Origin of the sequence: Paenibacillus eucommiae (assembly GCF_017874215.1) — a bacterium.
Classification (GTDB): domain Bacteria; phylum Bacillota; class Bacilli; order Paenibacillales; family NBRC-103111; genus Paenibacillus_AI; species Paenibacillus_AI eucommiae.
The window spans coordinates 115,343-173,013 of record NZ_JAGGLB010000008.1 but is presented as its reverse complement, the minus strand read 5'-3'; the positions used below and the strand labels follow the sequence as shown (position 1 = coordinate 173,013).

The 57,671-nt window shown below is 45.1% G+C and carries 55 protein-coding genes (2 of these 55 running past the window's edge); all 55 read left to right on the top strand.

Annotated elements, in window-relative coordinates:
* A protein-coding gene (gene fliM, locus J2Z66_RS14150; RefSeq protein WP_209972084.1) for a flagellar motor switch protein FliM crosses the window boundary here: on the top strand, nt 1-855 show its 3' portion. It extends 144 nt beyond the left edge of the window; 855 of the gene's 999 nt are visible here — the last part of the coding sequence; its start codon lies beyond the left edge, outside the window; the stop codon is at nt 853-855.
* Nucleotides 845-2,173, top strand: coding sequence for a flagellar motor switch phosphatase FliY (gene fliY, locus J2Z66_RS14145; protein WP_209972083.1), 1,329 nt, complete (start codon nt 845-847; stop codon nt 2,171-2,173). Before fliM ends, fliY begins: the two co-directional genes overlap by 11 nt.
* A 29-nt stretch (nt 2,174-2,202) precedes the next feature.
* On the top strand, nt 2,203-2,565 hold the full coding sequence (locus J2Z66_RS14140; protein ID WP_209972082.1) for a response regulator: 363 nt from the start codon (nt 2,203-2,205) through the stop codon (nt 2,563-2,565).
* Nucleotides 2,566-2,605: 40 nt separating this feature from the next.
* The gene (locus tag J2Z66_RS14135; RefSeq protein WP_209972081.1) at nt 2,606-3,226 is read left to right on the top strand and encodes a flagellar biosynthetic protein FliO; all 621 of its coding nucleotides are present in this window, start codon (nt 2,606-2,608) and stop codon (nt 3,224-3,226) included.
* The gene (gene fliP, locus J2Z66_RS14130) at nt 3,223-4,002 is read left to right on the top strand and encodes a flagellar type III secretion system pore protein FliP (protein ID WP_209972080.1); all 780 of its coding nucleotides are present in this window, start codon (nt 3,223-3,225) and stop codon (nt 4,000-4,002) included. The genes J2Z66_RS14135 and fliP overlap by 4 nt, the downstream gene beginning before the upstream one ends.
* 39 nt (nt 4,003-4,041) lie before the next feature.
* The gene (gene fliQ / locus J2Z66_RS14125) at nt 4,042-4,311 is read left to right on the top strand and encodes a flagellar biosynthesis protein FliQ (RefSeq protein ID WP_209972079.1); all 270 of its coding nucleotides are present in this window, start codon (nt 4,042-4,044) and stop codon (nt 4,309-4,311) included.
* 13 nt (nt 4,312-4,324) lie between these two features.
* Nucleotides 4,325-5,122, top strand: coding sequence for a flagellar biosynthetic protein FliR (gene fliR / locus J2Z66_RS14120; protein ID WP_209972078.1), 798 nt, complete (start codon nt 4,325-4,327; stop codon nt 5,120-5,122).
* Between the two features lie 61 nt (nt 5,123-5,183).
* Complete coding sequence (gene flhB, locus J2Z66_RS14115) at nt 5,184-6,275, top strand: flagellar biosynthesis protein FlhB (protein ID WP_209972077.1); 1,092 nt, start codon at nt 5,184-5,186, stop codon at nt 6,273-6,275.
* Nucleotides 6,276-6,297: 22 nt separating this feature from the next.
* Complete coding sequence (gene flhA / locus J2Z66_RS14110) at nt 6,298-8,331, top strand: flagellar biosynthesis protein FlhA (protein ID WP_209972076.1); 2,034 nt, start codon at nt 6,298-6,300, stop codon at nt 8,329-8,331.
* Entirely contained in the window at nt 8,328-9,587 is a 1,260-nt protein-coding gene (gene flhF, locus J2Z66_RS14105; protein WP_209972075.1) for a flagellar biosynthesis GTPase FlhF, read from the top strand. Before flhA ends, flhF begins: the two co-directional genes overlap by 4 nt.
* Complete coding sequence (locus J2Z66_RS14100) at nt 9,580-10,449, top strand: MinD/ParA family protein (protein ID WP_209972074.1); 870 nt, start codon at nt 9,580-9,582, stop codon at nt 10,447-10,449. The genes flhF and J2Z66_RS14100 overlap by 8 nt, the downstream gene beginning before the upstream one ends.
* A gap of 47 nt (nt 10,450-10,496) precedes the next feature.
* Complete coding sequence (locus J2Z66_RS14095) at nt 10,497-11,591, top strand: protein-glutamate methylesterase/protein-glutamine glutaminase (protein WP_209972073.1); 1,095 nt, start codon at nt 10,497-10,499, stop codon at nt 11,589-11,591.
* Nucleotides 11,592-11,643: 52 nt separating this feature from the next.
* Complete coding sequence (locus J2Z66_RS14090) at nt 11,644-13,725, top strand: chemotaxis protein CheA (protein ID WP_209972072.1); 2,082 nt, start codon at nt 11,644-11,646, stop codon at nt 13,723-13,725.
* 26 nt (nt 13,726-13,751) lie between these two features.
* The gene (locus tag J2Z66_RS14085) at nt 13,752-14,213 is read left to right on the top strand and encodes a chemotaxis protein CheW (RefSeq protein WP_209972071.1); all 462 of its coding nucleotides are present in this window, start codon (nt 13,752-13,754) and stop codon (nt 14,211-14,213) included.
* A gap of 38 nt (nt 14,214-14,251) precedes the next feature.
* Nucleotides 14,252-14,839: a chemotaxis protein CheC gene (locus J2Z66_RS14080; RefSeq protein WP_245375545.1), complete on the top strand. Its 588-nt coding sequence runs from the start codon at nt 14,252-14,254 to the stop codon at nt 14,837-14,839.
* Nucleotides 14,836-15,330, top strand: coding sequence for a chemotaxis protein CheD (locus J2Z66_RS14075; protein WP_209972069.1), 495 nt, complete (start codon nt 14,836-14,838; stop codon nt 15,328-15,330). The genes J2Z66_RS14080 and J2Z66_RS14075 overlap by 4 nt, the downstream gene beginning before the upstream one ends.
* Nucleotides 15,327-15,764 carry a hypothetical protein gene (locus tag J2Z66_RS14070; protein ID WP_209972068.1) on the top strand — a complete coding sequence of 146 codons (438 nt, stop codon included), beginning with the start codon at nt 15,327-15,329 and terminating at the stop codon, nt 15,762-15,764. The genes J2Z66_RS14075 and J2Z66_RS14070 overlap by 4 nt, the downstream gene beginning before the upstream one ends.
* A 19-nt stretch (nt 15,765-15,783) precedes the next feature.
* Nucleotides 15,784-16,572: a FliA/WhiG family RNA polymerase sigma factor gene (locus J2Z66_RS14065; protein ID WP_209972067.1), complete on the top strand. Its 789-nt coding sequence runs from the start codon at nt 15,784-15,786 to the stop codon at nt 16,570-16,572.
* A 29-nt stretch (nt 16,573-16,601) separates the two neighbouring features.
* Nucleotides 16,602-18,011, top strand: coding sequence for a flagellar assembly protein A (locus J2Z66_RS14060; RefSeq protein WP_209972066.1), 1,410 nt, complete (start codon nt 16,602-16,604; stop codon nt 18,009-18,011).
* Nucleotides 18,012-18,054: 43 nt separating this feature from the next.
* On the top strand, nt 18,055-18,372 hold the full coding sequence (locus tag J2Z66_RS14055; protein ID WP_209972065.1) for a hypothetical protein: 318 nt from the start codon (nt 18,055-18,057) through the stop codon (nt 18,370-18,372).
* 66 nt (nt 18,373-18,438) lie between these two features.
* Nucleotides 18,439-19,050 (top strand): hypothetical protein, encoded by a 612-nt coding sequence (locus tag J2Z66_RS14050; protein ID WP_446686401.1) that lies wholly within the window; start codon nt 18,439-18,441, stop codon nt 19,048-19,050.
* Nucleotides 19,043-19,546 (top strand): hypothetical protein, encoded by a 504-nt coding sequence (locus tag J2Z66_RS14045; protein ID WP_209972063.1) that lies wholly within the window; start codon nt 19,043-19,045, stop codon nt 19,544-19,546. The genes J2Z66_RS14050 and J2Z66_RS14045 overlap by 8 nt, the downstream gene beginning before the upstream one ends.
* A gap of 220 nt (nt 19,547-19,766) precedes the next feature.
* Nucleotides 19,767-20,465: a 30S ribosomal protein S2 gene (rpsB, locus tag J2Z66_RS14040; protein ID WP_209972062.1), complete on the top strand. Its 699-nt coding sequence runs from the start codon at nt 19,767-19,769 to the stop codon at nt 20,463-20,465.
* 98 nt (nt 20,466-20,563) lie between these two features.
* The gene (tsf, locus tag J2Z66_RS14035; RefSeq protein ID WP_209972061.1) at nt 20,564-21,214 is read left to right on the top strand and encodes a translation elongation factor Ts; all 651 of its coding nucleotides are present in this window, start codon (nt 20,564-20,566) and stop codon (nt 21,212-21,214) included.
* Between the two features lie 189 nt (nt 21,215-21,403).
* Nucleotides 21,404-22,129, top strand: coding sequence for a UMP kinase (pyrH, locus tag J2Z66_RS14030; RefSeq protein WP_209972060.1), 726 nt, complete (start codon nt 21,404-21,406; stop codon nt 22,127-22,129).
* 1 nt (nt 22,130) lies between these two features.
* Nucleotides 22,131-22,685 carry a ribosome recycling factor gene (gene frr / locus J2Z66_RS14025; protein ID WP_209972059.1) on the top strand — a complete coding sequence of 185 codons (555 nt, stop codon included), beginning with the start codon at nt 22,131-22,133 and terminating at the stop codon, nt 22,683-22,685.
* Between the two features lie 66 nt (nt 22,686-22,751).
* Nucleotides 22,752-23,525 carry an undecaprenyl pyrophosphate synthase gene (gene uppS, locus J2Z66_RS14020; protein ID WP_209972058.1) on the top strand — a complete coding sequence of 258 codons (774 nt, stop codon included), beginning with the start codon at nt 22,752-22,754 and terminating at the stop codon, nt 23,523-23,525.
* 169 nt (nt 23,526-23,694) lie between these two features.
* Entirely contained in the window at nt 23,695-24,489 is a 795-nt protein-coding gene (locus J2Z66_RS14015) for a phosphatidate cytidylyltransferase (RefSeq protein ID WP_209972057.1), read from the top strand.
* 31 nt (nt 24,490-24,520) lie between these two features.
* Nucleotides 24,521-25,672 carry a 1-deoxy-D-xylulose-5-phosphate reductoisomerase gene (locus tag J2Z66_RS14010; RefSeq protein WP_209972056.1) on the top strand — a complete coding sequence of 384 codons (1,152 nt, stop codon included), beginning with the start codon at nt 24,521-24,523 and terminating at the stop codon, nt 25,670-25,672.
* Nucleotides 25,673-25,836: 164 nt separating this feature from the next.
* Nucleotides 25,837-27,096, top strand: coding sequence for an RIP metalloprotease RseP (rseP, locus tag J2Z66_RS14005; RefSeq protein ID WP_209972055.1), 1,260 nt, complete (start codon nt 25,837-25,839; stop codon nt 27,094-27,096).
* A 113-nt stretch (nt 27,097-27,209) separates the two neighbouring features.
* On the top strand, nt 27,210-28,658 hold the full coding sequence (proS, locus tag J2Z66_RS14000; protein ID WP_209972054.1) for a proline--tRNA ligase: 1,449 nt from the start codon (nt 27,210-27,212) through the stop codon (nt 28,656-28,658).
* 99 nt (nt 28,659-28,757) lie between these two features.
* Entirely contained in the window at nt 28,758-33,062 is a 4,305-nt protein-coding gene (locus J2Z66_RS13995) for a PolC-type DNA polymerase III (protein ID WP_209972053.1), read from the top strand.
* Between the two features lie 204 nt (nt 33,063-33,266).
* A complete protein-coding gene (rimP, locus tag J2Z66_RS13990; protein ID WP_209972201.1) occupies nt 33,267-33,728 on the top strand; it encodes a ribosome maturation factor RimP in 462 nt (153 codons plus the stop codon).
* Between the two features lie 36 nt (nt 33,729-33,764).
* Nucleotides 33,765-34,862, top strand: coding sequence for a transcription termination factor NusA (gene nusA / locus J2Z66_RS13985; RefSeq protein ID WP_209972052.1), 1,098 nt, complete (start codon nt 33,765-33,767; stop codon nt 34,860-34,862).
* Between the two features lie 63 nt (nt 34,863-34,925).
* Entirely contained in the window at nt 34,926-35,237 is a 312-nt protein-coding gene (gene rnpM, locus J2Z66_RS13980; RefSeq protein ID WP_209972051.1) for an RNase P modulator RnpM, read from the top strand.
* Nucleotides 35,227-35,553, top strand: coding sequence for a L7Ae/L30e/S12e/Gadd45 family ribosomal protein (locus J2Z66_RS13975; protein WP_209972050.1), 327 nt, complete (start codon nt 35,227-35,229; stop codon nt 35,551-35,553). Before rnpM ends, J2Z66_RS13975 begins: the two co-directional genes overlap by 11 nt.
* Nucleotides 35,546-38,374: a translation initiation factor IF-2 gene (gene infB / locus J2Z66_RS13970; protein ID WP_209972049.1), complete on the top strand. Its 2,829-nt coding sequence runs from the start codon at nt 35,546-35,548 to the stop codon at nt 38,372-38,374. The genes J2Z66_RS13975 and infB overlap by 8 nt, the downstream gene beginning before the upstream one ends.
* 6 nt (nt 38,375-38,380) lie before the next feature.
* Nucleotides 38,381-38,740, top strand: a complete 360-nt coding sequence (gene rbfA, locus J2Z66_RS13965; protein ID WP_209972048.1) for a 30S ribosome-binding factor RbfA — start codon at nt 38,381-38,383, stop codon at nt 38,738-38,740.
* Nucleotides 38,737-39,741: a DHH family phosphoesterase gene (locus J2Z66_RS13960; protein WP_209972047.1), complete on the top strand. Its 1,005-nt coding sequence runs from the start codon at nt 38,737-38,739 to the stop codon at nt 39,739-39,741. The genes rbfA and J2Z66_RS13960 overlap by 4 nt, the downstream gene beginning before the upstream one ends.
* Nucleotides 39,738-40,652 carry a tRNA pseudouridine(55) synthase TruB gene (gene truB / locus J2Z66_RS13955; protein ID WP_209972046.1) on the top strand — a complete coding sequence of 305 codons (915 nt, stop codon included), beginning with the start codon at nt 39,738-39,740 and terminating at the stop codon, nt 40,650-40,652. Before J2Z66_RS13960 ends, truB begins: the two co-directional genes overlap by 4 nt.
* A gap of 50 nt (nt 40,653-40,702) precedes the next feature.
* The gene (locus J2Z66_RS13950; RefSeq protein WP_209972045.1) at nt 40,703-41,647 is read left to right on the top strand and encodes a bifunctional riboflavin kinase/FAD synthetase; all 945 of its coding nucleotides are present in this window, start codon (nt 40,703-40,705) and stop codon (nt 41,645-41,647) included.
* Between the two features lie 168 nt (nt 41,648-41,815).
* The gene (gene rpsO, locus J2Z66_RS13945) at nt 41,816-42,085 is read left to right on the top strand and encodes a 30S ribosomal protein S15 (RefSeq protein WP_209972044.1); all 270 of its coding nucleotides are present in this window, start codon (nt 41,816-41,818) and stop codon (nt 42,083-42,085) included.
* A gap of 226 nt (nt 42,086-42,311) precedes the next feature.
* Nucleotides 42,312-44,414 carry a polyribonucleotide nucleotidyltransferase gene (pnp, locus tag J2Z66_RS13940; RefSeq protein ID WP_209972043.1) on the top strand — a complete coding sequence of 701 codons (2,103 nt, stop codon included), beginning with the start codon at nt 42,312-42,314 and terminating at the stop codon, nt 44,412-44,414.
* 146 nt (nt 44,415-44,560) lie between these two features.
* Nucleotides 44,561-45,604 (top strand): polysaccharide deacetylase family protein, encoded by a 1,044-nt coding sequence (locus J2Z66_RS13935; protein ID WP_312894553.1) that lies wholly within the window; start codon nt 44,561-44,563, stop codon nt 45,602-45,604.
* A 106-nt stretch (nt 45,605-45,710) separates the two neighbouring features.
* Nucleotides 45,711-46,967, top strand: coding sequence for a M16 family metallopeptidase (locus J2Z66_RS13930; protein WP_209972042.1), 1,257 nt, complete (start codon nt 45,711-45,713; stop codon nt 46,965-46,967).
* A complete protein-coding gene (dut, locus tag J2Z66_RS13925) occupies nt 46,954-47,409 on the top strand; it encodes a dUTP diphosphatase (protein WP_281068833.1) in 456 nt (151 codons plus the stop codon). Before J2Z66_RS13930 ends, dut begins: the two co-directional genes overlap by 14 nt.
* Nucleotides 47,410-47,542: 133 nt before the next feature.
* Nucleotides 47,543-48,442, top strand: a complete 900-nt coding sequence (dpsA, locus tag J2Z66_RS13920; RefSeq protein ID WP_209972040.1) for a dipicolinate synthase subunit DpsA — start codon at nt 47,543-47,545, stop codon at nt 48,440-48,442.
* Nucleotides 48,439-49,032 (top strand): dipicolinate synthase subunit B, encoded by a 594-nt coding sequence (locus J2Z66_RS13915; RefSeq protein ID WP_209972039.1) that lies wholly within the window; start codon nt 48,439-48,441, stop codon nt 49,030-49,032. Before dpsA ends, J2Z66_RS13915 begins: the two co-directional genes overlap by 4 nt.
* A gap of 45 nt (nt 49,033-49,077) precedes the next feature.
* Nucleotides 49,078-50,115 (top strand): aspartate-semialdehyde dehydrogenase, encoded by a 1,038-nt coding sequence (locus J2Z66_RS13910; protein ID WP_209972038.1) that lies wholly within the window; start codon nt 49,078-49,080, stop codon nt 50,113-50,115.
* A 66-nt stretch (nt 50,116-50,181) separates the two neighbouring features.
* Nucleotides 50,182-51,399: an aspartate kinase gene (gene dapG / locus J2Z66_RS13905; RefSeq protein ID WP_209972037.1), complete on the top strand. Its 1,218-nt coding sequence runs from the start codon at nt 50,182-50,184 to the stop codon at nt 51,397-51,399.
* A 41-nt stretch (nt 51,400-51,440) separates the two neighbouring features.
* On the top strand, nt 51,441-52,304 hold the full coding sequence (dapA, locus tag J2Z66_RS13900; protein ID WP_209972036.1) for a 4-hydroxy-tetrahydrodipicolinate synthase: 864 nt from the start codon (nt 51,441-51,443) through the stop codon (nt 52,302-52,304).
* Between the two features lie 169 nt (nt 52,305-52,473).
* On the top strand, nt 52,474-54,150 hold the full coding sequence (locus J2Z66_RS13895) for a ribonuclease J (protein WP_209972035.1): 1,677 nt from the start codon (nt 52,474-52,476) through the stop codon (nt 54,148-54,150).
* Nucleotides 54,151-54,311: 161 nt separating this feature from the next.
* Nucleotides 54,312-55,046 (top strand): ClpP family protease, encoded by a 735-nt coding sequence (locus tag J2Z66_RS13890; RefSeq protein WP_209972034.1) that lies wholly within the window; start codon nt 54,312-54,314, stop codon nt 55,044-55,046.
* On the top strand, nt 55,043-55,264 hold the full coding sequence (locus J2Z66_RS13885) for a YlzJ-like family protein (RefSeq protein ID WP_209972033.1): 222 nt from the start codon (nt 55,043-55,045) through the stop codon (nt 55,262-55,264). The genes J2Z66_RS13890 and J2Z66_RS13885 overlap by 4 nt, the downstream gene beginning before the upstream one ends.
* Before the next feature lie 57 nt (nt 55,265-55,321).
* On the top strand, nt 55,322-57,671 hold the 5' portion of the coding sequence (locus J2Z66_RS13880; RefSeq protein ID WP_209972032.1) for an FtsK/SpoIIIE family DNA translocase. 179 nt of this gene lie beyond the right edge of the window; 2,350 of the gene's 2,529 nt are visible here — the first part of the coding sequence; the start codon lies at nt 55,322-55,324; its stop codon lies off the right edge, out of view.

Here is a 57,671-nt window from a genome sequence, read left to right as displayed (position 1 = left end):
AAAGATCATATTCGCAGTTTAACCCGTATTCATGAGAATTTTGCGCGGTATTTAACGACTTATTTCTCTGCGCAGCTAAGAACGTTTGTGCAAATCAGTGTAGTTCAAGTGGAACAGCTGCCTTACGATGAATTTATTCGTTCTATTCCTAAAATGACGATTCTGAACATTTTCGAAGCAGAGCCTCTAGAGGGTCGTATGGTTCTTGAAGTGCACCCTAACGTCGCCTTTGCCATGCTCGATCGGTTGTTAGGCGGAACAGGCACTACTCCGAATAAAATAAATGCTCTGACAGAAATTGAAACGATTGTGATGGAAAGAATTTTCAGTAGAGCTTTTGATAGCCTTCAGGAAGCCTGGAAAACGGTTATCGACCTGTCACCCAGATTGGAAGCCTTGGAAACGAACCCGCAGTTCATGCAAATCGTTTCTCCAAACGAGACCATCGCACTTATTTCGCTGAGCACCAAAATTGGTGATACAACCGGAATGATTAACCTGTGTATACCGCATGTCGTTATTGAACCAATCATGCCGCGGCTATCTGTGCACCATTGGTTTGTCTCTCAGAAGAAGACAAGAGCTCCGGAGGAAATGGAAGCTCTTCAATTCAGACTGACGAAGGCGAAGCTTCCGCTAATTGCTGAACTTGGCCAGACCGAGATTACCATTCATGACTTTCTTGGATTGACTGTAGGAGACGTGATTCCACTCCAGAAATCAGTAGATGAAGCTCTGCAGGTGAAGGTTGGGGAGAAGCTGAAGTATTATGGGAGTCCTGGAACGGTTAAAGGGAAGATGGCTATTCAAATTAATGAAATTGTAGAGGAAGGAGAGGAAGAGAATGACGAGTAACAAGGATTATTTGTCTCAGGAAGAAATTGATGCCTTGCTAAGGCAGACCTCAGATGAGATGCCTGAATCTAAGTCTTCCTTCTCAACGCTAAGAGTAGAAGAATTTCTGACACCTTTGGAACAGGATGCTCTCGGGGAGATTGGCAATATTACTTTTGGCAGCGCGGCTACGGCGTTATCTACCTTGCTCGGTAAGAAAGTTGATATAACAACACCGAAGGTTTCCATTATCGCCAAGGAAGAGCTGCAAGCAGAATTTCCGCAGCCGCATGTTGCTGTTCATGTGAATTACGTTGATGGCTTCGATGGTATTAATCTGCTAGTGATCAGAAAACGCGATGCCCAGGTAATTGCCGATCTGATGATGGGGGGTAACGGTACGGGTGGACTGGAAGAGCTGAGTGAGATTCATATCAGTGCTGTGCAGGAAGCGATGAATCAAATGATGGGCTCATCAGCCACTTCCATGTCAACTATATTTAACCGCTTTGTTAACATTTCGCCTCCCGGCATTAATATTTTGAATTTGTCGCAGGGAGAAGGCACTTTACCAGACGAAGACATTTTCATTAAAGTATCGTTCCATCTGGCGATTGGTGATTTGATCGATTCGACGATCATGCAGCTGCTGCCTGTGAAGTTCGCCAAAGAAATGGTTTCCATTCTGATGGGGGATACTTCCGAGCCTGAGGAAATTCCAGCCAAGCCACCAGCTGCAGCGGCTCCGTCAGCGCCACCAGCTGCAGCGGCTCCGTCAGCGCCACCAGCTCCTCCGCAGCAGGAGGCCTTTACACCGCCGCCTGGAGTTCCCATGCATGAGCAGCCAATGTACCAGCAGCCGATGTATGAACAACCGATGTACCAGCAACCCATGTATCAGCAGCCAATGTATGGACAGCAGCCGCCTATGGGACAACCCGGACAGCCGATGTATCCGCCTCAGCAGCCGATGTACCAGCAGCCTCCTGCGCCATCAAACGCAATGCCGAATCGGAATGTAAATGTTCAGCCCGTGCAATTCGGTAATTTGCAAAATGGAACACTGCCGCTTGTTGATGAAACTAATCTTAACTTGCTGCTTGATATTCCGCTCAAAGTAACTGTAGAACTTGGAAGAACACATAAGGTGATTAAAGATATTTTGGAATTGTCTCAAGGCTCCATCATTGAACTGGACAAGCTTGCAGGTGAACCCGTCGACATATTGGTCAATAACAAGCTGATTGCCAAAGGCGAGGTCGTCGTTATCGATGAAAATTTCGGGGTTCGTGTTACCGACATTGTAAATCAGTGGGAACGAATTCAGAAGTTACAATAACTTAATTTTTTTAGGAGGACTGTTTAGTAATGGCTAATCGAATTCTTATTGTGGATGATGCAGCGTTTATGCGAATGATGATCCGGGATATTTTATCAAAAAATGGTTATGAGGTTTGTGGGGAAGCGAATGATGGTGCACAGGCCATTGAGAAGTTTAAAGAGCTAAAGCCTGATTTGATCACGATGGATATTACGATGCCTGAGATGGACGGTATTCATGCGTTAAAAGAAATCAAGAAGATTGAGCCTAACGCAAAAGTAATTATGTGCTCAGCGATGGGACAACAGGCTATGGTTATTGATGCCATCCAGGCAGGAGCCAAGGACTTTATCGTCAAGCCGTTTCAAGCGGATCGTGTTATTGAAGCCATTAAAAAAACGCTGGGCTAATCACATCTTAAGGTGTACATAGAGCGAGAGGGTGTAATCATTGAAAAGACTCGCAACCAAACTAATGTTAACCGCTTGTGGCAGCTTTGTTTTTTCGCTTACCATGGCCGGCGTGAGTGTGGCGGAGTCACCTTCGATTAAGACGATTTCGGATACTGAATTTTCCGGACCGGCAGACTCACTCCAGATGGTTGGCAAAGTGATCTTTTTTCTTATTTTGATTATTGTTTTGTTTTTGGTACTGATTAAATTTCTGTCCAAGAAAAATCAAACCTTATTCAAAAGATCGATTAGATCACTTGGGGGAGTTCCCCTTGGTCAGCATAAATCGATTCAAATCGTGGAAATCGGCCATTCCTTGTTCGTTGTTGGCGTAGGTGACAACATTCAACTGCTCGAGAAAATAGATGATCCCGAAGAAGTTGCCTACGTGACAGATCTGCTGAGTTCCAGCCAATCAGAGCAAATGAACTTCATGTCCTTAGGGAAATGGATGGCCAAATTAAAGGGAAACAAAAAAGAGATTGAGGAAGAAGAAGTGGAGCTGGCTTCCTTCCAGCAGGTATTTCACGATAAGCTGCAGCGTGTAACCTCGAGGAATAAAAATGTTGAGGAATGGCTATCGGATCAAAAACAAACAGATCGGTTGAATGATAAATGAAGAAACGTTCGCTAACACTCATGGTTCTTTTAACCGTCATTTTATTTTCCCTTTGCTTCTATGGAACAGCTAACGCCGCGGAACCCGCTTCAACAACTAATCTAATTCCCGGAATTAATGTAAACATAGACTCAAGCGGTACTAGCGGAACTTCGAGTACAGTTAGCGTCATACTCTTGTTAACCGTGCTGAGTATCGCACCTTCTATCCTGGTCCTAATGACAAGCTTTACCCGTATTGTAATTGTTCTCGGCTTTGTCAGAAGCTCACTCGGAACCCAGCAGATGCCGCCGAATCAGGTGATGATCGGTCTGGCCCTGTTTCTAACTTTTTTTATTATGGCGCCAACCTTGGGTGAAATTAACCAAGTTGCCCTGCAGCCGTTACTCAAAGGCGAGATCAATCAGACAGAAGCCTTAACTAAGGCTTCGCTGCCTATCAAGAAATTTATGTGGAGTCATACTCGTGATAAGGATCTTAAGCTGTTTCTTGACTACTCTCAGGCCGAAAAGCCAACAAGCATTGAAGACACACCGATTACAGCCCTTGTTCCAGCTTATGTAATCAGCGAGTTGAAAACGGCATTTCAGATGGGATTTATGATTTTTATTCCTTTTCTGGTCATAGACATGGTGGTCTCAAGCACACTCATGGCAATGGGGATGATGATGCTGCCGCCCGTTATGATATCTCTTCCTTTTAAGATACTTTTGTTTATTCTTGTTGATGGTTGGTATCTGGTAGTGAAATCGCTGCTCCTTAGTTATAATACGTGACCCAGCATGCCAGAGAATCAGAATACGGAGGTTTCTTAAATGAGTTCGGAGTTTATTATTAAGCTGGCCGGTGAGGCTATCTATACGGTGCTTAAGGCAAGCGCTCCAATGCTGCTTATAGCTCTAATCGTTGGTTTGCTTATAAGTATTTTTCAGGCAACTACTCAAATTCAGGAGCAGACGCTTGCTTTTGTTCCCAAAATCGTAGCTGTTTTATTATCCATGTTGATTTTTGGTCCATGGATACTAAATACGTTGGTTGACTTCACTTTTAATTTGCTGAGCAACCTTTACAAATATGTTAGTTAGGTTGTGAAGGAGCATGGAGCTTTTTTTTCAAACATGGCCTAACCTTTTGCTCATTTTCTGTCGAATGACCTCGTTTTTTGTCGTCGTTCCCTTCTTTTCATCCAGAAATATTCCGACCACCGTGAAAATCGGACTGGCAGCTTTTCTCAGCTTTATTACTTTTGGGATCGTGGGAGCCAGCAATCCGGTACCTATAGACTCCATCTATGTATTACTGATTCTTAGAGAAATTTTAGTTGGAGTGCTGCTTGGCTTTGTGATCTATTTATTTTTCACTGCTGTACAAATTGCAGGAGCCTTTGTTGATATTCAGATGGGTTTTGCGATCGCAAATGTGATTGATCCGATGACGGGCTCCTCAGCGCCGATGCTCGGTAATATGAAGTTTATGGTATCGCTGTTGATCTTTTTATCCTTTGATGGCCATCATTATTTAATTCGTGCGATCATCGATAGCTATCAATGGATTCCGCTCGATAATGAGCTGTTTACACGGATCTACAATGGACAAATTTCGGATTTTCTGTTCAAATCCTTTTCCACTATGTTTTATCTGGCCTTTCAGATAGGGGCACCACTCGTCGCTGCATTTTTTTTAACCGATTTGGGATTAGGCCTGCTTACGCGGGTTGCGCCTCAATTTAACGTATTTGTAGTAGGGATGCCGCTTAAAATGCTGCTTGGCTTTTTATTGCTCTATCTTTTGTTTCCAGAGCTGCCCTCTCTGTTTCAACATTTATATGTAACAGCTTTTGATTCATTAGGCGAGCTTATTGAGCTTATTTCGAAGCCTCAGCCAGCTGCTCCATAAAGCTTATAGTACTTCATGACAAAGGTTAGTTTTCCTGCAGGAAGCGTTTAGGAGGTTACTCGTGTCCCAATTTCGTCTGCACCTGGATCTCCAATTGTTTGCCGGGGAAAAATCTGAGCCCGCAACGCCAAAGAAAAGACAGGAGAGCCGCAAGAAGGGCCAGGTTGCGAAGAGCATGGATTTGCCCGCAGCCTTTATCTTGTTCTTCGTATTTCTATCCTTTTATTTATTTGGGGGATTTATGAAGGATAAATTAGTCCATGTATTCAGGCATATTTATCAAAGTGAGCTGTTAATGGACGTTTCCACGGGAAATGTACTGGTGCTGTTCAGTAGTCTCGCTGTTGAGTGTTTGATTCTCTTGGCTCCCATTATGTTGTTTGCTATGATCATTGCTGTTCTAGGCAACTACTTGCAAATCGGGGTTATGTTTACTGGAGAGCCCCTGATGATGAAATTTAATAAAATCAATCCGATCGAAGGATTCAAGCGATTATTTTCCATGAGAGTTGTGGTTGATTTTCTTAAATCAATGTTAAAGATGTCTATTATTGGCTACGTAGTTTATACAACCTTATGGGGCAGAAAAGAAGAGATCCTGAAGATGGGACATTTACCGCTTGAAGCTGCCTTTAAATTTATTGCTTCTATTACGCTGCAGCTCGGTATTAAAATTGGTCTTATTCTTATTGTCCTGGCTCTATTTGATTTTATGTACCAGAAATATGAATTTGAAAAAAGCATTAAAATGTCCAAGCAGGATATTAAAGATGAGCACAAAAAGTCGGATGGAGATCCTTTGATAAAAGGGAAAATTCGTGAGCAGCAGCGGCGGATGGCCATGCAGCGTATGATGCAGGAAGTGCCCAAAGCGGATGTTGTGATCACCAACCCGACTCATTATGCGGTTGCTTTGAAATATGATGCCGGAAATATGCAAGCCCCGGTTGTTATAGCCAAGGGAAGCGATTATATGGCGCTTAAAATCAAGGAAGTTGCCAAGCAGCATAAAATAATGACGATGGAGAACAAGCCTTTGGCCAGAGCCATTTATGCACAGGTGGAGATGGGGGAGTCCATTCCCGCAGATTTGTTCCAGGCTGTGGCAGAAGTGCTAGCGTACGTTTATAAAGTTAAGGGTAGAACCAAATAATCAGGAAGGGTGGTATGCTGTAGTGAAGTTGAGAGATTTGGTTGTTCTGATCGGAATTATCGGAATCGTGCTCATGATGGTCGTACCGATTCCCCTTCATTTGCTGGACTTTTTATTAATAGTTAACATTGCTCTGGCATTGCTGATTATTCTAGTAGCTATGAATACACAGGAAGCTTTGCAATTCTCAATTTTCCCTTCGCTCCTTTTGATAACCACTTTATTTCGGCTTGCACTTAATGTGTCTACAACTCGGAACATTCTGGCTCATGCCGAAGGAGGCAACGTGGTCAGAACTTTTGGTTCATTCGTAGCCCAGGGCAATATTGTGGTGGGATTTGTTATCTTCCTCATTCTTGTCTTAGTCCAATTTATTGTTATTACCAAAGGTTCTGAGCGGGTTGCCGAGGTAGCTGCTAGATTTACGCTAGATGCTATGCCAGGTAAACAAATGAGTATTGATGCTGATTTGAACGCAGGACTGATTAATGAACAGCAAGCAAGAGAACGCAGGCAGAAGATCGGCAAGGAAGCGGATTTCTATGGAGCCATGGATGGTGCCAGTAAATTCGTTAAAGGAGACGCGATTGCGGGTATCATCATTCTGATCATTAACCTGCTCGGCGGGTTGATCATCGGTGTCACCATGAAGGGGATGGAAATGGGTGAAGCTCTGGAAACCTTCTCCGTTCTTACGATAGGAGATGGTCTCGTCAGTCAAATACCGGCGCTATTGATCTCCACTGCAGCTGGTTTAATTGTTACGAGAGCTTCATCGGATGGTAACTTAGGTCATGATATCACCTCCCAGATTACAGGACAGCCCAAACTGCTATATATCGTAGCTGGTACGCTTATTATGCTGGGTCTTTTTACACCGATTGACTGGTTTACAACTTTCCCAATTGCAGGACTGTTAATATATGCTGCGCTTAAAATGCAGAAAAATATGCAGCGAGATGCAGTGCAGGCAGAACAAATGGTCGAGGAGCAGCAGATCGAAGAGGTGCGCAGTCCGGAGAGTGTTATCAGCCTGCTGCAGGTGGATCCGATTGAATTCGAATTTGGATATGGTTTGATTCCACTCGCGGATTCTCAGCAGGGCGGAGACTTGCTGGACCGCATTATTCTGATTAGAAGACAGTGTGCTCTTGAGCTTGGTATTGTAGTTCCGGTCATTAGGATTCGCGATAATATTCAGTTAAGACCCAACGAGTATATGATCAAGATTAAAGGCAATACCGTAGCCCGTGGTGAACTGCTGCTGAATCACTATTTGGCTATGAGTCCGGGTATCGATGACGATTCGATCTCGGGTATAGAAACGACGGAGCCAGCTTTTGGACTGCCTGCGATTTGGATCGATGAATCGACTAAAGAACGGGCAGAGCTATCGGGATATACGGTAGTTGATCCTCCGTCCGTTGTTGCGACGCATCTGACCGAAATTATTAAGAAGCATGCACACGAGCTGTTAGGACGCCAAGAAACGAAAGCTCTTATCGAGAATGTGAGAGAGTCCTATCCTGCTCTACTGGACGACTTGATACCAAGTGTATTGTCTGTAGGGGATGTTCAAAAGGTTCTGGCAAAGCTGCTGCGTGAAAAAATTTCTGTCAGGGACTTGGTAAGTATCCTGGAAACTCTCGCCGATTACGGGACTTACAGTAAAGATCCAGAGATCCTTACTGAATACGTGAGACAAGCATTATCCAGACAAATTACGCAACAGTTCACATCTATTGGAGATTCATTAAAAGTGATAACCGTTGGCCCTTCTCTGGAAAAGAAGATTGCCGATTCTGTTCAGCAGTCCGATCAGGGAAGCTACCTGGCGCTGGATCCATCTTCATCACAAATTATTTATCACCGAGTCAGTGAACAAGTCACAAAGCTCATCCAATCCGGACAGCAGCCTGTCATTCTCACATCGCCAACCATTCGCATGTATCTCAGACAGCTGCTGGAAAGAACGATGCAGGATATCCCGGTTCTATCCTACAGCGAATTGGAACCAAGCGTTGAAATACAAAGCATGGGAGTTGTCAATCTATGAGAGTGAAGCGGTATGTGGTTGATTCGATGCCTGATGCTCTGCAGAAAATCCGCAGTGATTTAGGTAAGGATGCTGTCATCCTGAACACGAAAGAAATTCGTTCCGGGGGATTTCTGGGGATGTTCGGAAAGAAAAAGATTGAAGTAATCGCCGCTACGGATACAGGCGGCGGAGAGGGCACTAACGCTTCTTCCGGCGCAAAGCCTGCTGCGGCTATTAGGCCAGCAGCAGCGGTGGTCCGTCCAGCACCTGCAACAGCACCAGCCCAAGCGCTAGCCGTGCTCACCCAAGAGAAGCGCTCCGATTTCCCTGAGGTTCCTGACGTTTTGCATACCTATACACCGCCAAAGGCAGCTTCTCATGCTCCCAGACCCCAAGAAGAACTTCTTTTAGAAGAAATCAAGCAAATGAAAGAAATGATGAAAAATCTTACTTTTTCTGCGAAGGATGAACCCAAGCTTCCTGAGCCTCTGGCTAAAATAGAACACCGCTTGCTGGAACAGGAAGTTGATCATTTGCTTGTTAAGCAATTGATGGAGCAAGCTCTTGAGGAGTCTTTGGCAAGCGGGGAAGAAATCTCTGAGCAAGCAGCGGAGAGCTCAATCCGCAAGCAGCTGCAGGAGATGTTTCATACCGACTCCAGCAAGCAAATCTCTGCTGCAACTAGAGTCGTCCACTTTGTCGGGCCAACAGGCGTTGGCAAAACTACAACGATCGCTAAGCTGGCGGCAGAGCAGGTACTTAAATTTCATCGGAAGGTGGGATTCATTACCTCGGATACGTATCGGATTGCTGCTATTGAGCAGCTTAAAACGTATGCGACGATTTTAAATGTTCCGATTGAGGTTGTGTTCTCACCTCAGGATTTATCTAAAGCGTTTCGCCAGCTGGAAGCTTGCGATATTATTTTCATGGACACGGCAGGACGTAATTTCCGCAATGAAATGTATGTATCAGAGCTCAATGCTTTACTTCAGACGCAAGGTAATAGTGAAACCATTCTTGTTTTAAGCTTAACGACGAAGTATAAGGACATGAAGGCCATTACTAATAATTTCAATAAATTCAAGCTTGATAAGGTACTTTTTACCAAGATGGATGAAACCGATTCGTATGGAGCGATTGTCAATCTTATTCACGATTTTTCGCTGCAGCTTTCTTATGTGACAAATGGGCAGAATGTTCCTGATGATATTACCGAAATAAGCGAGCAGCATATTATCGATCTGTTATTGGAGGAATCCGTTCATGACTGATCAGGCACAGGGGCTGCGAAACCTGGTACAAATACAAAATGAGAACAATACTAGAGAAACCAGGGTAATCACGGTTACCAGCGGAAAAGGCGGCGTAGGCAAATCGAACTTTACGTTAAATTTCGCCTTGACTCTACAGTCCCGCGGCTATAAGGTTTTGGTCTTTGATGCGGATATTGGGCTTGCCAACATTGATGTATTAATGGGAGTCTCCTCCAAATATAGCTTATACCACCTGCTTAAAAAGGAAAAAACAATTTGGGAAATCATTCAAAAAGGCTACAACGATTTGGAGTTTATAGCCGGAGGCTCTGGCTTCAATGATCTGCTTCGCCTGACCGAGGAAGAACTTGAATATTTCGCCCAGCAGGTCAATCAGCTCAATGGTTATGTGGATTTTATTATTTTTGATACGGGTGCCGGTTTATCGAAAGAAACATTGAAGTTCATTCTGGCAGCTGAAGATACAATTGTTGTAACAACTCCAGAGCCTACTTCTATAACCGATGCTTATGCAATTATCAAAATGGTTAATTCAATGGGCCACAAGGTATCTTTTACATTAGTGATCAATCGGGTTACAGACCTCAAAGAGGGTAAATATACAGCTGACAAAATTAGCATGGTGGCCAAGCAGTTTTTACAAATTGATATCCCCACTCTCGGATTTGTTGATGATGACAGCAGCGTTATGAAAGCAGTTAAAAAGCAAGTACCATTCACGGTTGCCTTTCCGAATTCGGCTGCATCCAGAGGGATACAAGTACTTGTTGACCGTTTTATCGCAGGCCAAAGCCAAATGGAAGTCAGCTCAACTGGAATTAAAGGTTTTCTTAATAAAATGATAAAGCTATTGAAATAAGCTTAGCTGCTTGAGTTCTGAAGCGGCCATAAAGGGGGGAAAGCAGCGTGACGCCTTATCGCATACTTGTTGTCGACGACTCCGTCTTTATGCGTAAAATTATTAGTGATCTAATCTCTGAAGAGTCTCTGTTTCAAGTTGTTGGCACGGCGAGGAATGGCAAAGAAGCAATTGAACAAACCAAGCTTCTTAAGCCCGACGCGGTGACTATGGACATAGAGATGCCGGAAATGAACGGGCTCGAAGCTTTGAGGCTGATCATGCAGGAGCACCCAACCCCAGTGATCATGCTTAGCAGCTTGACGCAAGAGGGAGCTTCTGAAACCATTCGCGCTCTGGAATTAGGGGCAGTTGATTTTATCCGTAAGCCTTCCGGATCCATTTCCCTGGATTTACATAAGGTGAAGCTATTGCTTCATGAGAAGCTTAGAATTGCCGTCAAGACAAGAATGAGAGCAACGAAGCCACCAGATTCAGCATTTTTGTCCAGTCCGCGCAAAGCGCCGAGCTTTGCACTAAAGACACCGGGAGAGGTGCAAGCTGCTGTCGAAGGCAGTGCGCATTTCAGCCATTTGGTAGCGATAGGGACATCCACAGGAGGGCCAAGGGCACTGCATCAGATTATTTCGAATATCCCTGCTGGTTTTCCAGCCCCTATTCTGATTGTCCAGCATATGCCGCCAAACTTTACCAAGTCACTGGCTAAGCGGTTAAATGATGTTTCCCGGATCAAGGTAGTGGAGGCAGAGGAAGGGGATATTCTGAAAACCGCTACAGCCTATGTGGCTCCAGGCGGTCTTCATATGACAGCTTACCGGGATGCATCCAGAACATACCGAATTCACTTGTCCAAGGATGAGCTTCGTTCGGGACATCGTCCTTCTGTAGATGTTATGTTTGAATCGCTGCTGCCCTTTCAAGAATTAAAAAGGCATATTGTGCTTATGACGGGGATGGGCAGTGATGGTGCCAAAGCCATGCTTGCTCTGCGTGAGGCTGGAGCCGCAAGCACGATAGCGGAATCAGAGGAAACTTGTATTGTTTACGGAATGCCGAGAGCTGCAGTCGAGCTCAAGGCCGCCATGCATATTGTTGCCCAACATGAGATTGTTTCCAAGCTAATAAAAGCAGTGAATGCATGAGTCCGTTGCTTCAAAACAGAATACATAACGATCCATAAATGGAGGTGTGGTTGTGGAATTGAATCAATATCTTTCAATGTTTATCGATGAATCGAAAGAGCATTTACAGGCCATGAATGAGAATTTGCTTATGCTGGAAAACAATCCGAATGATATCGGGATTGTCCAAAGTATTTTTCGCTCAGCGCATACGCTGAAGGGAATGTCGGCAACGATGGGGTTTGAGGACTTGGCTTCTTTGACCCATGAGATGGAGAATGTACTTGATTTGGTGCGGAATAACAAGTTGGAGATGAATTCTTCGATTATCGATTGTATTTTCAAAAGCTTGGATTCTCTGGAAATTATGGTTGAGGACATTATTCAGGGAGGCACCGGCCAAGCTGACGTCAATCAAATCGTAGCTTCGCTAAAGGCGATCGTCTCTGGTGATTATGGCCATACGGAAAAGAACGCCGCCAAAGCGGCTCCTAAGAAAGAGGCCACAAAAGCAGTTGATGTTGATCAATACCAATTATCGATTCTTGAGCAATCCATTGAATCAGGTTTTCTTGTCTTTTATATAGAAGTTTCAGTGCGTGAGGATTGTGTGCTGAAAGCTGCAAGAGCGTATATGGTGTTTGATGTCTTGGAACGGATGGGCGAGGTTGTCAAATCAACGCCTTCAGTACAGGATATTGAGCAAGAGAAGTTTGACCGCTCTTTTTCCGTTTTTCATATTTCCAAAGTGGATCAAGCGACGCTGCAAAAAGAGATTTTGAGTGTTTCAGAGATTGAGTCAGCTGTCATTATTACAGTGGATAAGGATTCCCTGGAAGAGATGGCCGCAGGTGTGAGTGCTGAAGCTGAGGTTGAAGCCGCAGCTAATGAGGCAGCGGCAGCTTTGGCAGAAGCTGCTGATTTGAAGCAAGAGACTTCAGTAAGAGCAGCCGAGCCGGCTCCAACGAAGCAGGGTACTGCAACAGCGTCTGGAGCTCCGGTAGCCAATCGGACTATTCGTGTAGATATAGAGCGGTTGGATGCACTGATGAATCTGTTTAGTGAGCTGCTCATAGATCGCGTCCGATTAGAGCAGTTAGCTAGTGAAGTGAAACGTAATGATCTTACAGAAACTGTCGAGCATATGTCCAGAGTGAGCAGCGATTTGCAAAATATTGTGTTAAAGCTGCGCATGGTGCCTGTTGACTCCGTATTCAACCGTTTTCCACGGATGATTCGAGACTTGGCTAAATCATTAGACAAAAAAGTAGATTTAATCATTACAGGGGCAGAGACAGAGCTGGATCGTACGGTTATCGATGAAATTGGCGACCCGCTTGTACATTTATTACGCAATGCGATAGATCATGGCATCGAGCCGATCCAGGACCGCCTTACTGTAGGCAAGAGCGAGACGGGAACGATACATCTGCGTGCTTTTCACAGTGGAAATCATGTATTTATTGAAATCGAGGAAGATGGAAGAGGAATTAACCGCGATAAAATACTGAACACTGCTCTTAAGAACGGACTCGTTACGCAGGAGCAAGCTAACAAGCTAAGTGATAGTGAAGTGTATCAGTTACTTTTTGAGTCAGGATTTAGCACCGCCGATAAAATTTCTGATATTTCCGGACGTGGTGTCGGACTGGATGTAGTTAAGACGAAAATCCATACGCTTGGCGGCCATGTTCAGGTGGATTCCAAGCTTGGAGTGGGAAGTAAGTTTTCTGTTCAGCTGCCTCTAACCTTATCGATTATTTCGGCTATGCTGGTAAGCCTAGGAAGCGAGAAGTATGCGATACCTTTGTCCTCTATCGTTGAAACTTCGTCTATCAAGAGAGAACAGATTCGAACGATCCATGGAAATCAAATGATTGAATACCGCAGCACAGTCATCCCGCTAGTTTCTCTTAGCAGCCTGTTCGAAGTTCCTGACTACAACGAACTGGATGAAAATGAAATTGAAATCGTCGTCGTCCGTAAAGGCGAAAAGCAAATTGCTTTGATGGTTGATGAGTTTATCGGACAGCAGGAAATTGTTTTAAAAACATTAGGCAAATATTTGAATGGATTATTTGCAATCTCCGGAGCGACGATATTAGGGGATGGGCAAGTTGCTCTCATTATTGATACGAATGCATTGATTAAGTAATCATTCCAAACTAGGAGGCTTTCACAATGGGAGAAGAAAAGAAAGTAATTGTATTTGCTCTTGGTAGCGAAGAGTATGGAGTAGAAGTAGAGAAAGTAAGAACGATTGAGAGAATGCAGCCCTTGACCCGCGTTCCCAAAACGCCAGCCTTTATCCAGGGGGTCATCAATCTGCGTGGAATTGTTATTCCGATAATTGATCTTCGGTCCAGATTTGGACTCGAACGTGCGGAATATAACGAGAACACTAGAATTATTATTGTTTCTGCCGGCGACTATGAAGTGGGTCTGATTGTAGATGCTGCTAATGATGTTATTGATATAGACACTGACAACATTGATTTACCGCCAGAAATCGTTGGTGGAATAAAAGCAAAATATTTAGAGGGTATCGCCAGAGTAGGAGACAATCGTCTGTTAGTCCTTCTTAATTTGGAGCAAGTGCTTAATAAAAGTGAAATTCAGCAGCTTGAAGGAATCGAGGGCTAGAGAAGGTGGATGTATTTAAAGATATAGCCGATTTTCAAATGGATGTGCTTAAGGAAGTAGGGAATATTGGTGCAGGTCATGCTGCGACTGCTTTATCCACTCTGCTGAATAAGCCCATCGATATGCTTGTTCCGAGGGTCAGAATGCTTCCATTTGAAGAAATATGCGAAAGCGTAGGCGGGGCGGAGACGGTCGTCATGGCTATTTTCCTTCGAGTGGACGGTGATGCTCCAGGCAACCTGTTTTTTATTCTTAATCTGGAATCGGCCCGGAAGATGCTGCTGCACCTTGTTGGCATACCAGAGCTGGATGGGGAAGAATATACGGAGATGGAAATATCGGCATTAAATGAGATCGGCAACATTCTTGCGGGCTCGTACCTTTCCTCACTCGCAGACTTCACGCATTTACGGATGTCGCCAACCGTACCATCACTTGCAATTGATATGGCAGGAGCTATTTTAAGCTATGGGTTGCTGCAGTTTGGCCATATGGGTGATCAGGCTCTGCTCATTGATACTAAATTTCTGGAGGGAGAAAATGAGGTGCAAGGGCATTTTTTCCTTATCCCTGACCCGGAATCCTTTAGCAAGATATTTATTGCGCTGGGAGTAGAAAGCCCATGATCCAGGACAAGACCATCAAGGTAGGCATGGCGGATCTTAACACAGCACATGTTACAGGTGTGCTAAAAACAACAGGGCTTGGTTCTTGTGTAGGTGTCACTTTATACGATTCCCGTGCAAAGGTTGCTGGTATGGCTCATGTAATGCTGCCTTCCTCAGCCATTGCCCGGGAAGGGGCGATGAACATAGCGAAGTATGCGGATACGGCAATTCCTAGTATGATAGCCAAGATGGAGCTGCTCGGTGCTGTTCTTTCAAGATTGGAAGCCAAGCTGGCTGGAGGCGCTCAAATGTTTGCTTTTGCCGGGAATAATGATACGATGAGAATTGGACCGAGAAATGTAGAATCTTGTAAGGAAATGCTCAAAAAATACTCAATTCCAGTAAAAGCTGAAGATACGGGCGCTAATTACGGACGTACGATCGAATTTGATTGCGAGACTGGTATATTACTAGTTCGCAGCGTTCAGCTAGGATCTAAGGAACTATGACTATGGTAGGAACTCTAAAAATTAATTGGATAGCCGCGTCTCTAGCAGGTTTGATTACTTTCTCGCTTTCTATCGGTAACAATGTGTTTTTAACTACTTGCTTGCGAAGCTTATACAGCTTTATTATATTATTTATTTTAACGTTTGGGTTTCGTTTCTTGCTTGGAATTTTAACAACAGCCAATGGTTTGAATCTAAATGAAGAGCATTTAAATGAAGCCGAATCGCATCTCGGATCCCAACTGGATCTTGCTACTCCCGATGATGATGATGCTACCAGACAAATGCTTAAGAAAAATCTAGATAGTCCGGGACAGTCTTCTGGTGCAGAAGACATGCCCTTTTCACCGCTAAATCCACCGAAGCTCGTTACGAAGAATAACCTGGACCCTGAACAACTGGCTGGAGCGCTCAGACGCATGTCAGAAGACTAAGGAAGGTGAAACTTAAGTCATGATCGAAAAAAAGCCATCCCATTTAGCCAACATTGAACTCTGGAAGCAATGGAAGGAAGAAAGGTGGGTCCCGGCTAAGCAAGCACTCATAGAAAACTACCTGCCGCTTGTCGATTATGTCTCTGGCCGAATGGCCATTGGTCTCCCGAAAAGTGTATCGAAGGAAGATCTGGCCAGTTATGGAGCCATGGGACTCATCGATGCAGTCGATAAATTTGATTATGCACGTGGACTTCAATTTGAGACCTATGCCTCTTGGCGTATTCGGGGTGCCATCATCGATGGGCTCAGGCAGGGAGATTGGGTTCCAAGGTCTGTCCGGGAGAAAGCCAAGAAACTGGAAGAAGCTTATCAGAAGCTGGAGCAATTGTATTTGCGCTCGGTTACTGATGAGGAAATAAGTGCTTATCTGCAAATCAGCGAGCGGGAATTTCAGCAAATGCTTCAAGATATTTCGATTACTACTATTTGTTCCATAGATGATCCTATTCGCGAGGAAGACTCCGAGACCCGGCTTTCTCTGCTAGTGGATGATAAGGCCAAAAATCCGGAATACAAGGTTAATGAATTTTTCTTGCAGGAGTCATTGGCAAGAGCTATCGAGCGACTCACCGAAAAGGAAAGAACTGTAGTTTCTTTATTTTACTATGAAGATTTATCGTTAAGTGAAATCGCGGAAGTTATGAATCTATCCCCCTCTCGAATTTCGCAGCTGCACTCTAAAGCTATTCTAAGATTAAAAGGTTCCTTGAGTAGATTCAAAGTGCAGCTTTTCCAAGATACATAAACACTAGAGACTGGAAAGGTGGTATGTCCATGAATGAGCGGAGCATGCCTTTGGATTTTTACATCACGATCTCCCTGTCAGACGATAAATTAACGGCGTTTTTATTCATCAATAATACGGACGAGAGCTTCAAGGTGACTATGGCTCAGCTTGAAGACCTGCTTGCAGCCCATTATATTTCTTATGGCATTGATCACGTGCAATTGGCAAATATAGCTGCTAATCCTAAACCCTTTTCGTTCCAGAAGGTGGTTATCGCCAAAGGGGATAAGCCAAAAGAAGGACAAAATGGAACGATTAAATATATATATGATCTGGACCATGCTGAGAAGAAACCGCTTGAGCTCGAAGATGGCAAAGTCGACTACAAGCAGGTGATTTCCCTGCATAATGTACGAAAAGGCCAGCTTATCGGTCAAAGATTTCCAGCCACTGAAGGCAAGCCGGGAAGAGCGGTCACCGGTGAGCTGCTCTTTGCCAAAGCTGGTAAGGAAGCCCGCTTCAAGATTGGTAAAAATGTGGTGACTGACGCTGAGCAGATGGCTCTTTATTCGGCTCTTGACGGCATGGTCGTGAAGACTGACCGCGACAAGGTCAATGTATTTCCGATTTACGAAATCAATGGTGATGTGGATTATAATATCGGCAACATTGATTTTATTGGAACGGTGGTTGTACGCGGCAGTATCCTTCCAGGCTTTAAGATTCGTGCAGCGGGAGATATTCGGATCACTGGTGGTGTAGAGGCTGCTGAATTGGAAGCAGACGGCTCTATCGAAATTAACGCAGGCATAGTCGGGCAGAACAAGGCGCGGATTAAAGCGGGGAAACATGTGAAAAGTTCTTTTATTCAGGATGCTACCGTTGAGGCTGCTGAAGATATTAACGTATCCCAGAGTATTATGCATTCCAACATTCGCGCAGGCCTTTCCGTCAATTGCAAAGGCCCTAAGGGACTTATAGTCGGGGGTATTGTTCAAGCAGGCGAAAGAGTTACGGCCAGGACGATAGGAAATTCTATGGCGACTACTACAGTAATCGAAGTGGGAGTGCTTCCCGAGCTCCGGAATGAAATGATTCAGCTGCGTAATCAACTCAAGGGTCATACGGAAAATCTGGATAAAAGCGACAAAGCTTTATCTCTTTTGGATCAGCTTGCAGCGGCAGGTCAGCTGACTCCTGATAAAGTCGCTATGAGAATCAAGCTGAATCATTCGCGTAAGCAAGTAAGTGAAGAACAAAATGCAATCCGGGATCGTATTCTTGAGATCGAAAAATCTTTGGAGGATTCGGATAAAGCCAAGGTTCAAGTCATTTCTACGATTTACGGGGGATCCAAAATTGTGATCGGCCGCTATACCAAGTTTATTAAAGACCCGACGACAAGGATGACGTTTTATTTGAACGACGGGGATATTTCCATGACGCCTTCTATTTAGCTCCTATGTAATCAGGATTATATTTCGGGAGGAGTTTTTCCTTATGAGCATGAAAGCGGTTGAATTGCAATTTGCACTGCATAAAAATGATACTGCGGGTATGATGCAAAATCAATTGTCGCATAAGCCTCAGGAGGATCAATCTATTCTTGCGAACGCGGCTGCATTGTCAACAGAAAAGCAGCGCCGGAGAAGCGGCAAAATCGATGAAAGTGCTTCTGCGGGAGTAAGCGACTCCGAGAAGGAGAAGCAGCAGAAGCAGGAGAGCAGCAATAGGAAGCGCACTGGCAGTAACGGGGAAAAGCCTGAGGGCCAGTCTGAACATCCATATAAGGGGCACCATATCGATTTATCGCTATGAGTTTGTTCCATATTAACCAGCTCTTGGTCTTACCGAGAAAAAAGGGAGTCGTTGTCTTTGTCAACTGTGAATTCTTGGATGTATATCGTGCTGCTTGGTTTGGTAGTGATCGTATATGCGCGCCTTTTACCCAAAAAAGAAGCAGCCGCTCCGAAGAACACGGTCGTTCAAGAAATTGAAGATACCATCGAGCATTTTGCGGCCGAAATGGATGAGCAGAATAAAACGATCCTGGATGTATTCGCCAGAACCAAGCAGGATTATGAAGCTGAATTAGCTAAGCTTGTGAGCAGGATGGAGCAGCTTGAGAAGCAAAAAGGCGATCTTTCGCATGAGCTAAATAAAATTCACATTTCAAAGGAAACAGCAGCGGCTGCGAATTTACAAAATTCGGAGCTTATTGAGCTGAATAGGGAGCCTGGCTTAAGCAAGGCGGCCATAGCCGCCACAGAATCCCTCGCTTCTACTTCTGTGCAAGAAACTGGGGAAGAAGTCTCTGGAGCTGCGAAATCACCGGTCTATTCGGGGCTCAGCATGAAGGCTAGATATGCGGATCTCTTCCAATTGTATGATCAAGGCAGAGGGGTAGAGGCTATCGCCAAGAAGCTGGGCATGAATAAAGGAGAAGTTAATCTGATTATACAGCTCTCCAGACAGGAGGAACGGCCCCATGCTTAGAAATAAAAGCTACTTGTACGGAATGGGAGTCGGACTTATTGTAGGGGCAACCTTGCTGCAGCTAATGGCTTATTCCATAAATGTCACTTCTCAGACAACAAAGCCCGCTGCTATCAGTGAGTGGGATCCGATCAGCTTGAAAGCCGAAGCTTCCAAGTCGTTTCAGGTTTTTGAAAAAGGCGAGAAGGTATATACGCAAGCTGAATTGGACAGAGAGCTGCAGAAGAAGCTTAAGGAAGAAAAGGACAAGCTGGCAGTTGGGAGTCCAGCTCCATCGTCTGCTGCCAAGAGCACCATTCTGTATATACAGCCTGATTTGGTAGCATCTAATGTGTCCGAGCTGCTGTACAAAGCTGGCATTGTCAAAGACCGTAGTGCTTTGGAAAAAGAGTTAGTGAAGCAAAATGCCACTCGCAAAATGCAGGTAGGTTTCCATAGATTTGAAGGCGAGCTAGATATCCAGCAAATTATTGATATTCTCACGAGTGACCAGTAAGCCATTTCGAAGGAAGTTAACTGATGCTGCTTTTGTTCAAGCATTCAAATGCATTGCGAGCAAATTGTTGCATCCCTATGCGAGTTATGGTATATTTATTCTCGGTGTTAAAATCACACGTCGTTCAATTCATATAAGGTTGCTTATTGTGATAAGTTCTATATGAAGGTGCGAACGCCGGAGGGTAACACAAAAAAACCAATATAGAGGAGGGATGGAGATGGCAGTTATCTCCATGAAGCAGCTTTTAGAAGCTGGGGTACATTTCGGACACCAGACACGTCGTTGGAATCCAAAAATGGACAAATACATCTTCACTGAAAGAAACGGCATTTACATCATTGATTTACAAAAAACAGTTAAAAAAGTGGATGAGGCTTACAACTTCGTGAAATCCGTATCCGCAGACAATGGAACGATTCTTTTTGTAGGAACTAAGAAGCAGGCGCAGGATTCCGTTGCGGAAGAAGCAGCGCGTTGCGGTATGTTCTTCATCAACCAACGTTGGTTGGGTGGTACATTAACGAACTTCCAAACGATTCAAAAACGTATCGAACGTTTGAAAACTCTTGAAAAATGGGGAGAAGACGGCACGTTCGAATTGCTTCCTAAGAAAGAAGTTATCATCCTTCGTAAAGAAAAAGACCGTTTAGAGAAATTCCTTGGTGGTATTAAAGGAATGAGAGGTCTTCCTAGCGCTTTATTCATCATCGATCCTCGTAAAGAGCGTATTGCAGTTGCAGAAGCTCGCAAGCTTGGTATTCCAATCGTTGGTATCGTAGATACTAACTGTGATCCGGATGAAATCGATTATGTTATTCCAGGTAATGATGATGCTATTCGTGCAGTTAAATTACTTACTGCTAAAATTGCTGATGCGGTTATCGAAGCTCACCAAGGTGAACAAACAACAGCTTAAGATATAAAGATGAACAAAAGGGCGGTTGGAAGGTGTAACAGCCTACACCGCCCTTTTTAACACAAAAAATACGAAGAATTAGTGGGAGGGTCTTTCGAATGGCAATAACTGCTGGAATGGTGAAAGAATTGCGCGAGAAAACAGGCGCAGGAATGTTGGATTGTAAAAAAGCATTAGAAGAAGCAAATGGTGATTTGACTAAAGCTGGTGAGCTTCTTCGTGAGAAGGGCCTGGCAGCAGCAGCAAACAAAGCTGGACGTATTGCTAGTGAAGGAGCTGTTGAATCCTACATTCACGCTGGCGGTAAAGTAGGCGTACTGGTAGAAATCAACTGCGAAACAGATTTCGTTGCGAAGACGGATCAATTCAGATCCTTTATCAGAGATATTGCTATGCATATTGCAGCAGCAAGCCCGATTTATGTTCGCCGGGAAGATGTTCCTCAGGAAGCTATCGATAAAGAGAAAGAAATTTTGCGTAATCAAGCTCTGAACGAAGGCAAGCCTGCGCAAATCGTCGACAAAATGGTAGAAGGACGTATTGGCAAGTTCTATGAAGAATTCTGCTTGTTGGAGCAGCAGTTCATCAAAGACCAAGACAAAACAATCTCCACTATACTTAATGAAAAAATCTCGCAAATTGGAGAAAATATCTCCATTCGCCGTTTCGTCCGTTTTGGACTTGGTGAAGGTCTTGAGAAAAAACAAGAAAATTTCGCAGAAGAAGTTATGTCCCAAGTGAAACTTTAATACTCGTCACAGAAGAATGGAACACTTGGTGTTCCTTCTTTTTTAAACTATCAGTAAAATAAAAAGTATAAAAATGCAGATTTGACTTTGATATTTCTAGGCAACGCGCTAGTCCTTTTAAGGACGACGTAGACGATACCTTTGAAATCTTTATCTTATTCGCCTTTTTGAAACGGAGGTTATTGCAACTTGGAGCGTCCTTTTTATAAACGAGTTATTTTAAAATTAAGCGGGGAAGCTTTATCCGGACAGCTTGGATATGGAATCGACTCCGAAGTCATCACCTCCATCGCCCATCAGGTTAAAGAGGTAGTTGACTTGAAAGTGGAAGTCGCAGTTGTAGTAGGCGGAGGCAACATATGGAGAGGTATCGCAGGAAGCGCCAAAGGGATTGATCGTGCTACTGCCGATTACATGGGCATGCTGGCAACTGTGATGAATGCCCTGGCCCTTCAAGATGCGCTGGAGACGATAGGGGTTCCCACACGGGTGCAATCCTCGATCAATATGCAGCAGGTGGCAGAGCCTTACATACGCCGCAGAGCAATGAGACACCTTGAAAAAGGAAGAGTCGTCATTTTTGCTGCAGGTACAGGCAATCCTTTTTTCTCAACGGATACTACGGCTGCGCTTAGAGCTGCAGAAATAGAAGCTGAAGTCATTTTGATGGCCAAGAATAAAGTGGACGGCGTTTATTCGGCTGATCCTTTCAAAGATTCTACGGCCAAGAAATACGATACCTTAACGTACATGGAAGTTCTAAGCAACAATTTAGGCGTCATGGACTCTACAGCCTCCTCCCTTTGTATGGATAATAACATCCCGTTAGTGGTGTTCTCGATCACGGAAAAAGGGAATATTAAACGAGTTGTCCTTGGCGAGAAAATTGGGACCACAGTTCAAGGGAGTGTATAAAATGCCACAAGCGATAAAAAAGAATGCTGAAGACAAGATGGATAAAGCAATAGCCGCTTTAAAAAGAGATTTGTCTTCCCTGCGCGCAGGCCGCGCAACACCGTCACTGCTCGATAAAATTCAGGTTGAGTATTATGGCGCAATGACGCCTGTTAATCAGCTTGCCAACCTCAGCACTCCGGATTCCCGGACTTTGCTTATCCAACCATGGGATAAAACATCTATGGGAACTATTGAGAAGGCGATTATGAAATCAGATTTGGGCTTAACTCCGTCTAATGACGGCACAATTATTCGTATTGTGATTCCGGCTTTGACGGAAGAGAGACGTTCAGATCTTGTGAAGATGACGAAAAAGTATGGCGAAGAAGCCAAAGTTGCGGTTCGTAACATCCGCCGCGACACGAATGATGAAATTAAGAAGCTGGAAAAAGCAGGAATTTCTGAGGACGAATCCCGTCGCCATCAAGAGGACATTCAGAAATTTACTGATAAATTTACTGCAGAAGTGGATAAGGTATTGGCCGCCAAAGAAAAAGAAATTATGGAAGTGTAAAGCTTTAGGCCAGTCCCCGGTCATATGCTGGGGACTTTTCATCTTTCCTTAGGTGGGGGAACAAGGATGCTCAAACCGTTTAAGAAATGGCTCAGGAGCTTAGGCAAGGATGCTGTTAAGGCATTTCCTACCATCGATCCGGAACATGTTCCAGCCCACGTGGCAATCATCATGGATGGTAATGGACGTTGGGCGAAGCAGCGCGGCTTACCTCGCGTAGCAGGGCATCATTCCGGTATGAAGAATGTTAAGAAAATCACGATCGCCGCTAATGATATCGGCGTAAAGGTACTAACGATGTACGCTTTTTCCACAGAAAACTGGAAAAGGCCCAAAGAAGAAGTGGAATTTTTGATGAAGCTGCCCTCGGAATTTTTTCCGCTTGAGATTGGGGAGCTTATTGAAAAGAACGTGCGCATTCGCATGACAGGCTGGAATGAAGGCTTGCCGGATTATACCCTCAGAGCCATTGAGGATGCCATTGAACGTACAAAAAATAATACTGGACTCATTCTAAATTTTGCTTTGAACTACGGAGGACGCAAGGAAATCCTTGACGGAGTGCAGAACATATACAAGGAAGTTCAGGAAGGCAAGTTTCGGATCGAGGATTTAGATGAGGAATCATTTTCGCGATATATGTTGACATCAGACCTGCCTGATCCCGATCTGTTGATTCGGACCAGTGGAGAGCTGAGGTTGAGTAATTTTTTACTTTGGCAGCTTGCTTATTCCGAACTATGGTTTACGGATGCTTATTGGCCTGAATTTACCGATGATTTATTCTACCAAGCCATTGTGGAGTATCAGCAAAGGGCCAGAAGATACGGTGGAATTTAATGTGAGCCCTAATTATCAATGCTTACCAAAGAAAAGCTGGCTTGGTATTTGCAAAGTTGGCTTTTCTGCGGGAAGCTCCATGTAGTCTTGGTAAGTTTGCGAATGTGGCTTTCACAAAAAAGCTTATGTTGAATTTGTTTTTTAATGAGAAGTCCTTAGGAGGAATCGAATGAAGCAGCGTATCGTTACTGGCCTCATTGCCGGCATCGCTTTTATTTCCTTTTTAGCTCTCGGCGGTTACTGGTATTCCGGGTTGATTTTGCTGCTGTCAATTATCGGGTACGATGAATACTTGAGAATGAACGGTTACAAGAAGTATAAACTCACTTCTCTAGTTGGGTTAATTGCTTTGGTGCTCCTGGTTATTCCTTGGGAAACTAAAGATTATTCATTGAATGTGGATGCAACAGCTATTATTTGGATCACGCTTTTTGTACTGCTTTCGATTACCGTTTTGTCTAAAAATGCGATAACAATCGATCAGGTCTCGGTGTTGTTTGCTGGAATTGTATACATAGGACTAGGCTTTCATTATATGATATCTACAAGAATTCCAGAGCATGGATTTTTCTGGACAATCCTTGTATTTGTTTGTATATGGTCAACAGATTCTGGCGCTTATTTTGTAGGTTCAAAGCTGGGTAAACACAAGCTGTGGCCGCAGATCAGTCCCAAAAAATCCGTTGAAGGATCCATTGGAGGCATAGTCATCTCTATTCTCGCAGCTCTGGCCTTTGCATGGGCTTCACCTGAGCTGCTTACTTATCTGGACGCTGTATTATTAGGAGTAGTTATCGCTGTAGTGGGACAATTGGGAGACTTGATCCAATCCGCTTATAAAAGAGTCAAAGGAATTAAAGACACGGGAGCGCTGCTTCCTGGACACGGTGGTGTCCTGGATCGGGTAGACAGCTGGCTCATCGTGTTTCCTTTCATTCATTGGCTGGGGCTTATTCCTTATTAATCGGGAAATGTGCAAATTGAGGTGAAAATTTATGAAGAAACGTATTGCCATTCTCGGTTCAACCGGATCCATTGGAACACAAACCCTGGACGTTATCGCTAATGAGCCGGAACGCTTTCAAGTTGACGCTCTTGCAGGCGGATATAATATTGCGCTGCTTATTGAGCAAGCAAAGCAATTTCGTCCTAAAATAGTCTCAGCGGCAACGAAGGAGCTCGCAGATGAGCTTGCTTTGCATGTTCCTTCAGATACGAAGGTGCTTTATGGAGAGCAGGGGCTTCTTGAGGTTGCGGCAGGAACAGAAGCTGATTTTGTCGTGACGGCATTAGTAGGCAGTCAAGGCTTAAAGCCTACACTTGCAGCTATTGAAGCAGGGAAAAATATTGGTCTTGCGAACAAGGAAACGTTAGTGAGTGCCGGACATATTGTCATTGATGCTGCAAAGCGTAAGGGTGTTTCCTTACTCCCTGTCGACAGTGAGCATTCCGCTATTTTTCAATGTTTGAATGGTGAAAATCGGAGTGAGATTGCGCAGATTACACTAACGGCTTCAGGAGGTTCCTTCCGGGATCGGACTCGCAAGGAGCTCGAAGGTGTTACAGTGGAACAAGCACTGCGGCATCCGAACTGGTCAATGGGGGCAAAAATTACGATAGATTCAGCTACTATGGTGAACAAAGGTCTGGAAGTTATTGAAGCCCGCTGGTTGTTTGGGCTCGGTTATGATCAAATCGGTGTCATTATTCATCCGGAAAGCATTATTCATTCGTATGTTGAATTTGTTGATAATAGCATCATTGCCCAGCTAGGTAACCCCGATATGAGGGTGCCTATCCAGTACGCACTAACGTACCCTCAGCGGTTTCCAACACCTACAAACCGGCTAAGTCTGGTCGATGCAGGAAAGCTGCATTTTCGCGAGATGGATTTTGGCAGGTATCCTTGTGTGCGGATGGCTTACGAAAGTGGAAGAGCTGGCGGCTCTTCTCCCACGGTATTTAATGCCGCTAATGAAATAGCAGTAGCTCGCTTTTTGCAGGGAGCTATTTCTTTTTTGCAAATCGAAGATATCATTGACTCTGTGCTGCAGCAGCACCAGACTGTCAGTGAGCCGGATTTGCAGACGATTCATGAAATAGATGCCTGGGCAAGAAAAGCAGCAGAAGCCATCTCATTTGAGTAGCCTATGGAATGGGACTATGACCTTCATCTATTTGGGTTTCAAGTCTAAACCAGCCTCCATCCAAGTATACATGTTCTAAGGAAGGTATAGCTTGTATTCGGATAAACAATAATGGTAATCTAGGAGCATGCTATCCTGCACATGTCTAAGGAGGAAGGTACGAATTGTCAACAATCGAGGTTGTTCTTAAAGTTATTTTGTTGTTTTTCGTTTTGGTTTCGATACATGAATGGGGCCATTTTTACTTCGCCAAGCGTGCCGGGATTCTTGTAAGAGAATTTGCCATTGGTTTTGGGCCGAAGATTTTTTCTTATAAAAAGGGTGAAACCCGCTATACGCTAAGGCTTTTGCCGATCGGCGGCTTTGTAAGAATGGCTGGAGAAGATCCGGAAATCGTACAAGTCAATCCTGGACAGACTGTTGCGATCAGGCTGGATGCCGAGGAACGGATTACGTATTTGTATCTGGATCAGCTTGATGCGCGCTCTGAAGTTATTCAGGGTGTAGTCGAACATATTGATTTGGATAAGCAGTTGACGCTTACGATCGATGTGGATGGTGAACAGGTGACCTATGCCGTTCATCCTTGCGCGCATATGGTGACCAAGGGCACTGAAACACAAATAGCCCCGTATGACCGTCAATTCGGAAGCAAGAGTGTGGGGAAAAGGGCGCTTTCCATTGTAATGGGCCCTGTGATGAACTTCTTGCTGGCGATTGTTTTGTTCTTTATACTAATCATCATGACGGGTGTTCTCACCAACGTGAAGCTGCAAAATATTTCTGCCGGAGAAGCCGGTGAGAAGGCTGGTTTGCTGGCGGGAGATATCGTCGTTTCCATCAACAATGAGCCGATCGGTGAAGATCGTGAGAAGCTGATGACGATGATTCAGCAGAACGCCAACAAGAAGATGTCCTGGATCATTGAGCGCGGCGGAACTACAATGCCAATTGAAGTTGTACCAGCAGAAGTGGCCGGGGTCGGCAAGGTTGGAATAACGATTGGCGGCGACAAGAGATCCGCAAACTTCTCTGAGGTTCTAACAGGCACCTATCAGCAGGTTTATGGCTCAACGGTAGGTATTTTAACCAGTTTAAAGATGTTGATTTTTGGACAGTTCAAATTGGATGATTTGGGCGGCCCTGTTCGTACGGCGCAGGTTACTGCAGAGTTTGCTAGAATGGGCATGAGTTATTTGATATTTTGGGCTGGTACGTTAAGCCTTTATTTGGGGATATTCAATCTGCTGCCGATTCCGGCACTCGATGGAAGCAGACTGCTGTTTATGGGTATTGAGGCGCTGCGCGGAAAACCTGTGGATCCGAATCGGGAAAGTATGGTTCATTTCGTAGGCTTTGCCTTGCTGATGCTGTTAATGCTGGCAGTCACCTATAATGACATTTTGCGGCTGATCAACAGTTAGTGAATGGCAGGCGGATGCGGATGCGGAATTCGGGAGTTTAAAGGTTTCTTAAGCTAAACGCAAGGGGACGCTTTCGAAGAAGGTTGTCCTATGGAATACTCTAGGAGGAATTTATGTCGAACGAGAAGCAATTTGTTAAAGAAATAACCCCTCAAGGAGAGGACTTCTCCCGGTGGTACCTGGATGTAATCAAGAAAGCGGATCTGATGAGCTATTCGCCAGTTAGAGGCTGCATTGTTTTCAAACCGGATAGCTATGAAATATGGGAAAATATACAGCGCGAGCTCGATTTCAAATTCAAAGAAACCGGACACCGCAACGCATACTTTCCGCTTTTCATTCCTGAGAGCTTTTTTGAAAAGGAAAAAAACCATATCGAGGGCTTTAATCCTGAACTCCCTTGGGTTACGGAAGCCGGAGGAGAGAAGCTGGAGGAACGTCTCGCGATCCGGCCTACTTCGGAGACGATGATTGGACATATGTACGCGGAATGGATTAATTCCTATCGCGATTTGCCGCTGCTTATTAATCAGTGGGCCAACGTTGTTCGTTGGGAGAAGCGCACGCAGCCGTTCCTTCGTACCAGTGAGTTTCTCTGGCAAGAAGGTCACACTGCGCATGAGGATGAGCAGGATGCCCGCCGCGAAACGATGCAAATGCTGGAGATCTACCGTGAGTTTGCCGAAGATTTCCTCGCCATTCCAGTAATTCTTGGCCAAAAGACACCTTCTGAGAAATTCGCTGGAGCTGTAGATACATTTTCCATCGAAGCTATGATGAAGGACGGTAAAGCGGTTCAAGCCGGCACCTCTCATTATTTGGGAACGAACTTTGCCGTAGCTTTCGACATTAAATATTTGGACCGGGAAAATCAGCACCAGTTCGCCCATACGACCTCTTGGGGCGTAAGCACGCGTTTGATCGGTGCCCTGATTATGGTGCATGGTGATGACCGTGGTCTGGTGATACCTCCCAAAGTGGCACCAACACAAGCCATTATGATTCCTATAGGCCCGCCTAAATCACGTGATCAGGTTATAAGCCGAGTGAATGAGCTCTATGCTGAGCTTAAGAAAGCTGGTGTGCGCGTGAAGGTTGATGACCGTGCAGACCAAAGTCCTGGCTGGAAATTCAATGAATACGAAATGCGCGGCGTTCCAATTCGTCTAGAGCTGGGACCTCGTGATATGGAGAATGGACAAATTGTGCTTGTTTCCCGGGTAAGCGGGGAAAAGAAGATCGTAGCCCAGTCCGATCTTGTACAGGAAGTGGAGAATCTGCTTGCTGAGATTCACCAGCAGATGTATGATAAAGCCAAGCAATTCCGTGACGATAACTATATTTCGGTTGATTCACTGGATGAATTCAAAGCATTTCTTGAAACAAAGAGAGGCTTTGCATTAGCTGGCTGGTGCGGTTCAGATGCATGCGAAGCACAGGTGAAAGAAGAAACCGGAGCAACAAGCCGGAACATTCCGTTTACTCCTTCTGTGCAAAAGCAAGTTTGTCTGGTATGTGGTGAGACTTCTGCACATACAGTCGTTTTTGGCCGCAGCTATTAAGCAGCATTAGCGTTATAAAATTTCAGTTAAAGTAAATAAAAGGGCAAACGGAATGCAAGACCTCCTTTGCCCTTCGTATTTTTGTGGGGGAGGATGTTTATGGGGAGCTTGGCGGATAAAAGGAAGCGCTTCGAGCTGCTAATGCAGCAAGCGGAAATCCCTTTCCATGTCGTTGACTCATTTTTTGCAGAAGGATTTATCCATGAAGTTGAGTGCAGCAGGAAAAACAGGGAGTGGACGTTTCATATAGCGAAGAATGAAATCGTTCCGCTAGACGTTTATCTTTCATTTTGTAAAAAAATTCAAGAAAGATTTGCCCATATCGCCAAAATTAGCTTTACATTCCGCTTTGAGCAGGCCGCACCAGAAGTATTGATTGGAGAATATTGGGCTTTATTTATCGAATGGCTGCAGCGTGAAGTAGCTACGGTGAACGGTTGGATGAGCAAATCCAAATTCACTGTGAAGGACAATGATTTAACCCTTGTTTTGCTTGATGCCTTTAGTCTGGAGCAGGCTAAGAAAAAAGATATTGACCAGTATGCACGGACCTTTTTCCGAAATTATTTTCACACGGATCTGCGTGTTTTTTATAAAGTAAGTGAATCCAATGAAGAGGAATACGAGCGCTTTGCCAGGCTGATTGAAGAAGAAGAAAAGAACGTAACCCAGGAAATTATGCAGTCCATCGAGCAGGAAGAAGAGGCTTCCAACTTGCCGGGAGCGGAGCTCAAGCTGATGGTCGGCTATGAAATAAAGGAGCCTGCAGTCCCTTTGCAGGACATACAGGAAGAAGAAAAGAAGGTAACGGTTCAAGGCACTGTATTTGGCCTGGATGTAAAGGAATTACGAAACGGAAGCACCTTGTTTACATTTAATTTAACGGATTTCACCGATTCCATGGCGATGAAGGCTTTTGCCAAAACTAAGGATGATGTGAAGATTCTAAGTCTGATGACTAATGGCAAATGGATCAAGGCGCGGGGAAAAGTGGAGTATGACCGCTTCATGCAGATTCCGGAGCTTGTGATGATTCCTAATGATATCAATGAGCTTGTACCGCCCAAAGATCGCACAGATGACGCGGAGGAAAAAAGAGTAGAGTTCCATCTGCACACGACCATGAGTACGATGGATGGCATTGCCTCAGTGGATGAATACATCAAGATGGCGGCCAAATGGGGCCACAAGGCGATTGCCATTACGGATCATAGCTCCGTACAATCGTTTCCTGATGCAGGAAAAGCGGGCAAGAAGCATGGTATTAAAGTAATCTACGGGGTAGAGGCGAATGTGGTTAACGATTCTGTACCCATCGTTTTTAATCCTGTCGAGGTGGATCTCAAAGAAGCGACTTATGTCGTATTTGATATCGAGACCACGGGCTTGTCCGTAATGAATAATACGATTATTGAGCTTGCTGGAGTTAAAATGCAGGACGGCAAAGAAATAGATCGTTTCACAACCTTCATTGATCCTCATCAGAAAATTCCTTATAATATCCAGCAGCTTACCAATATTAACGATGATATGGTAAGAGGCGCTCCTGAGCTGAGTGAGAAGCTGCCCGAATTTGTAGAGTTTGTCCGGGATGCCGTGCTAGTTGCCCACAACGCCAAGTTTGATATGGGTTTTATTCAAGCCAACCTCAAAAGACTCGGAATTCCCGAGCTCACCAACCCGGTTTTAGATACGTTGGAGCTTGCGCGCTTGCTTTTTCCATCCATGAAAAATCATCGGCTGAACACACTTTCTGACAAATTCAAAGTAAGCCTTGAAAATCACCACAGAGCTATTGATGACTCTTTAGCATTAGGTCAAATACTCTATCAATTGATTCAAGAGTCCAATGGTAGAAATATTAGATCACTTGCAAGACTTAATGATAGCGTCGGACAGGATTTAAGCAATCAAAGACCTTTTCATTGCTGTATATATGCCAAGAATGCTGTCGGCAAGAAAAATTTATTCAAGCTGATTTCTCTTTCACATACCGATTACTTTCGTAAAGTTGCCTGTATGCCCAAAAGTAAGCTGGCGGAGCTGCGTGAGGGTCTGTTGATTGTCTCTGGTTGCGAGCGGGGAGAATTCTACGAAGCAGTTATGAATAAATCCGTGGAGGAAGCGGAGCAGGTTGCTGAATTTTATGATGTTCTTGAGATTCAACCTGCTAGCTACAATATGCATTTGGTAGATAAGGGCTTTTTAGGCAGTAAAGCAGATTTGGAAAATAATATTAAAAGAATAGTTGAGATTGGAAAAAAACTGGGCAAGCCCATTATTGCTACGGGAAATGTTCATTATCTGAATCCCAGGGATAAAGTTTTTCGCGATATCACGATTAACGGTATCACCGGCTTCAGCCCGCTTAAGGATTTGAAAAAGCCTGATGCTCATCTGCGTACAACTAAGGAAATGCTGGAGGAATTCAAGTTTCTTGGTGAAGCTATGGCGCATGATGTGGTGATAAAGAATACTAGCGATCTGGCTGATCAATTCGAAGAAATTAAGCTGTTTCCGGACAAGCTCTTTACGCCGATCATCGAAGGAGCAGATGAGGATATACGGAATACCTGCTACGAAACAGCAAAAGCTATGTATGGAGATGAGCTGCCGGAAGTCATCATAGCCCGACTGGAAAAAGAACTTATCCCTATTATTAAATTCGGTTTTTCCGCCAACTATCTGATTTCAGCGATGCTTGTCAAAAAATCAAACGAAGATGGCTATTTAGTAGGCTCCCGTGGATCGGTTGGCTCCTCCATAGTTGCAATGATGCTTGGTATTTCTGAAGTGAATCCGCTCCCGCCGCATTACATATGCTCCTCATGCAAGCATAGTGAGTGGTTTACAGACGGCAGTGTGCCAAGCGGCTTCGATCTTCCTGATAAGGTTTGTCCTGACTGCGGCGCAAATTTAAAAGGCGATGGCCATGATATCCCGTTCGAAACGTTTCTTGGCTTTAAAGGGGACAAGGTTCCCGATATTGACTTGAACTTTTCCGGGGAATATCAGCCGGTTGCCCATAATTTTACGAAGGAAATTTTTGGTCCGAAGAATGTGTTCCGTGCGGGAACGATCGGCACCGTTGCCGAGAAGACGGCATTTGGTTTTGTCAAAAAGTATGAGGAGGAGCAGGGCAAGCATTGGCGCGGAGCGGAGCTTAGCCGTTTGGCGAATGGCTGTACTGGCGTGAAGCGGAGCACTGGGCAGCATCCAGGCGGTATTGTCGTTGTACCTGACTATATTGATGTAGATGATATAACGCCGGTTCAATATCCTGCTGATGATACCAGCTCGGAATGGAAAACAACCCATTTTGATTATCATGCTTTTGATGAGAACTTGCTCAAGCTTGATATTCTGGGGCATGACGATCCGACAATGATGCGGATGCTGCAGGACTTAACAGGGATCGATCCGACAAAGATTCCGATGAATGATAGGAAAGTAATGAGCATTTTCAACTCCACGGAAGCTATAGGTGTAAAGCCTGAGCAAATCCGTTCACCGGTTGCTACTTTTGGCGTGCCGGAGATGGGGACCAAATTCGTCAGGCAGATGCTGCAGGAAACGCAGCCAAGCTCTTTTGCCGATTTGCTGCAAATATCCGGTTTGTCGCATGGAACCGGCGTTTGGCTGGGCAACGCACAGGAGCTGATCCGCAAAGATATTTGCAACATTAAGACCGTTATCGGCTGCCGGGATGATATTATGCTTTATTTGATCTATAAGGCTGGCATGGATGCAGGACTGGCTTTTAAAATCACTGAGAGTGTGCGTAAGGGGAAAGGGCTGACCGATGAGTGGAAGGATGAGATGAAGCGGTGCAATGTACCTGCCTGGTACATCGAATCCTGTGAGCGCATTGAGTATATGTTTCCTAAGGCGCATGCCGCCGCTTATGTTATTTCCGCCGTCCGAACTGCATTCTTTAAGGTGTATCATCCGATTGCTTACTATGCTACTTATTTCACGGTTCGTGCGGAGGATTTTGATTTGGAGCTGCTTTGCCAGGGCTACGAGGCGATCCTCAAGAAGCTGATAGAAATTGAGCAAAAAGGCTTTCAAGCACTGCCAAAGGAAAAAGCCATGGTATCCCTTTTGGAAATGGCGCTTGAGATGACGGCACGGGGTTTCAGCTTTAAGCCTATTGATTTATACCGCTCACATGCTACCCGCTTTATTATTGACGACACTTCCTTGATTCCTCCTTTTGCAGCCATGCAGGGAATCGGAGATAATGCCGCCAGGAATATTGCGGCAGCTAAGGAGAATGGTGATTTTCTTTCAATCGAGGATTTCCAGAACCGCTCCAAAGCAACCAAAACGGTTATTGAAATGCTTGCTTCCATGGGCTGCTTCCGCGGGCTTCCAGAGTCCAATCAATTGTCTCTCTTCTAGTTCAAAAACTGACCAAAGTTGAAAAATGTTGCGTTTTTTGCTATTGTAAAGGTTAATATGGTTATGGTATAATTTTTATTGGTAATAATGAGGATATCGGATTGTGAACCGGAGAGTGGGGAAACCCACTCTTTACATTTTGATATAGGACTTTTCGGTATGGAACCGACAGCAGTCCAGCCTAGGAGGGCAGAGATAAGAGTGATCACGCAAGAGCAAATTAAGTCCACCGTTGAGGAAATGCTGAATGATTTCGTTGAGCAGAATGGCTTCGAGCTTGTGGACGTGGAATACGTCAAGGAAGGCAGTAACTGGTTCCTTCGAGTCTATGTAGACAAGGAAGGCGGCATTGATATAGATGATTGTGGTCGTGTCAGCGAATACTTGAGCAACCGTCTTGATGAGAAGGATCCTATACCCGACGCATACTTTCTTGAAGTTTCTTCGCCAGGAGCCGAGCGCCCTCTTAAGAAGCTGCAAGACTATCACAATGCAGTAGATAATCATGTGTTTGTTACTACCTATGAGCCAATAGAGGGCTTGAAGGAATTTGAAGGTCTGCTGCTTTCTTTTGACGGGGAAGTGCTTGTCATTCAGACTGGCAAGAAGAGCAGCAGCATTCCATTTACTAAAGTAGCCAGCGCTAGATTGGCCATTGTGTTTTAATGCTTGTCCACGAATGAAAGGGGGAACACGGTTCAAATGAATACCGATTTTATCGAAGCACTGGCCGAAATTGAGAGGGAAAAGGGCATTTCTAAAGACCTGCTGATCGATGCCATTGAAGCGGCCATGATATCCAGCTACAAGCGCAATTTCAACACTGCCCAGAACGTTCGCGTTGATATTAACCGGCAAACAGGACTCATTAAGGTATACGCCCGTAAGACAGTTACGGAAGAAGTACTAGATGTAAGATTGGAAATATCGATTGATGCCGCGCGTGATATTAATCCAAACTATCAGTTGGAAGATATCGTTGAGATCGAAGTAACACCACGGGATTTTGGGCGGATTGCCGCTCAGACTGCTAAGCAAGTCGTTACGCAGCGTATCAGAGAAGCCGAAAGAGGGCTGATCTACAACGCTTTTATCGATAAAGAAGAGGATATCGTCACAGGTATTCTGCAGCGCCAGGACCAACGGAATGTATATGTCGATCTTGGCAAGGTTGAAGCCGTGCTACCTATAGGTGAGCTTATGCCTACGGATAAATTCAAGCAGGGTGACCGAATTAAAGCTTATATAACGAAAGTTGAGAACACAACGAAGGGGCCGCAAATTATTTTATCACGGACGCATCCAGGCTTGTTAAAGCGGTTGTTTGAACTGGAAGTGCCGGAGATTTTTGATGGTGTTGTGGAAATACGCTCTGTTGCCAGAGAAGCGGGCTTCCGCTCCAAGATAGCCGTTCATTCCAGAAATGCCGAGGTTGATCCGGTAGGTTCCTGCGTGGGTCCCAAAGGGATGCGGGTGCAAACGATTGTCGGGGAGCTCCGCGGCGAGAAGATCGATATCGTTCGTTGGATGGAAAGTGTCGAGGAATATGTCGCCAATGCGCTGAGTCCATCCAAGGTGATCGAGGTTCAGGTGTTTGAGAGTGAGAAGATGGCGCGTGTCATCGTTCCTGACTATCAATTATCGCTTGCTATCGGGATTAAAGGACAAAACGCACGGCTTGCAGCGAAGCTCACCGGGTGGAAAATCGACATCAAGAGCGAGACACAAGCTGAGCAAGAATATGGCAGGCCAAAAACTTATAACGAAGAAATGCATCAGGATTCCATTACCATTGATTGATGTTAGACTCACCAATGTTACACATTTGGATGGAATGATGCTGGAAGCAAGAGGTGACCTCATATGAAACAGAGAAAAATCCCTCTAAGAAAATGTGTAGCGTGTCAGGAAATGATGCCAAAGCGAGATTTGATTCGCGTCGTCAAAACCCCTGAGGATGAAATTGTTATTGATCTCAAGGGCAAAAAATCCGGGCGCGGTGCTTACCTTTGCGGGAAATTATCTTGTTTTAAGCTGGCAAAAAAGAGTAAGGCGCTGGACCGTGCCTTGAAATCTGCGGTTAGCACAGAAATTTATGATCAGTTGGAACAGGATTTCATACACGTCGAAGACGAATTTATCTCCACTAAAGAGGAGTTGTTAGGTGAAGAGTAAATTTTTATCCCAGCTGGGGTTGACGATGCGGGCGGGTAAGCTCGTAACCGGAGATGAAGGTGTGTTCAAGGCTATTCGCTCCGGAGAGGCAAAGCTTGTTATTTTAGCAGAGGACGCTTCTGAGAATACCCGCAAAAAGTATCAAGATAAGTGCCAGTTTTATGGCGTTCCGCTCATGGAAATGGGCAGTAAGGCCGAACTGGGCGGCAGCATAGGCAAAGAGATGCGTGTCATCCTCGGCGTACTGGACAGAGGCTTTGCGCAGATGCTGCTAAAGTGCCAGGTAAACCCTGCGGAGGTGAAAAGATTTGACTAATAAAGAAGATAATAAAGATAAGCTTCGAGTTTATGAATATGCCAAGTCTTTGAATATGAGCAGTAAAGAAATCATCACGATCCTGAAACGATTAAACATTCCTGTTAATAATCACATGAGTGTTATGGAGAATGATGCGGTAGGCAGCGTGGAAAAATTTTTCCGCGACATTAAAGCGAATGCTGCAGCTAAGAGAGCAGCTTCGGACGGAGGACATGTGAATTCAACAACGACGAACACCAAACCAGTAACTACTAGTCAAAATGCGGACAATAAAGGTGCCGCAAGCCCGGCAGATAAACCTGCTGCCCCGCAGCAGCAAGCTGCCGACAATACTGTAAAACCAGCTGAATCAGGACAGCCAGCAGCTACTCAGCCTGCTGCTTCCCAGCAAGCAACAAGACCGAATGACCGCCCGCAAGGTCAAGGTCAAGGGCAGCGTCCGCAAGGTCAAAGCCAAGGGCAGCGCCCGCAAGGTCAAGGCCAAGGACAGCGTCCACAAGGTCAAGGCCAGGGTCAGCGTCCACAAGGTCAAGGCCAAGGACAGCGTCCGCAAGGTCAAGGCCAGGGTCAGCGTCCACAAGGTCAAGGCCAAGGGCAGCGTCCGCAAGGTCAAGGCTCACAAGGCGGCTATTCCAGTGGCGGTGCTTCAAGACCTGCCGGACAGTCTGGCGGCCCTAACCGCAGTAATTCGGGTCAAGCCCAACGCAGTGGACCTAGCTCTTCTGGACCAAGTAATCGTCCGTCAGGAGCGGGAGCACCGAACCGCAGTCAGGACCAGAGCCGTGGTCCAAGAACGTTTGACAACAACCGTGGAGGTCAAAATCAAGGCGGCAGACCTGTTGTAATAGAATCCAAGCCTCAGTACCGTCCAGGTACTACCGGTGAGGACATTGATGATGCAGCAGCTAAAGCAGCGGCTAAAACAACAAAGAAAGCTCCAAAGCGCTTTGATGATAATAAATCAGGTGGTAATAGAAGTAATACAGGTGGAAACAGGTCCAATTACCGTAATAACGGCAAGGGCCGGTATCAGCAAGATACTGTGAAAAAAGAAAAAATCGACAACACACCGAAAAAGATTATCGTCCGCGGCACGATGACAGTAGGAGAAGTTGCCAAATTGCTTCATAAGGATGCTTCAGAAGTCATCAAAAAGCTTCTGTTCTTAGGCGTACTGGCTTCTATCAATCAAGAGCTTGAAATGGAAGCTATTCTTCTCATTGCCGGCGAGTTCGGAGTCGAAGTGGAAGTTAAAATCCGTGTCGAGGAAGATAATTTCGAAACGATCGATGAAGTTGACGATCCGTCTGATCTTCAAGACCGTCCTGCGGTAGTAACGATTATGGGTCACGTTGACCATGGTAAAACAACGCTGCTTGACGCCATTCGTCAAACTAATGTCTCCGAAGGAGAAGCAGGCGGTATTACCCAGCATATCGGTGCTTATCAAGTGGATGTTAACCAGAAGAAAATTACGTTCCTAGATACACCAGGTCACGAAGCGTTTACGACGATGCGTGCAAGAGGTGCGCAAGTTACTGACATTACGATTCTGGTTGTTGCTGCAGATGATGGCGTTATGCCACAGACTGTTGAGGCTATCAGTCATGCGAAAGCTGCTGGTGTTCCAATTATCGTAGCTGTTAATAAAATTGATAAGCCTGGAGCTAATACGGATAAAATCAAGCAGGCTTTAACCGAGTATGAGCTTGTTCCTGAAGAGTGGGGCGGCGACACAATTTTTGTTGAGCTTTCTGCGAAGCAGCGTCTCGGAATCGAGCATTTGCTTGAGATGATTCTACTTGTAGCTGAGGTTCAAGAATATAAAGCCAATCCGAATAAACGGGCCAGAGGTACAGTGATCGAAGCCGAGCTTGATAAAGGCCGCGGTCCTGTTGCAAGGATCTTGATTCAGCACGGAACGCTTAAGGTTGGAGACAGCTTTGTAGCTGGTGTCTGCTTTGGCCGTGTTAGAGCCATGGTTAATGATAAAGGGAAACGTTTGAAGGAAGCAGGACCTTCTACTCCAGTTGAAATTACGGGGTTAACCGAGGTTCCGCAAGCTGGCGATCCTTTCCTTGTTTTCGAAGATGAGCGCAAGGCTAGAGACATCGCTGACAGACGTGCGATCACGCTTCGTCAATCAGAGATGGGCGCTAACAGCCGCGTTACGCTTGACGATCTTTATAAGCATATTAAAGAGGGCGAGATCAAAGACCTTAATGTTATCATTAAGGGCGACGTTCAAGGCTCAGTAGAAGCATTGAAAGGCTCACTGGAAAAAATTGAGGTTGAAGGCGCACGCGTCAAGATTCTTCATACTGGTGCTGGAGCTATTACAGAATCCGATATTATTCTTGCATCGGCTTCCAACGCGATTATTATTGGCTTTAACGTTCGTCCAGAGCCTGCAGCCAAAGCGACAGCGGATCAGGAAAAAGTAGACATTCGTTTGCACCGTATTATCTATAATGTTATTGAAGAGATTGAACAAGCGATGAAAGGCATGCTGGATCCGATCTTTAAAGAAAATGTACTCGGTCACGCCGAAGTCCGGAATGTCTTTAAGGTTACGGGCTCAGGTACAATTGCCGGCTGCATGATTACATCGGGTAAAATCGCACGTAACGCCGAAGCTCGTCTGATACGAAGCGGTATTGTCGTCTACGAAGGCAAGATCGATTCCTTGAAAAGATTTAAGGATGACGCAAAAGAAGTGGCGCAAGGTTACGAATGTGGTATATCTCTTGAGCGATATCATGATATTAAAGAGGGCGACATCATCGAAGCCTTTATCATGGAAACCGTTGAGAGGTGATAACAAATGGCTAGAGTTCGCGTAGGGCGCGTTGGCGAGCAGATTAAGAAAGAGCTAAGCCAAATTGTTCAGTCGGAATTGAAGGACCCCCGTATCGGATTTATTACGGTAACGGGAGTGGAAATAACAAATGATTTATCGCTAGCGAAGGTTTATGTAAGTGTGTTAGGTACGGATGAGGAGAAGGAAGCAACGCTCAAAGCGATTGCTTCAGGCTCCGGTTATATTCGTGCAGAGCTCGGTAAGAGAATTCGTTTGCGTAAAATTCCCGAGCTGCAGTTCAAATTTGATGCTTCTATCGATTACGGAAGCCGCATCGACAACTTGCTGCATCAGTTGAACAAGGAAGGGAATTCCGATTTATGATTGACGCTTTGCAGGAGCATGACCATGCATATAAGCTGCAACTGCAGGCAGCAGCTGAATTTATTAACAGGCAGGACGATTTTCTGGTAGTATCCCACATCCAACCGGATGGGGATGCTGCCAGTTCTACGTTTGCTATGGGTTGGATACTGAAGCAGCTTGGGAAATCGTTCACGTTAATTAACGAAGGGCTGATACCTGCTAAGTTTGACTTTCTGAGGAACACCGATCCAATCATCGATTTCTCTTCAGAGCGGCCAAGCAGGCGGTTTCAGAATGTCATTAGTGTAGACTGTGCTGATTTTTCCAGAATGGGTCAGATCAGTACTCTTTTTGACGATCAGGTACAGCTGCTCAATATTGATCATCATCCAACTAATGATCGCTTTGGTACGTGCCATTTAATTAAGCATGATGCCGCGGCGACCGTTCAAATTTTATATGATTTATCGGTTGAACTGCAAATTACGCCCTTTATGGAGTTTGCAACGTGTATTTATACCGGACTGCTTACGGATACAGGCGGTTTTCGCTATTCCAATACGTCACCAGAGGTCATGCTAATTGGAGCGAGGCTGCTGGCTTTAGGCGTGCAGGGATCTGTCATTGCCGAACAAGTATTGGAGCGAGTTACTTTTTCACAGCTCATTTTGCTGCAGAAGGCCCTCTCTACATTAGCATTTTCACATGATCGCAAATTGTCATGGATTACGGTTTCCCAGCAGGATTTGATACAATCGGGAGCCTCCTCTGATGATCTGGATGGTCTTGTTAATTATCCGCGAAATGTCGAGGGTGTTGAGGTTGGCATGCTTTTCAAGGAAAAGGAACCAGGAGTTGTGAAGGTAAGCTTACGCTCAGCCGGAAATGTGGACGTTGCTTCAATTGCTCAGGCATTGGGCGGAGGCGGGCATGTGCGGGCAGCCGGATGTACCTTGTTCGAAACTTTGGAGCAGGCTGTGAAGATCATGATTCAGGAAGTAGGGAAAGAGCTAACATGACGCTTGAAGGAGTCTTGCCCGTTTTGAAGCCGGAGAAGTTCACATCCCATGATGTTGTTGCCAAGGCTAGAAGAATCCTCGGTATCAAGCGGATCGGACATACTGGCACGCTGGATCCAGCTGTCACGGGAGTGCTTCCTTTATGTATTGGCCGTGCAACCCGTATGGTTGAATACATTCAAGAGCTGCCCAAAGTATACGAAGCGGTACTGCTGATAGGTATCTCTACGGATACAGAGGATCTCACAGGAACGGTTTTACAGGAATTAGAGCAGGTGACCCTTCTTGAGAAGGATATCCAGTCTGTGTTTCATTCATTTCTTGGAGAAATAGAACAAACGCCTCCTATGTATTCCGCTGTGAAAGTAGATGGCAAACGATTGTACGAGCTGGCTCGTGAAGGTAAGTTCATTGAACGGAGCTCACGAAAAGTGATGATTCATGATATTCAAATTTTGGATGTCGATGTGTCCTTAAAGCACCCTGAGGTGCGTTTTCGGGTGAAATGCTCGAAGGGTACCTATATTCGCACGCTGTGTGCTGATTTAGGGAAAGCTCTCGGTTATCCTTCTGTTATGAAGCATTTGATTCGAACTTCAACAGGCAATATTGACATAGAGCAGTGCCTCAGCTTTGAGCAAATCGAGCAATATAAAGCAGAGGGTACCTTGGAGCGTTATTTAATCCCGCTGGATGTGGCTGTATCGCATCTGCCAGCCGTAGGGCTCTCTAGTTTACAAGCGGAGCACGCTTTGCAAGGCAAATCCATCGCTTGGCAAGGTTCCCCTTTAGGGGATTCGCCAAATGATTCGGCTTTATGCCGTGTTTATGACCCGAATCATAAATTTTTGGGGCTTTTTCAATGGAAAGAGACAACTTCGAACCTGACTCCCGTAAAAGTTTTTCATTAGATTGTTAGATTGTTGCCGGACTGGTTGGAAATGGGTAGGTGAACGTTCACATGGAGATGATCCAGCTATCATATCCGCTTGATAATAACTCATCAGACAATAAAAAGACTAAACAAGTTATTGCTATTGGCGATTTCGATGGTGTCCACTTGGGGCATCGCGAAGTTATTGGCCGAGCCTTGTATACGGCTGAGCACTTGCATCTTGCCTCATCCATTATGACATTTGATCCGCATCCGAGGGAAGTATTGGGCAATGACCAATACAAAGAACTTTTGACCCCGCTGGGCCAAAGAGCGGAACTATTCGGACAGATGGGTGTCGACTATATGTACACGGTTCGATTCGACACTTCTTTAATGCAATTGACTCCGGAACAATTTGTCGAAAAAATTCTTATTCCTTTGAATGTGGAAAGTGTAATAGTTGGCTTCGATTTTAGATTCGGTTATAAGGGCGAAGGCAATCCGGACACGCTTTGCGAGCTTAGTCATGGCAAATTTGCAGTGGAGGTCGTGCGTCCTTACCATATTGACGGGGCAAAGGTAAGCAGTACCTCTGTGCGCGATGCACTTGCCAATGGGAATGTAGCTGCAGCTAACAGATTGCTGGGACGCAGATACAGTATACGCGGACAAGTCGTGGACGGTAGTAAAAGAGGTAGAACAATTGGCTTTCCAACCGCGAATATTCAACTTGAAGGAGCCTATTTCAAGCCCCTCAATGGTGTATATGCGATTAAAGCACAAGTAAAGGGTCTTCACTATGATGGCGTGATGAATATTGGCGTTAAGCCAACATTTACTTCTGGTGAGCTTCAGGCTTCCTGGGAAGCCCATTTGTTTGATTTCTCAGAGGATATATATGGTGAAACTGTAGTTATTGAGTTGGTTGATTTTCTGCGGGAAGAGCGCAAGTTCAATTCGATTGACTTACTTGTTGCACAAATTAAGCAGGATGCGGATTCAGCCAGATCCAAATTATTTTCTCTTTAATTGCCATTTTGGCCATACAAGCATTTACTTCAGTCACAAGCCTATGGTATACTAAAAAAGTTGTCAATAAGTTAATCACTTTTTGACTCGAACCTTAGCATGGAACCACGCTATCACCGGCGTTTTCTGGGCTACAGGGGATACTTCATGAACAGGAGGTGAACAAGGATGGCATTAACTCAAGAACGTAAAACACAATTGATTCAAACTCACAAGGTACATGATACCGATACGGGTTCCCCGGAGGTACAAGTAGCTATCCTTACGGAAAACATTCTTAACTTGACTAGCCATTTGCGGACTCACAAGAAGGATCATCATTCTCGCCGTGGATTGCTCAAAATGGTTGGACAACGCCGTAAGCTGTTGGCATACCTAAAGAACAATGATGTGAGCCGTTACAGCACTTTGATTGAAAAGCTGGGCTTGCGTCGATAACACCGACGATGAGAAGCAACCTGCTGCTCTTTCGCTGGCCTCAAACCGGGCTACAGCGGGGAGCGGCAACAAGGTTGCTTTTTCTTTATTTTTTAAAAAGCAAAAAAGAAGGAAATACTGGGTAATACGCAGAATTAAATGTAGATTCAACTTAATATGCTAGTGGACTTAAAAGCGAATGCTTACGAAGCAAGTTTTGCACAAGCAAAACTCTTAGGAGGATAATATGGAAAAAAAGGTACAAATGGATCTTGGAGGCAGGCCGTTCATACTTGAAACCGGACGACTCGCCAAACAAGCGAATGCGGCGGTAACTGTACGTTATGGCGATACGGTTGTACTCTGCACAGTAACAGCTTCAAGCGAACCGAAGGATTTGGATTTCTTCCCCTTGACAGTGAACTATGAAGAAAGATTATATTCCGTTGGTAAAATTCCGGGCGGCTTTATTAAACGGGAAGGAAGACCAAGCGAGAAAGCGATTCTTGCCAGCCGTTTAACGGACAGGCCGATTCGTCCTTTGTTTCCGGAAGGCTTCCGCAATGACGTTCAGATCGTATCCCTTGTGATGAGCGTGGATCAGGAATGCTCCCCGGAAATGGCAGCGATGATTGGTACTTCAGCAGCACTCAGTATTTCCGATGTTCCGTTTGACGGTCCTGTTGGTGGTGTTATTGTAGGAAGAATTGATGGTCAATTTCTCATTAATCCGACTACAGAGCAAGCTGAGAAAAGCGATATTCATCTCATAGTAGCTGGAACAAAAGATGCAATTATGATGGTTGAAGCTGGCGCGGACGAGGTTCCTGAGGATGTTATGCTTGAGGCCATCATGTATGGGCATGACGAAATTAAGAAAATTGTTGCAGTTATTGAGCAATTTACGCAAGAAGCTGGAAAGCCTAAGAAGGAAGCTAAAATTCACATTATCGATGCAGAAGTGAGTGGAAGCGTTCGTGACTTTGCGCAAGCGCGGCTTATCGATGCGATCAAAATTGAAGAGAAGCATGCCAGACAAGATGCCATTGATGCAATTAATGGGGAAGCTGTCGATCACTTCAAAGAAGTATATGCTGAAACCCCTGAAAAAATGGGCGATGTAAAAGAAACCTTATATGATATCGTCAAGGAAGAGGTTCGCCGCCTGATCACTCACGATAAAGTGAGACCGGATGGACGGGGATTAGATGAAATCAGACCGATTGAATGCGATATTAATTTATTGCCTCGCACCCACGGCTCAGGTCTGTTCACACGTGGACAAACCCAAGCTTTGAGCGTATGTACACTCGGCCCTCTTGGAGATGTACAAATATTGGACGGGCTGGATTTGACTGAAACTAAGCGTTTTATGCACCATTATAATTTTCCTCCGTTTAGCGTAGGGGAAGCTAGACCACTTCGCCCTCCTGGCCGCCGGGAAATTGGTCATGGCGCTTTAGGTGAAAGAGCGTTGGAATCCATCATTCCTTCTGAAGTAGATTTTCCTTATACAATTCGCCTGGTTTCAGAAGTTTTGGAATCGAATGGTTCTTCATCACAAGCCAGTATTTGCGCAAGCACACTCGCATTGATGGATGCAGGCGTGCCGATCAAGGCACCAGTAGCAGGTATTGCAATGGGCTTAATTAAAGATGGCGAGCATTTCGCAATTCTTTCCGATATCCAAGGAATGGAAGATCATCTTGGAGATATGGACTTTAAGGTGGCTGGAACAGCTAAAGGGATAACCGCGCTGCAAATGGATATCAAGATTGCTGGCATTAACCGCAGTATTCTGGAGCAATCACTGGCCCAAGCTAAAGAAGGCAGAATGTTCATTTTGAACAAAATGCTTACACTAATTAATGAGCCGAAGAAATCACTTTCTCCGTATGCGCCAAAAATCCTTACGATGCACATCAATCCCGATAAAATTCGTGATGTCATCGGTGCTGGTGGTAAAATCATCAATAAAATTATTGAAGAAACCGGCGTGAAAATCGATATTGAGCAGGATGGACGTGTCTTCATTGCATCTTCCAACGAAGAAATGAACGACAAAGCACGCTCCATTATTGAAGGTATCGTGAAGGAAGTAGTCATTGGGGAAACATACTTGGGTACGGTCAAGCGTGTTGAGAAGTTTGGAGCGTTTGTTGAAATTTTGCCTGGCAAAGAAGGTCTGGTTCATATTTCCCAGCTTTCCACAGATCGTGTGGCCAAGGTAGAAGATGTAGTTAATATCGGCGATTCCATAACCGTTAAAGTAACCGAGATCGATAACCAAGGACGCATTAACTTATCGCGTAAAGCGACACTAACATCACAAATCCCTACACAAAGCTAACTCAGGGAATTGTGCATCATAACTTTAGATTTTTGATAAAGAGCCAGACGTGTCTGTCTCTTTTTATTTTGTCAACACTTTGCTTTATGTTCTAAACTTGTCCTTCCCTGCATATCCTCAGGACAAACAAGGCAGGGGGGCGAAGTGTGTTGCGTACAAAATTGCTGCTGTCTCTAGGTGCATTCATAATAATGTGGGTAGTGATTCAGCAGAACAGAAGCATTGAACTTTTCGTAGCCGCGGTACAAGGCGATGCAGTCCTCTATGAGGGGACAACTTCGCTTAGCAATGTGCTGCCCATCTTTGCACGTAAAGAGAGTGAAGATGAGCGGCAAGGGCTCGTAGAGCTGATTCAACAGGAAGCGGCGAAGCGTAAAGTGATGCCAGTAGATGCAAGGATGGATCGGGTATGGAAGGCTATACCCGGCTACAACGGGCTAGAGGTTGATCTGGAACAAACACTGCGGCTGGCTGCCCATAAACCGAAATCAGCACATATCACGTATGTCATGAAAGAAACCTCACCCGCTATTCAACTGGAGGATTTGGGGCCAAGTCCCATCTATAAGGGCAATCCTCTAAAACCAATGGTATCTCTAATGATCAATGTTGCATGGGGAAATGAATTTATTCCTTCGATGCTGGAAACATTGCAAAATGAACATGTTCATGCTACGTTTTTCTTCGATGGTTCCTGGTTAAAGCAAAATATTGAAACGGCCAAGCTTATCCAAGATCAAGGACATGAGTTGTCCAATCATGCTTATTCCCATAAGATGATGAGCAAGCTAAGCCGGAGTAAAGCGATTGAAGAGATCAGTAAAACGCAGGAGCTGCTCAACAAGGAGCTGCAGGTTACTAATACGTTATTTGCTCCGCCTTCTGGTGATTTTGACCAGGAAACCGTTGAAATTGCTGCGGATCTCGGTTTGAGAACAGTTCTGTGGACATTGGATACAGTCGATTGGACCAACCCCGGAGCAGGACGAGTGCTGGACCGTATTTCTTCACGAGTGGAGCCGGGCTCGCTTATTTTGATGCATCCGACCGTATCTTCAAGTGGGGCTCTTAAAGGAATGATACAGGCAATTAAGCGCAAGGGACTTGCTCTTGGAACAGTAAGCGAGCTGTTGTCACCTAATCGGGTCGCTCAGCGCGGCATAGATGTTGAGCTGGGTGAACATTTTTGATAGACTAGGTAAGTGCTGCATGCTTACCTGGGCTAATGAGCCGGCATGAAGAAATAATGCTTACGAACAAAGCTTTCTAAAGAGAAAGCTTGAAGGAGGAAACTTGGTGATTCAATACCGCTTACATAATGGTCTTCGTGTGATCATGGAACAAATTCCTACATTTCGCTCAGTTGCATTTGGCATATGGGTGAAAACAGGATCTCGAAATGAGCTGGGGAAGGATAACGGCATTTCCCACTTTATAGAGCATATGCTCTTCAAAGGCACAGAGAGGCATTCAGCCAAAGATATCGCAGAAATTTTTGACGGTATCGGCGGAAATGTGAATGCTTTTACATCCAAAGAATATACGTGCTACTATGCCAAGGTGCTCGATGAGCATCTGCCGATTGCCATGGACATTTTGTCGGACATGTTTTTTAACTCCACCTTTGATGAAGGGGAAATGGAGAAAGAAAAAAATGTAATTTTTGAAGAAATATCGATGTACGAAGATACACCAGATGATCTTGTGCACGATTTGGTAGCTAAGGCTGCCTATGGAACGCATCCCCTGGGTTATACGATTTTGGGAACAGAGGATAATTTATCTGCGATGAAGCCGGATGATCTCCGTCGTTATATGAAGCAATTCTATAATACCGAAAATATAGTTATCAGCCTGGCTGGTAATGTAGACGATGGTGTTCGGGAGCTCATTGAAAAGCATTTTGGAAGCTTCAACAATTCAGGAGAAGCAACGGAATACGCAGCTCCCGATTTTTTAGGAGAGCTGCTGTTTCATGCCAAGAAAACGGAGCAAAATCATATCTGCCTCTCCTTGCCTGGTCTGTCGTTAACAGAAGACAATCTGTATCCAATGGTACTGCTCAACAATGCTATTGGAGGGGGAATGAGCTCCAGGCTGTTTCAGGAAATTCGTGAGAAGCGCGGGCTGGCTTATTCCGTGTATTCTTATCATTCCTCACACATAGACAGTGGCATGTTTACCATTTATACAGGTACGGCACCAAAGCAAACTGAAGAGGTTCTGAAGGTAACTTTGGATTTGCTGAGCGAGGTTTCGGTCAAGGGCATATCCGAGGGTGAACTGAATAAGGGCAAGGAGCAGCTCAAAGGCAGTTTAATTCTTAGCCTGGAAAGCACAAGCAGCCGTATGAACCGTCTAGGCAAGAACGAGCTTATGACAGGTAAACACTATACACTGGATGAAATGATCAAGCGTATCGAAAGTGTACAGATGGAGCATATTCGCGAATTGACCAGCAGCCTGTTTTCAGTGCCATTTGCACTGTCAATGGTAGGTAATTCCGATGAAGTCATTCAAGGATTCAGGAGGGATCAGCTTGTCAGTAAATAATATTCAAGTAGAGTTGATGAAGCTGCCCGGCAATGAAGATATTCGTTTGCCTGAGAAAATGTCAGAAGCGGCAAGCGGCTTCGATCTTCATGCAGCTGTAAGCGAACCCGTTACACTGCAGCCTGGTGAGCGCCAGCTCATACCTGCCGGTTTTGCATTAAGCATGCCTGATGGACTGGAAGCGCAGATTCGGCCGCGCAGTGGCCTTGCTTACAAGCATGGTATCACGACTTTGAACTCACCTGGAACCATTGACGCGGATTACCGCGGCGAAATTAAAGTGCTGCTTATCAATCATGGTCAGCAGCCCTTCACTATAGAACGTAATGAGCGAATTGCCCAAATGGTCTTCCAGCTTGTTCCAGCTGTTACACTTGAAGTTGTCAACGAGCTGACGGAAACCAAACGGGGTGTGGGTGGCTTCGGACACACCGGCGTATGAGTTGTCCGTTCCAGCCTCTATAAATGTTGTCTGAGCCTCTTCTTGGGAAGAGGCTCTTTTTGGCATCACCGAATAGGCACGGCAAGCATACAATGAGCTACAGAAACATTCCGAGAAAGGGGTGCAAGCGAGCATGCTTACTGGCATTTCTGTAGCGTTCATGGGCGGAGACGCTCGGCAGCTCGAGATCATTCAGAAGTTTACTGAGTTGGACGCGACTGTCTTATTGTTTGGATTTAATAATTTGGCTCGTCAATTTAATGGAGTTACGAGCCTGGAGCTTAGCTCAGATCTCTTGAAGCAAGTGGATGCATTCATTCTACCTGCGGTTGGAACGGATGATGAAGGACGCGTAGACTCCATTTTTTCCAAGGATGAGCTTATTTTGACCGATGAGCACATCGCGGCCCTTCCCAAGCATACAAAGGTTTACACGGGTTTAGCTAAGCAATATTTGAAACGTCTTTGTGAAGCTCATTCCATATCCCTTGTAGAGCTCTTTGATCGTGATGACGTAGCTATTTACAACTCCATCCCGACTGCTGAGGGCGCGCTTATGATGGCTATTCAAAACACTGATATTACGATTCATGGTTCTGTATGTATGGTCCTTGGTTTTGGTAGAACAGGGTTCACAATGGCCAAAACGCTTCAAGGGTTAGGCGCAGTTGTGAAGGTAGGAGTCAGGAAACCGGAGCATTTTGCCCGTGCCTGGGAAATGGGTTTTCAGCCGTTCTACACTAGCGATTTATACGCCGAAACAGCCAATATTGACTTGCTTTTTAACACAATTCCGACTATGATAGTCACAGCACAAGTTATCACAAATATCCCACATCGTGCGGTCATCATCGATTTGGCCTCCAAACCAGGCGGAACAGACTTTCGTTTTGCCGAAAAAAGAGGCGTCAAAGCGCTGCTTGCACCCGGACTACCTGGAATTGTCGCACCCAAAACAGCTGGACGAATCATGGCGAATACGCTAAGTCAGTTGATACAGGACGACTTTAAAGACAGGAGCGATGGGAAATGAATTGGCAGGGAAAAACAGTTGGTTATGCATTAACCGGCTCGCATTGTACGTTGGAAGAGGTTATGCCGCAAATTCAAAGATTTGTCGATTACGGGGCTCGGGTTATTCCCATCGTGTCTTCAACAGTCATGACTACAGACACCCGCTTCGGTAAATCAGCAGATTGGCAAGCGCAATTAAAGCAAATTACTGGAAATGAAATTATAAATACGATTGTCGATGCTGAGCCACTGGGACCTTCAAAGCTTTTGGATGTAATGGTTATTGCGCCTTGTACGGGCAATACAACCAGTAAGCTCGCGAACGCAATGACTGAAAGTCCAGTCTTGATGGCGGCGAAAGCGCAGATGAGAAATCAGAGGCCCCTTGTGCTTGCAATTTCGACGAATGACGGCCTTGGTTTGAATGCGATGAACATCGCGAAGCTGTTAATTACCAAAAACATCTATTTTGTTCCTTTCGGACAGGATGCGCCTGGTGCAAAGCCTAATTCTTTAGTTGCCAGAATGGATTTAATCGTAGAGGCGTGTGAAGCCGCCTTGGAAGGCAAGCAATTACAACCGATGATCATTGAAAGATTCCAGTACTAAACCTTTATTTTATAGATAACAAAAGAGTAGGGGAGAGAACAGTATATGTCGAATCAAAAGCTTTTTAACGTTGCAGTAGTCGGCGCTACCGGGGCCGTAGGTGAACAAATCATACGTCTTCTGGATGAAAGGAATTTCCCCCTCAAGGAATTAAAACTGTTGTCTTCAGCTCGTTCTGCCGGCACTAAGCTTCGTTTCAAGGATCGTGAAATAACGGTTGAAGAAGCGAAACCGGAGAGCTTTAAGGATATTGATATTGCTTTGTTCAGCGCTGGAGGAGACATCTCCAAGGCGCTGGCACCGCATGCGGTAGCTGCAGGAGCTGTATGTATCGACAATACAAGCGCCTATCGTATGGATCCAGAAACACCGCTTGTTGTACCAGAGGTCAACATTGACAAAATCAATGAGCACAAAGGTATCATTGCCAACCCTAACTGTTCCACCATTCAAATGGTCGCAGCACTGAAGCCCTTGTATGATACCTACGGGATTTCCCGCATTATTGTGTCTACTTATCAGGCTGTATCCGGTGCTGGAGCCAAGGCGATTCAGGAAATGAACCGTCAATCCAAGGCTGTTCTTGAGGGTGCATCTGTCAACCCGGAAATTTTACCTGTAGGGTCGCTGCCAGTGAAGCATCAAATTGCTTTTAATGCGATACCGCAAATTGATAAATTTCTGGACAACGGCTTTACAAATGAAGAAATGAAAATGATTCTTGAAACGAAAAAAATTATGGGTGACGATTCTCTTGAGGTAACAGCCACTTGCGTTCGTATACCTGTTGTATACGGCCATTCCGAATCCGTCTATGTGGAGCTTAAGCAGGATTTTGAAGTTGAAGATGTAAAGAAACTTCTGGCGGAAGCTCCAGGAATTGTTCTGGTTGATAACCCTGAGAAGCAGGAATATCCTTTAGCGACTGATGCTGCAGGTAAGCTTGAGACGTTTGTAGGCAGGGTTCGTAGAGATTTAAGCAATCCTAGAGCCTTGAATTTGTGGATCGTATCCGATAATTTACTTAAAGGTGCTGCTTGGAATGCCGTTCAAATAGCCGAACATATTGCTATCGAGCAATAAGCTTTTTCTGCACTTATTCATTTCTCTTTCCTTGGGCAGCTAATCTCATTTTTATGGGGGAAGCTCATGCGAATTCTTGTACAAAAGTTTGGAGGAACCTCCCTTTCCACCGCAGAAGCCAGAGAGCATGTTTTTGCACATATCCGCGATGCGCTTGCAGAACCATTCAAATTAGTCGTCGTCGTATCCGCGATGGGAAGGAAGGGGGATCCTTATGCAACCGATACGCTCTTGGAGCTGACTCGGCTGTATGGGGGTTCTGTTTCATCGAGAGAGCTGGATTTATTATTATGCTGTGGTGAAGTCATTGCCGCTGTACAATTGTGCAGCTTGCTGCAAGCGAGAGGGATTTCAGCTGTTGTCTTGACAGGTGGACAGGCGGGTATTCAAACGAATGAAAACTTTGGAAGCGCGCAGATCCTGAAGGTTCAGCCATCGAGGATTATGCAGCATCTGGAACAAGAGCAGGTTGTGATTGTAACCGGATTTCAAGGTAAAACTTTACATGATGATTTCACAACTTTAGGGCGCGGCGGCAGCGACACATCGGCAACTGCACTGGGCGCAGCATTGAAAGCAGAAATGGTAGATATTTTCACTGACGTTAACGGGATTCTTACAGCAGATCCAAGAATTGTAGAGGATGCTAGGCCGCTAACACGTGTCAGCTTTTCAGAAATATGCAATATGGCGCACAATGGGGCAAAGGTAATCCACCCCAGGGCTGTCGAAATTGCCATGCAAGCGAATATTCCGATCCGTGTACGTTCTACCTTTTCCAAGTCCGAAGGTACCCTGGTTACACACATAGAAGGCAGTAAAATGATGCTAAATGAGGTGGAAGACCGCCGGGTTACCGGGATCGCCCATTTTACAAATATTACTCAAATCCAGGTTTCAGCTCCAAGAGGGGAGTTTGATTTGCAGCTGCAAGTATTCAAAACGATGGCTGAGCACAAGATCAGTGTTGATTTTATTAACGTAAATCCATCAGCTGTTGTTTATACCGTTTTTGACCATGAAGCAGAGCACGCCGTAGGGTTGCTGCAAGCACGAGGCTATGAGCCACTGATCCATGGAGGGTGCGCGAAGGTTTCTATTATTGGTGGCGGTATGAACGGAGTGCCGGGAATTATGGCGCACATCGTTGAAGCGCTTACGGATGAAGATATCCGTATTCTTCAGTCTGCAGATTCAAATACGACCATCTGGGTGCTGGTCCATGGCGAGGATATGCAAAGAGCAGTTAGAGCTCTGCATCATAAATTTCAGTTAAATAAATGAAATTCATACTAATAAAATTCAGGCTGTAGGAGGCGCATACGGTGGATTTCGGAAAAGTAATTACAGCGATGGTCACGCCATTTGATGAGCATTTAGCCATTAATTGGAGCCAGGTGGAGCCACTGATCAATTATTTGATCGAGGAGCAGCACTCAGATGGGCTCGTTATTTGTGGAACAACAGCAGAGTCTCCGACTCTGACAGAGGAAGAAAAGCTTAAGCTCATTGAATTATCTGTTCAATATGCGAGAGGGCGCTGTAAAATCATTGCTGGTACTGGAAGCAACGATACTGCCCATACGATACATTTCTCTCAACAAGTTGAAAAGCTAGGTGTAGACGCTCTATTAGTCGTCGCGCCTTACTATAATCGTCCTTCCCAGGAAGGGCTCTACCAGCACTACAAAGCCGTTGCAGAATCTGTTAAGCTTCCGATCGTTCTGTATAATGTACCTGGCAGAACCGGCGTGAATATTGATGCCGATACGACGATTCGATTGTCGCAAATTCCTACCATTGTAGCAACTAAGGATTGTGCGGGGACGGATCAGCTTACTCGAATTGTGAGCGGCACTTCAGAAGGGTTTCATGTGTACAGCGGTGAAGACAGCAACACTTTGCCTGCACTCGCTGTAGGCTGCTCAGGAATTATTAGTGTTGCCAGTCATGTGATTGGAAAAGAAATGCAATCTATGATAAAGTATTATCTAGAAGGCAACATTCAGCAAGCAGCTGAAATGCATCGTAAGCTTCACCCGGTGTTCACAGGCATTTTCCGCGTGCCAAGTCCTGCTCCTATCAAACACGCCCTTCGGCTTCATGGGATGGACGCAGGTGGAGTCAGGCTGCCTCTAGTTGACGTTTCCGAGCAGGAAGGACAGTTCATCCAATCACTTTTTGAATGATAATGCCTAATGGATCGGTGCCCCGGCATCGGTTTTGTTTTTTTGGGAATACTAGCGCTATGTGTTAGCGACTTGTAATTGATGTTTTTGATCATGTATAATGGTTGCAAGTGACTGGTTCGGTTTAATCATGTAGATTCGTCGCCAATCATATAAAGGAGGTATATTCTTGTCTAAGAAAATTCAAGATAAATTGCTGATCTTCGCTCTTGGCGGCGTGGGTGAAATCGGCAAAAATATGTACGTTGTCCAATATGGTAACGACATTGTTGTTGTTGATAGCGGGCTCAAGTTTCCTGAGGAGGACATGCTGGGTATCGACATCGTAATTCCGGATATCGGCTATCTTACAGAAAATAGAGATAAAGTTCGCGGTATTGTTTTAACGCATGGTCATGAAGATCACATCGGAGGTTTGCCTTATGTCCTGAAGCAGTTGAATGTTCCGCTTTATGGAACTAAGCTGACTCTGGGGCTTGTAGAGACTAAGCTGAAGGAAGCTAATCTGCTTGGCGAAACAAAGAGAATTCTGATCAACGCGGATTCGGTTCTGAATCTTGGTTGTATAACGGCTACTTTTTTCAAAACCAATCATAGTATTCCGGATTCTGTCGGAGTTGCCTTGGAAACTCCTGAGGGAACCGTTGTGCATACAGGAGACTTTAAGTTTGATCAAACTCCAGTGAATGAACAATATGCGGATATTCATCGGATGGCGGAAATCGGGAAGAAGGGTGTTTTAGCCTTGCTTTCCGATAGTACCAATGCCGAAAGACCAGGTTACACCGGGTCTGAACGAAGTGTAGGCGTTGAAATTGAAGAAGTATTCCGTAAAGCCAAGCAAAGAGTCATCATTGCGACCTTCGCTTCCAATATTCACCGGATTCAACAGGTTATCGATGCTGCAGTAGCTACACGGCGTAAGGTGACGGTTATCGGACGCAGTATGGTCAACGTGGTTTCGATTGCAAGTGAGCTTGGGTATCTTCATATCCCTGAGGGGATGTTGATTGAACCTGAAGAGATTAATAAGCTTGCTTCCGATCGCGTGGTCATTCTTTCCACTGGAAGTCAGGGAGAGCCCATGTCCGCTTTGACTAGAATGGCTCGTTCTACACATCGTAAGGTAGATATCATGCCTGGCGACACTGTCATCATTGCAGCTACTCCTATTCCTGGTAATGAACGTTACGTTGGCCGTACGGTCGACGAGCTATTCCGTATTGGAGCTAACGTGATTTATGGGCCGGGCTCCATCACAGGAGTACACGTCTCTGGTCACGGCAGTCAAGAAGAACTTAAGCTAATGCTGAACATTATGAAGCCTAAATATTTCATACCGATTCATGGTGAGTACCGGATGCTGCGTCAGCATGCTACACTCGCAGAATCAGTTGGTATTTCCAAAGAAGACATCTTCATTATTGACAATGGGGATACAGTGGAAATTCAAGGCGGCGTAGCACGCAAAGGCTCTAAGGTTCAAGCCGGTAATGTTCTAATTGACGGTTTAGGTGTAGGTGATGTAGGGAATATCGTTCTGCGTGACCGTAAGCTGCTGTCTCAAGACGGAATATTGGTTGTAGTTGTAACTTTAGGTAAGCAGGATGGGAAGATTCTTTCGGGCCCAGATATTATTTCCAGAGGATTCGTCTATGTAAGAGAATCAGAAGGATTGCTCGATGAAGCTAACCGGATTGTAACGAATACGCTTAATAAATTAATGAATGAAAATATTAACGAATGGGCATCTTTAAAAACACATGTTAAAGATGCTTTGGGACGATTTTTATATGAACAAACCAGAAGAAGACCTATGATCCTTCCTATCATTATGGAAGTCTAGTCAACCACTAGTCACTTGAACCTTTTGCAATATATTTGAGAAGCTCTTCCTACGGGAAGAGCTTCTTCTATGTTTATTCGCCGCATAATGCATGAAATATCGATAGGGTATTCATACTAAGAAGCAGGAATAAGCAGGAATACATTTAAGGGGGACTACTATTGTCAGCCACTGATAAACCGAATTCACAAGATCCCGTTGTAGAAGAAGAGAAGAAAAATGCTACACTGGAAGCCATTCAGCAGCTCGGACAAACGACAGCTCCTACGAATGAATCGAATATTTATTGCATGACCATAATTGGTCAAGTAGAAGGGCATGTTGTGCTGCCGCCGCAAAATAAAACAACCAAATATGAGCACATCATCCCACAGCTTGTGGCCGCAGAGCAAAACTCCAAAATTGAAGGTGTGCTTGTAATCCTCAATACAGTGGGGGGAGATGTCGAAGCGGGTCTCGCTATTGCGGAAATGATTTCGACCTTATCCAAGCCCACGGTTACACTCGTGCTGGGAGGCGGGCATAGTATCGGTGTGCCCATTGCCGTTTCAGCAGTAACTTCAATGATCGTTGAGACAGCGACAATGACGATTCACCCGATTCGCCTTAACGGGCTCGTCATTGGAGTTCCACAAACCTTTGAATATTTGGACCGGATGCAAGAGCGTGTCATTCGATTTATTACGAGCCACTCTCAAGTGACCGAAGAAAAGCTGAAGGATTTGATGTTTAAGACAGGCCAGCTTTCCCGTGATATCGGCACCTCTGTTATTGGTCCTGACGCCGTAAAATACGGTTTAATAGATCATGTAGGGGGAATTGGGGATGCGATCAAAGAGCTTAACCGTCTGATTGAGGCAAGAAAGGCTCAGAATCAGGGAGGGATGATTCAGTGATTTATTATTCTGTTATCCCTTCAGAAGTTATTTTCCAAGGCATGGAGGACTTTCATCCTCATTATGAAGAAATTCAGCTAAATGGCCTCACAATGCAGGTTGAGCCCATAGGCAGTAATCAGGCGAGGATCGTCAGGCTTATCAGTACGAATCCGCAGGATTATATAAATCCAAGGTATACGCCAGGCACAATGATCGAATACAGCCCTCATTTCTAAGGGCCTGTATCTCGTCTTAGAAAACTATGGTATAATTGCTCATTGGGGGTGGCAATTATGGCCAAACGAAAGAAAAAAAGCAAGGCCCTGAAATCTAGCTTGTTGTTTGAATTGTATGGGATTATCATTCTTATTTTTTCCGTCATTGCTCTTGCCAAGCAGGGACATGTCGGAGTATCTCTGATGTATTTGTTTCGTTTTTTTGTAGGTACCTGGGACATACTGATTCCCCTGATTTTTATATACATAGCACTATTCGCCATGATCAAGAGGTCGTGGCCTCCCCTGAAGACTATGAAGAAAACGGGGATATTGCTTTTTATCCTCGGTCTCTTGATTAAGAATCACATTGATTTGTTTCTTTCCAAGGGTGCTTTCACGGAAGGGCAAATTATATCTCATACTTGGAATACCTTGCTCGAGGCGCTTGGCTCCAGTCCGACTGCGGAAATTAATTTGCAGCACGAAATCGGCGGGGGGATGATCGGGGCTTTGCTCTATAGCTGCCTTCATTTTCTTTTCGCAGATTTGGGAGCCAGATTAATTCAATATGCATTGTTTGCTATTGGTTTTATACTTGCAACTGGAATTTCTTATGTGGACGTCGTAAATATGGTTCGTGGCCGCTTTAAGATAGCAGGCTTTAATCTTAAGGAGAGAGTAAAAGAATGGCTTCAGGACAGAGGCACCAGAACCGCTCAGCCCGTCCAGAAGGTTACAAGCAAACCTAAACCTGTCAGCACTCCAGCGTATATTCCGCAAGATGACGATTTTGACGAAGAAATTCTCATACCAGCAAGTAGAAATAAGAAGATGCCTTTGCTGACACAGCTCTTACAGTCTGGTAGATCCCGGAAAGCTCCAGTTGCCGAGGCTCTATCCGAACAAGAAGAATTTGCTGCGGAGCCTCCGGTAGAAAAGGTCGTTTACAAGGTTCCAAGTACTCCTGTGCTGAGTGAATCAAAGCCTGATCAAGAGGAGCTTTCAAATATTCCTGTCATTCGTGATTTTCAGGAGCAAGTGCATCAAGAGGTACAGCAGGTCCATACTCCTCCTAAAAAGATAACACTCCCACAATCTGTGGCTATTCAAGATCCAGCAGATGGGGAGACGGAACCAGAAAGCTTGGAGTTTCAAGAGGTGCAAGCGGCTGAAATTATTAGCCATTATGAGCTGCCATCGCTTGAATTGCTGGCTAAACCAGAAGCAGGTAAAGGCTCAGAGATGTCGGACTATAAAGCTATCGCCAGAAAGCTGGAAGCTACGCTTGAAAGTTTTGGAGTCAGAGCCAAGGTGCTGGAGGTTGTAAGGGGCCCTGCTGTTACGCGATATGAAATACAACCGGATGTAGGTGTCAAGGTAAGCCGGATTGTCAGCCTTACGGATGATATAGCTTTGGCACTTGCCGCTAAAGACATTCGTATGGAAGCGCCAATTCCGGGTAAGGCTGCGATTGGCATTGAGGTTCCTAATTCAGAAGTATCGGTTGTCACTATGCGGGAAGTGATGGAAACAGCAGCTTTCCAAGATGCAGCATCGAGGATGTCCATTACGTTAGGCAGAGATATTTCGGGACAGCCGATCGTAGGCAATTTGGCAAGAATGCCTCACTTGCTCGTAGCAGGGGCAACAGGCTCAGGGAAGTCCGTATGTATTAACGGGATTATTACTAGTATTTTATATAAAGCAAAGCCAAATGAAGTTAAATTTCTGATGATTGATCCAAAGATGGTTGAGCTGAATGTGTATAATGGGATTCCGCATCTGCTGGCGCCCGTAGTTACCGACCCCAGAAGAGCTTCTCTGGCTTTGAAGAAGATAGTCGTGGAAATGGAAAAGCGTTATGAGCTTTTCTCCAAAAGCGGTACGAGAAACATTGAGGGCTATAACGCTTTGCTAAGCGAGAGCAGTACCGAAGCTCCTCTTCCGTATTATGTAATCATTGTGGACGAGCTTGCCGATTTAATGATGGTGGCCGCCAATGATGTCGAGGATTCCATTTGCCGTCTTGCCCAGATGGCACGGGCCGCCGGCATCCATCTGATCATCGCTACACAGCGGCCGTCAGTAGACGTCATTACGGGTGTTATTAAAGCCAATATTCCTTCAAGAATTGCCTTCGGCGTTTCTTCTCAAGTTGACTCCCGTACCATTCTTGATATGGTTGGTGCCGAGAAGCTGCTCGGAAGGGGAGATATGCTCTATCTGCCTGTTGGGGCATCGAAACCGATTCGTGTTCAAGGGGCTTTCCTTTCCGATCAGGAGGTTGAGACTGTAGTGACCTTCGTAAGAACACAAGAGCAGGCTATTTATCAAGAAGAGCTGGTGCCTATGGTAGAGGAGAAATCCGATGAGCAGCCTGAATTCGAAGATGAGCTCTACGATCAAGCCGTTCAAATTGTGCTTG

Excerpts from the sequence above, each read along its gene's own strand:
- fliY (WP_209972083.1), top strand. The coding sequence starts at position 845 with ATGACGAGTAACAAGGATTATTTGTCTCAGGAAGAAATTGATGCCTTG.
- J2Z66_RS14140 (WP_209972082.1), top strand. The coding sequence starts at position 2,203 with ATGGCTAATCGAATTCTTATTGTGGATGATGCAGCGTTTATGCGAATG.
- fliP (WP_209972080.1), top strand. The coding sequence starts at position 3,223 with ATGAAGAAACGTTCGCTAACACTCATGGTTCTTTTAACCGTCATTTTA.
- fliQ (WP_209972079.1), top strand. The coding sequence starts at position 4,042 with ATGAGTTCGGAGTTTATTATTAAGCTGGCCGGTGAGGCTATCTATACG.
- fliR (WP_209972078.1), top strand. The coding sequence starts at position 4,325 with ATGGAGCTTTTTTTTCAAACATGGCCTAACCTTTTGCTCATTTTCTGT.
- flhF (WP_209972075.1), top strand. The coding sequence starts at position 8,328 with ATGAGAGTGAAGCGGTATGTGGTTGATTCGATGCCTGATGCTCTGCAG.
- J2Z66_RS14100 (WP_209972074.1), top strand. The coding sequence starts at position 9,580 with ATGACTGATCAGGCACAGGGGCTGCGAAACCTGGTACAAATACAAAAT.
- J2Z66_RS14085 (WP_209972071.1), top strand. The coding sequence starts at position 13,752 with ATGGGAGAAGAAAAGAAAGTAATTGTATTTGCTCTTGGTAGCGAAGAG.
- J2Z66_RS14080 (WP_245375545.1), top strand. The coding sequence starts at position 14,252 with ATGGATGTGCTTAAGGAAGTAGGGAATATTGGTGCAGGTCATGCTGCG.
- J2Z66_RS14075 (WP_209972069.1), top strand. The coding sequence starts at position 14,836 with ATGATCCAGGACAAGACCATCAAGGTAGGCATGGCGGATCTTAACACA.
- J2Z66_RS14070 (WP_209972068.1), top strand. The coding sequence starts at position 15,327 with ATGACTATGGTAGGAACTCTAAAAATTAATTGGATAGCCGCGTCTCTA.
- J2Z66_RS14065 (WP_209972067.1), top strand. The coding sequence starts at position 15,784 with ATGATCGAAAAAAAGCCATCCCATTTAGCCAACATTGAACTCTGGAAG.
- J2Z66_RS14060 (WP_209972066.1), top strand. The coding sequence starts at position 16,602 with ATGAATGAGCGGAGCATGCCTTTGGATTTTTACATCACGATCTCCCTG.
- J2Z66_RS14055 (WP_209972065.1), top strand. The coding sequence starts at position 18,055 with ATGAGCATGAAAGCGGTTGAATTGCAATTTGCACTGCATAAAAATGAT.
- J2Z66_RS14045 (WP_209972063.1), top strand. The coding sequence starts at position 19,043 with ATGCTTAGAAATAAAAGCTACTTGTACGGAATGGGAGTCGGACTTATT.
- rpsB (WP_209972062.1), top strand. The coding sequence starts at position 19,767 with ATGGCAGTTATCTCCATGAAGCAGCTTTTAGAAGCTGGGGTACATTTC.
- tsf (WP_209972061.1), top strand. The coding sequence starts at position 20,564 with ATGGCAATAACTGCTGGAATGGTGAAAGAATTGCGCGAGAAAACAGGC.
- frr (WP_209972059.1), top strand. The coding sequence starts at position 22,131 with ATGCCACAAGCGATAAAAAAGAATGCTGAAGACAAGATGGATAAAGCA.
- uppS (WP_209972058.1), top strand. The coding sequence starts at position 22,752 with ATGCTCAAACCGTTTAAGAAATGGCTCAGGAGCTTAGGCAAGGATGCT.
- J2Z66_RS14015 (WP_209972057.1), top strand. The coding sequence starts at position 23,695 with ATGAAGCAGCGTATCGTTACTGGCCTCATTGCCGGCATCGCTTTTATT.
- J2Z66_RS14010 (WP_209972056.1), top strand. The coding sequence starts at position 24,521 with ATGAAGAAACGTATTGCCATTCTCGGTTCAACCGGATCCATTGGAACA.
- proS (WP_209972054.1), top strand. The coding sequence starts at position 27,210 with ATGTCGAACGAGAAGCAATTTGTTAAAGAAATAACCCCTCAAGGAGAG.
- J2Z66_RS13995 (WP_209972053.1), top strand. The coding sequence starts at position 28,758 with ATGGGGAGCTTGGCGGATAAAAGGAAGCGCTTCGAGCTGCTAATGCAG.
- nusA (WP_209972052.1), top strand. The coding sequence starts at position 33,765 with ATGAATACCGATTTTATCGAAGCACTGGCCGAAATTGAGAGGGAAAAG.
- rnpM (WP_209972051.1), top strand. The coding sequence starts at position 34,926 with ATGAAACAGAGAAAAATCCCTCTAAGAAAATGTGTAGCGTGTCAGGAA.
- rbfA (WP_209972048.1), top strand. The coding sequence starts at position 38,381 with ATGGCTAGAGTTCGCGTAGGGCGCGTTGGCGAGCAGATTAAGAAAGAG.
- J2Z66_RS13960 (WP_209972047.1), top strand. The coding sequence starts at position 38,737 with ATGATTGACGCTTTGCAGGAGCATGACCATGCATATAAGCTGCAACTG.
- truB (WP_209972046.1), top strand. The coding sequence starts at position 39,738 with ATGACGCTTGAAGGAGTCTTGCCCGTTTTGAAGCCGGAGAAGTTCACA.
- J2Z66_RS13950 (WP_209972045.1), top strand. The coding sequence starts at position 40,703 with ATGGAGATGATCCAGCTATCATATCCGCTTGATAATAACTCATCAGAC.
- rpsO (WP_209972044.1), top strand. The coding sequence starts at position 41,816 with ATGGCATTAACTCAAGAACGTAAAACACAATTGATTCAAACTCACAAG.
- pnp (WP_209972043.1), top strand. The coding sequence starts at position 42,312 with ATGGAAAAAAAGGTACAAATGGATCTTGGAGGCAGGCCGTTCATACTT.
- dpsA (WP_209972040.1), top strand. The coding sequence starts at position 47,543 with ATGCTTACTGGCATTTCTGTAGCGTTCATGGGCGGAGACGCTCGGCAG.
- J2Z66_RS13915 (WP_209972039.1), top strand. The coding sequence starts at position 48,439 with ATGAATTGGCAGGGAAAAACAGTTGGTTATGCATTAACCGGCTCGCAT.
- J2Z66_RS13910 (WP_209972038.1), top strand. The coding sequence starts at position 49,078 with ATGTCGAATCAAAAGCTTTTTAACGTTGCAGTAGTCGGCGCTACCGGG.
- dapG (WP_209972037.1), top strand. The coding sequence starts at position 50,182 with ATGCGAATTCTTGTACAAAAGTTTGGAGGAACCTCCCTTTCCACCGCA.